The following is a 56,176-nucleotide window of genomic DNA, read 5'->3' on the forward strand; positions in this document are numbered from 1 at the left end:
GCTCTGGCCAACCTTCCAAGGTGTCGATATCGTTCAGCAGCTCTTCGGCGTAAGCGGTAATCTTGACGAACCACTGTGGAATCTCTTTTTGTTCCACTTTGGTGTCACAGCGCCAGCAGCAACCGTCTTGTACTTGTTCGTTAGCCAATACGGTTTGGTCGTTTGGACACCAGTTTACTGAAGAGGTCTTTTTGTAGACCAAGCCTTTTTCATACAGCTTAGTGAAGAACCACTGTTCCCAACGGTAATACTCTGGGGTACAGGTGGCGATTTCACGGCTCCAGTCGTAGCCAAAACCCAGCATTTTCAGCTGGTTTTTCATGTAATCGATGTTTTCGTAAGTCCAAGGCGCCGGTGCAGAGGCGTTCTTAATCGCCGCGTTTTCTGCTGGCAGACCAAAGGCATCCCAACCAACTGGTTGCAGGACATTTTTTCCCTGTAAACGCTGGAAACGTGCCACTACATCACCTATCGTGTAGTTACGGACGTGTCCCATATGTAGGCGGCCAGACGGGTAAGGGAACATAGAGAGACAGTAGAATTTTTCTTTATTTGGATCTTCTGTCACTTCAAAGGTTTTCTGCTCAGCCCAGTTTTGTTGTACGCGGGCTTCAATTTCTGAAGGATTGTATTGTTCTTGCATCAGGTTTCTCGGCTTTGCCGCCCATAAATTGACGATTGCGCATAGGGGCGCTTTTAAATCCGCATAGGATAAACCAGAAGTGAGTCTTTAACAAAGACCGGAGTTAAGGAGTCGTGGTCATGAACGAGAAAAGTGAAAAATTATTGGCGCTCTATCAGTCGTTAATGGACAAAGTGGCTGAGCAATATCGTGATGACAGTTCGTTGAGTATTAATGCCCTTTATGAAGCAATCACCCACAGCCGCGAGTTTTTGGCACTTAAGCGTAAGGCATCGGAAGATGAGTTAGCATTGGTGGAAGGTTTTTTAAGACGCGACATCGACAGTTTTATCAAGCAGCGCATGCAAACCGATCTGAGCTATAGCCCAAGTGTGATTGGCTTTGAGCAATCATTGTGGCATTGGCTTGGTGAAATCAGTGATCGCAGCCAAGTGGAATGGCATGAGTTGGCGCAGCAGTTCAAACAAGCCGGGGTGTATCACACCGGTGATGTGGTGAGCCAAGGGCGGTTGAGTTGCACCCAATGCGGGCAGGGCATGAGTATTGAATTTACCAATGTGGTGCCTGAATGCCCCAATTGCGATAACCGAGAATTTACCCGCGAAGCGTTAATGCCTTAGTAGTGCTGCCATATCACTGCAATCAAAAAACGCAGCCAAGGCTGCGTTTTTGCTAAACATTGCATCAGATCTTCATTTTGCGCCGCAGCAGCGCCAGCAACAAAATGAGGGCCGTCAATAGCAATATTGGCCACTGTCCAAAGCGGTGGAACAGGGTAACACCTTCAACCAAGGCGACTTTACTGGTCAACACACCCTGTTCAAATTGCGGTAGTTTATCGGTGATATTGCCGTGTTCATCAACCACTGCGGTCACGCCATTGTTGGTGCCGCGCAGTAGTGGACGACCTAATTCTACTGCGCGCATCTGCGCTATCTGCATATGTTGTAGTGGGCCGTTAGACTCGCCAAACCAAGCATCATTTGACACGGTTAACAGCATGTCGGTATCACTGCGCACGTTGTCTCTAAGTTGTTCAGGAAAGGCAATTTCATAGCAGATGGCTGGCGCCAAATGGTAGCCCGCTGCGCGTAGATTATCCTGAATGTAGTCGCCTTCACTAAACGATGACATCGGCAGATTGAAGAACGGCGCTATCGGTCTGAGCAGCGACTGAAACGGCACAAATTCGCCCACTGGCAGTAGGTGATGTTTCCGGTAACGATTATTGCTGTGCAGCTGATAATCCCCGGCCGCTTGCTGCTTCTTGCCAGCATTACCAAGCACAATCAGAGCGTTATAGAAGTTGCCATGCTCCAGCCCCGGAATCCCAGTAATAATCGCACTGTTATTCAGATTGGCGGCGCGGTTACTGTTATCAAGAAACTCTTGGGTATCCAGCTCTAACGATGGCACCGCTGCTTCGGGCCAAATGACGATATCGCTATCAGCAAAATGTGGTCGAGTCAGATCGATATATTTGAGTAAGGTGGGCCACAACGCTTCTGGATCCCACTTCATGCTTTGTGGAATGTTGCCTTGCACCAGCGCCACATTGACCGTTTCACCATTGCGTTTGATGGGATTGTAGTAGGGCGTAATAAACACGCCCACCGCTAACACCAACAACCAAATAGGCAAGCTGAAAAAGCGTTTCAATGCCAGCAAACACAACGCGCCAGCAACGCTGACCACAATGAAACTAATGCCTAAGGTGCCAATATCGGCCGCCAATGGCCGCAGTGGTCCTTCGGCTTGACTGTAACCCAGCCACAACCACGGGAAGCCGGTGAGCACCCAACCGCGAGCCCATTCGGCAATTACCCATAAGGCAGGGAATAGAAAACACAGGTTCCAGAGCGGCGCTTTAGGGCTTTTGAGTTTGCTATAACACCAACCGGCTAACGCTGGAAATAATGCTAAATACGCGCAAAGTAGCGCCATCAGTAAAATGGCGACTGCCAGCGGTAATTCGCCATAGCGCACCATGCTAACGTGCACCCAACTGATGCCGGTAGCAAAGCTGCCAAAACCGAACCACCACCACAGCTTAGTGGCTGACAGCGGCAGTTTTTCGCCACACCACATGGCAACAGCCAATGCGACGGGTAATAACGGCCAGATATTGTATGGAGCAAAAGAGAGGGCTGTTAACGCGCCGAGTGCAAACATCAGCGCGTAACAGAATGCGGTTTTACCGCGGGTGAGAGCTTTTGACGGCACTATTCATTACTACTTTCTGGTTCATCCTGATCGGGGAGTTTAACCCGTAACTGGATCAATCGGCGAGTGTCAGCATTGATCACTTTGAATTCGTAACCACCGATGGTGATTTTTTCGTTACGCTCCGGCAGTCGACCAAAGGCATGACTGACCAAACCACCGACAGTATCAAACTCTTCATCGCTGAAATTACAACCAAAATGGTCGTTAAAATCATCGATTGGTGTGAGTGCTTTCACCATGAACACACGGCCACCGACTTTACGGATATCGGCTTCATTTTCCGAGTCATGGTCGAATTCATCTTCAATCTCGCCGACGATCTCTTCCAGAATATCCTCAATGGTCACCAGACCCGATACACCGCCGTATTCATCGACCACAATCGCCATGTGGTAGCGTTGTGAGCGAAACTCTTTCAGCAGTACGTCAACCCGTTTACTTTCAGGCACAACCACCGCAGGGCGGATGATTTGTTCCAATGAGAAAGGTTCATCGTTGTTATTAAAGCCATAAGGGATCAGATCTTTGGCCAGCAAAATGCCTTCGATATGGTCTTTGTCTTCATTCACAACCGGAAAACGCGAATGTGCGGAGGTGATGACGGTGTTAAGCACTTCTTCGACACCGTCAGTGTATTGAATAGCTACAATTTGTGAGCGTGGGATCATGATATCCCGTACGCGTAAATCCGAGACTTCCAGGACACCTTTGATCATCTCGCTAGTGTCTTCGGTAATGAGGTCACGCTGTTCAGCGTCTTGGATTACCTCAACCAGTTCTTCACGGTTCTGGGGTTCGCCCTGAAACAACTGGCTCACAATATCTAGCCAGCCCTTCTTTTGGGCGTTCGTACTCGGGGGGGTGTCGTCACTCATAGCGGTTCCTGTGCCTGACTTGCAGACAACTATTGCTCCTTGTAGGGGTCAGTAAAACCAAGGCTTTCAATTAGTTGGGTCTCAATGGACTCCATTTCTTCAGCCTCTTCGTCTTCAATATGATCATAACCTAGCAGATGCAGGCATCCATGCACAACCATATGTGCCCAATGGGCTTGCAACGGTTTGCCTTGTTCAGCGGCTTCTTGTTCAACCACCGGCACACAAATCACCAAGTCGCCGAGCAGTGGCAGGTCGATGCCAGGCGGGGCCTCAAACGGAAAAGACAGCACATTGGTTGGTTTATCTTTACCGCGATATTCGTGGTTCAGCTGTTGGCTTTCAGCTTCATCAACTAAGCGAATGGTCATTTCGGCCACTGGCATGGCATTGCCGATGGCGAGGGTGGCCCAACGCTCAAAATCCGCTTGTTGCGGCAGGTTTGTGGCCTCAGTGGCAATTTGTAAATCTAAATCGAGCTCAAGACTCATGATGCTGGGGTTCCATTACCGCGTCACGTTGCTCACGCGCTCTTTCGCGGGCAGCTTTGGTGGCTTGTTCAAGTTGTTCGTGTTTTTCGTAGGCTTCCACAATTCTTGCTACAACGGGGTGACGTACCACGTCTTTCGCTTGGAAGAAGTTAAAGCTGATTTCATCCACTTCTGACAACACTTCGATACAGTGGCGCAGTCCCGATTTAACGTGTTTCGGTAAGTCGATCTGGGTGATGTCACCGGTAATCACCGCTTTGGAATTAAAGCCAATCCGAGTGAGGAACATTTTCATCTGTTCAACGGTGGTGTTTTGGCTTTCATCCAAAATAATGAACGCGTCGTTAAGTGTACGGCCACGCATATAGGCCAGTGGCGCAATCTCAATCACGCTTTTCTCAATCAATCGTTCAACCTTTTCAAAGCCGAGCATTTCAAATAACGCGTCATACAGTGGGCGCAGATAGGGGTCGACCTTCTGACTTAAGTCACCGGGCAAGAACCCGAGCTTTTCACCTGCTTCAACCGCTGGACGAGTCAACAGAATACGGCGAATCTCTTGGCGTTCGAGCGCATCCACTGCTGCGGCCACCGCCAGATAGGTTTTCCCGGTACCAGCCGGGCCAATACCAAAACTGATGTCGTGTCGCACAATATTGCTCACGTATTGAGTTTGGTTTGGGTTGCGCGGCTTAATCACCCCTTTACGGGTTTTAATGAAGTGTTCTTTCGGCTGTTCGCTGTCGTCATCGGCTTCGATAGACACCGCTTCTTGAATCGCGATATGAACTTTTTCCGGCTCAAGATCGGGCGTGCTGCCTTTCATCGGCGCGGTTTCAACATAAAGGGTTTTCAGCAGGTTGCTGGCCGTTAAGCAGCCCTGAGCTTGACCGACAATGCGAAAGTGATTGTTGCGATAGCTGATTTCGACGCCGATACGACGTTCGAGTTGTTTGATGTTGTCATCAAAAGGACCACAGAGAGATGCCAGGCGGCGAGTGTCTGCCGGTTCCAAATAGAGGTCCATTGCAGTCAGTTTGTTGGACAAAAATAACTCCGAAAATTACTACAAGGTAAAAATTCAGTTTACGAGCCTATGGCGCGAATTGCCATTGAAAAAGTGTGTCGTAAAAAGTTGAAAGGCGACTTTCGCCGCCTTTTTTCGTATCGCTTATGGCGTGTAGGTGCCAACGCCCAGCGTATCTTCTTTCTGATGTTTAGTCACAATATCGATTGGACGCAGATTTTTGCGCAGATCCATCTCATCTTCGCCGCGAATAAACTTGCCGCGCAGTGAGTTGGTGTACACGTCCATAATCTCTACGTCGACAAATTTGCCGATATGCTGTGGTTGACCTTCAAAGTTCACCACACGATTGTTTTCGGTACGGCCACGCAGTTCCATTGGATTTTTCACCGATGGGCCTTCTACCAAAATACGTTGTACGGTGCCGAGCATTTGGCGGCTGTAACGCATCGCTTGGTGGGTAATGGTGTCTTGTAGACGTGCCAAACGCTGCTTTTTCTCTTCTAAATCGACATCATCTGGCAGGTCAGCCGCAGGCGTACCCGGGCGCGCGCTGTAGATAAAGCTGAAGCTATGGTCAAAGTTCACTTCTTCAATCAGCTTCATGGTGTCTTCAAAGTCTTCTGCGGTTTCACCTGGGAAGCCAACAATAAAGTCAGAGCTGATTTGAATATCAGGGCGCGCTTTGCGCAGACGACGGATAATCGACTTATATTCAATCGCCATGTGGCCACGTTTCATCTGGGTCAGAATACGGTCTGAGCCTGATTGCACCGGCAAGTGCAGGAAGCTGACCAACTCAGGCGTATCTTCGTAAACATCGATGATATCTTGAGTAAATTCAATCGGGTGACTGGTAGTAAAACGCAGACGGTCGATGCCATCAATGGCGGCGATGTAACGCAGCAATTCGGCAAAGCTACAGATTTCGCCATCATGTTTCGCACCGCGATAGGCGTTGACGTTTTGCCCCAAAAGGTTAACTTCACGTACGCCTTGCTCAGCCAGCTGCGCCACTTCCAAAATCACGTCATCCAGTGGACGGCTGACTTCTTCACCGCGAGTGTAAGGCACTACGCAGAATGAGCAGTATTTGCTGCAGCCTTCCATGATCGATACAAACGCCGTAGGGCCTTCAGCACGAGGCTCAGGCAGACGGTCGAATTTCTCGATTTCAGGGAAGCTCACATCGATTACCGCTTTATCACCGTTTTTCACCTGATTAATCATCTCAGGCAGACGGTGCAGGGTTTGCGGGCCAAACACGATATCAACACATTGAGCGCGTTCTTTAATGGCTTTGCCTTCTTGCGAAGCCACGCAACCACCTACGCCAATGATCAAATCTGGGTTTTTATCCTTGAGGTTTTTCCAGCGCCCTAGCTGATGAAACACTTTCTCCTGCGCCTTTTCACGAATCGAGCAGGTGTTCAACAACAGCACGTCAGCTTCTTCAGCCTCTTCTGTCAGGCTGTAGCCTTGGAATTCGTTTAATAGGTCGGCCATCTTTGCTGAGTCATACTCATTCATCTGACAGCCCCAAGTTTTAATATGGAGTTTTTTACTCATCAGTTTTGCCGCGCTCTCACATACCACATAGGAAAAATAGCGCGCTATTTTACCTGCGAAGCTGCAAGCATGCCAATACTCAGTGCGGGTAAAGCAAAAAATAACCATGGCTAGTGCAGCGTGGTCAAGATAATCCTACATAAAAATAATGGCTTAGCTACTTTTATCGCTCTCTTGAAACGCACTAAACCAACTCAGTTTGTTGGCCAATTGCAGTCAAAGTTGCGTCGGTGTTTACGCGGAATAGCCACAATTCATTCTCTGCAAGCTTTCCGTGAAATGTTGATTTACGGCATAATGCGCACCACATTCGTCGGTTATAGTGGTGCCTTTCTGATTTAACCCGCTCACTGCTTTGTTAAGGTTAACGCCTTATGATTCAGGCAGTAATCGCTTTTAGCCGTTCTCTAGTGACTGATAAGAAACGGCAGCATAAGCTGAGTCAGCGGCAAGCGAATCATCGCAGTGTTGGCCGCCTTTATTCGCCATTAAGGTGCGAGTAAGTGGGTTATCGTCGCGCTTTGCTCGGTGGGAACAAAGCCCACTATGTTGCGCGATGTCAGACCTCGCTCGATGAACCATTTATAAATAAAGCAATAGCAGTTAGCGAGTTTGGGCTGATTGTGCGCTGTAGGAATATCAATACGTGACAAAACAACATATTCAGCACGATGTGGTTATTATCGGCGGCGGTATGGTCGGCGCCGCTACTGCTATCGGTCTTGCGCAATTGGGGCTTTCCATTGCGGTGGTCGAATCTCGTCAGCCTCAAGCCTATGATCCTGACCAGCCTATTGATGTGCGGGTGTCTGCGATCAGTGTCGCTTCGGAAAACCTGTTAGCCAGATTAGGTGCATTGGATAGCTTGTGGCAGATGCGTAGCGTGCCTTATCGCGGGCTGGAAACATGGGAGATGGACGGGTTTATTACCCAGTTTGCAGCGCAGCAGCTAAACATGTCTCATCTTGGCCACATTGTCGAAAACCGTTTGGTGCAGTTAGCCTTGTGGCAACAGTTTTGCCAGTATGACAATCTGCATTGTTATTGCCCAGCAAAAGTGGCGCGTTTGGTCCGCGCAACGAACGGCATTGAAGTGAGTTTAGATAACGGCCAAGTCCTCGATGCGCGTTTGCTGGTAGGCGCTGACGGCGCCAACTCAATGGTACGCCAGTGGGCAGGCATTGGCGTGACCGGCTGGGATTATCGCCAAGCTTGTATGTTAATTAACATTGCCACTGAAGCTGACGAGCAAGATGTGACTTGGCAGCAGTTTACTCCCAAAGGCCCACGTTCATTATTGCCACTGCCGGGCAAAAATGCCTCGTTAGTCTGGTACGACGATGCCCATACCATTCGTGATTTAATGCAGCTGAGTAATAAGCAACTGAAACAAGCCATTGACCAACATTTTCCTGAGCGTCTCGACCGCAATTTTGAAGTGGTGGAACGTGGTAGTTTTCCGTTAACGCGCCGCCATGCAAAACAGTACCACAAAGATCATCTGGTGATTTTGGGGGATGCGGCTCATACCATTAACCCATTAGCGGGGCAGGGCGTTAACCTAGGTTTTAAAGATGTTGATGCGCTAATTCAGGTGATTGCTGCCGCGCAGCAAAGCGAACATCACTGGTGGAGCAAGCCGGTGTTGCAGCAATACCAACGTAAGCGTTGGTTTGATAATCAGCTGATGATGACAGGTATGGATCTGTTCTATGCGGGCTTCAGTAATGACTTACTGCCACTCAAATTAGTACGCAATGTGGGCTTAAAGCTGGCCAACTATAACAACCCAGTGAAGCAGCAAGTGCTGAAATATGCCCTAGGGCTGCAATAATCGCGTTAGCGATGATTTGTTGTTCTTTTGATTAGAGTGTTAAAATGCCGCGTTTTCCAATCCGCGGCATTTTTATTGATGCACTGCCGCGACGATTTGCGGCATTTTCATGAATGCCAAGTAGTGAAGATACAAATTCCATGACAGATATTAAGCTGGTAGTCGGATTAGGTAATCCCGGCGCCGAATATGAACAAACGCGGCATAACGCAGGGGTTTGGTATGTTGAACAGCTGGCCCGCCATTATGGTGCTACGCTGGTACCAGACAGCAAATATTTTGGTCTCAGTGCACGAGTAATCGTCAAAGGCCGTGATGTACGTTTGTTAGTACCTACTACCTTTATGAACCTTAGTGGTAAATCGGTATCAGCGCTGGCGAATTTCTTCAAGATTGAACCGCAGCAGATATTAGTGGCTCATGACGAGTTGGACATGCCGCCGGGCGTGGCAAAGTTCAAACTCGGCGGTGGTCATGGTGGCCATAACGGCTTGAAAGATATCATTGCCAAAATGGGCAACTGCAAAGATTTTTACCGTCTACGGATTGGCATTGGCCATCCCGGCGACAAAAGTAAGGTGAGTGGTTACGTACTGGGTAAGGCGCCACAAACTGAGCAACAGCTGATCGATGCCACCGTAGATGAAGCGGTTCGTGCCACCGATATTTTGCTGACAGATGATTTAACGAAAGCCATGAATCGCTTACACGCGTTTAAGGCTGAATGATTTTATAGCCGGTTAGCCGCCGGAATTTGAATGAAAAAAGGGTAATCACATGGGTTTTAAATGCGGCATCGTTGGTTTGCCAAACGTCGGTAAGTCGACTCTGTTTAACGCGTTAACGAAAGCGGGCATCGAAGCAGCCAACTTTCCATTTTGTACTATCGAGCCAAACACTGGCGTAGTGCCAGTACCAGACCCACGTTTGGATATACTGGCTGAGATCGTCAAACCTGAACGCGTACTGCCAACCACCATGGAATTTGTGGATATTGCCGGTTTGGTTGCTGGTGCATCTAAGGGTGAAGGTCTGGGCAACAAGTTCTTGGCTAACATTCGTGAAACTGATGCTATTGGTCACGTAGTGCGTTGCTTTGAGAACGACAACATTGTGCACGTGGCTAACAAAGTCAACCCAGCAAGCGACATCGAAGTGATCAACACTGAGTTGGCCTTGGCTGACTTGGACAGCTGCGAACGCGCCATCACCCGTCAGCAGAAGCGTGCTAAAGGCGGTGATAAAGATGCCAAGTTCGAAGTAGAAGTACTAGAAAAACTCAAGCCAGTGCTCGATGAAGGCAAAATGCTGCGTACGCTGGACCTGAGCAAAGAAGAGTTAGAAGCAGTTGCTTACCTGAACTTCTTAACCCTCAAACCCACCATGTTTATCGCCAACGTGTCTGAAGACGGTTTTGAGAACAACCCGCATCTGGACACAGTACGTGCCATTGCCGCCGAAGAAAACGCCATTGTTGTGCCGGTATGTGCCGCAATTGAATCTGAATTGGCTGAGATGGACGCAGAAGAGCGTGATGAGTTTATGGCGGATCTGGGCCTAGACGAACCAGGTCTTGACCGTGTGATCCGTGCCGGTTACGAATTGTTGAACCTGCAAACCTACTTCACCGCAGGCGTTAAAGAAGTGCGCGCATGGACTGTGCCTGTTGGTGCATCAGCGCCACAAGCGGCGGGTAAAATCCACACCGACTTCGAACGTGGCTTTATTCGTGCCCAAGTAATGTCTTACGACGATTTCGTGCAATTCAAGGGCGAGGCTGGTGCAAAAGAGGCTGGCAAGTTGCGTGTTGAAGGTAAAACTTATATCGTCAAAGACGGCGATGTAATGCATTTCTTGTTTAACGTTTAATCGCGTATTGTGGCTGCAGCGGTCGTTTGGCCGCTGAATTAAGCCTTGTTTGAACAATGGTTACCCACTTTGGTGAGTTTATAGCCGAACGGTGTTAAAGCTGTGATTCTTACTAAAAAAGCTGTTGACCTGTTTCAGACGAATAAGCATAATACGCCCCGTTCTCTCGGGAGAGAGACGGAAAAGATTTAGTGGCAATGTAGCTCAGCTGGTTAGAGCACAGCACTCATAATGCTGGGGTCGCAGGTTCAAGTCCCGCCATTGCTACCATCCTTCTTAGGATGTCATCATCTCGATGCGGGAGTGGTGAAATTGGTAGACACGCCAGATTTAGGTTCTGGTGCCGCAAGGTGTGAGAGTTCAAGTCTCTCCTCCCGTACCATTTTCGAGTGATGAGCTAAACTTTTTAAGTTGTTGGGGTATCGCCAAGCGGTAAGGCACCGGTTTTTGATACCGGCATCCCCTGGTTCGAATCCAGGTACCCCAGCCATCTCCCCGCAATCCTTATTGGGGTATCGCCAAGCGGTAAGGCACCGGTTTTTGATACCGGCATTCCCTGGTTCGAATCCAGGTACCCCAGCCATTGTGGCAATGTAGCTCAGCTGGTTAGAGCACAGCACTCATAATGCTGGGGTCGCAGGTTCAAGTCCCGCCATTGCTACCATTTAATTTGCGTGAAAATAACATCCTTGATGTTACTTCAGTTGGGGTATCGCCAAGCGGTAAGGCACCGGTTTTTGATACCGGCATCCCCTGGTTCGAATCCAGGTACCCCAGCCATTTTCTCTTCTTGTTTTAAATTCCCATTTAGTTTGTTTTAGTTCTGCGTTTGATAGCGTGGTTTTCGTGTTTCTGCGTTTTGTACTTTTAGCGCTGCCATGATTTATCGCTACGCAATTGCATTTATGGCTGACAGTCATTGCAACCAGCGGTTGCGAAAGCTTGATGGCTTCGCCATACCAAGCTGCGCTTGGCAGAAATCACTGCGTGATTGCAAACTGCGTTTGCCAAAGTCGTGGAACTACTCGTTCCACACCAGAGCCAAAGGGCGATGCTCGTCCCTCGCCCTTTGGAAACCCGACGACGCCCCACGTCGCGAAACGCTACGGCGCTTCTGGTTTGCCATTTTCGCAAATCGCCGCCAACTCGGAATCCATTCCTCGGCGCGGCTTCTTCGACATCCTGTCTCGATTGCTCAACGGCTGCCCAACGCTCCTTCGCCGCGCCAAGGGAAATCGGTGCTGCATTCAGATTGAAGATGTTGATTAACTTGGCTAAATCTATTGTGTTAAATTGCATGTCCGCATAAATTAAGCGGTGAAAGTAACTAACTGTAAAATCAAGTGGATAAACAAATTGAGGCACTAGTTCCATGTTCAGTTGCTGCGTGGTCTATTTCGCTGACATTGGGCTGACCATCGAAAAAGGGCCACTCTGATTTGTGTCAGATTGTGATATTAGTAATGTTGTATTCTAACTAGTAGTCTTTTGAATCATATTGTTGGGAGGCGTTATCGACATTTCATCCGAAACTATATCGATTATAGCGGCGCTAATTTCAGGTTTATCGGCTTTGTACGCCCGTTGGGCAGTAAATGAGTCTAAAAAAGCCAACGAGCTAAATCGATTTAAAGCGCTTCTTGATTTAAAAGCTGGATACCTAAATGAGATGAATCAGCAATTGAAAGCTGCAAAAGATTGGGGACTTAATGATAGCTTTACTCAAGCTTGCCGCGAAAAATATGCAGAGGTCGATTCTAAGTATCGTGAAGTTTGTAGCGAGATCGATAAATTCCACATTAGCTTGGTAAACAACAAGCAATAAAAAACGCACCCTTGGGTGCGTTTTTTGTCTCAATCAAGCAAGCGCTTATTGATGGAACATCGCTGAGATTGACTCTTCGTTGCTCACGCGGCGAATAGCTTCTGCCAGTACGCCTGACATGGTCAATTGGGTGACGCGACCTGAAGCTTGCATTTCAGCACTCAATGGGATGGTGTCAGTGATGATCACTTCATCAATCATTGATTCTTTGATGTTGGTTGGTGCGTTACCAGAGAACACTGGGTGTGTTGCGTAAGCAAACACGCGGTTAGCGCCATGGGCTTTCAGTGCTTCAGCGGCTTTACAAAGTGTACCGCCGGTATCGATCATATCGTCAACGATGATACAGTCACGGCCTTCAACATCACCGATGATGTGCATAACTTGCGCAACGTTCGCTTGTGGACGACGTTTGTCGATGATCGCTAAGTCTGAATCATCCATCAGTTTCGCAACAGCACGGGCACGTACTACGCCGCCGATGTCTGGAGAAACAACCACTGGATTTTCAAACTTCTTAGACAGCATGTGTTCTAGCAGCACTGGGCTACCGAAAACGTTGTCTACTGGCACATCAAAGAAGCCTTGGATCTGCTCTGCGTGCAGGTCACAGGTCAGTACGCGGTCAACACCTACGCTAGACAGGAAGTCAGCCACTACTTTTGCAGTGATAGGTACACGAGCACTACGCACGCGACGGTCCTGACGAGCATAACCGAAGTAAGGGATTACGGCGGTGATACGACCTGCCGAAGCACGACGCAGGGCATCAACCATAACCACCAATTCCATCAGGTTATCATTGGTAGGAGCACAGGTGGATTGGATAATGAACACATCCGCACCACGTACATTTTCATTAATCTGTACGCTGATTTCACCATCGCTGAAACGGCCAACCGTGGCGTCTCCAAGCTTACAAAAAAGACGATCTGCGATCTTCTTGGCGAGACTGGGGGTGGCATTCCCAGCAAAGAGCTTAATGTCGGGCACTTTAGGAACCTCGGGCGTTTGCTTTGTATAAGAACTGGGGGATAAAGTGACGCGCTTTATCCCTGAAGGAATCGGTTTAGAGTTCGCCTAAGCGGCTCATTAACGGGGAACGATTCAACCCCTTGGCAACAAATCCACGCAGGGTGGATGGCATTTGCTTAAAACAGCTTCGTGCTTGCTGCTCGTTGTCAAATTGACCAAATACACAGGCACCGGTACCGGTCATTCTAGACGGCGCATATTCTATCAGCCACGCCAGCGCATTGGCAACTTGCGAAAACTGCTCTGTGACCAATTTCTGACAGTCATTTTTCCATTCCGAGGACAATAAATCACACAATTGCAGTTTCGGCGTATCCCTTGGTAACGCTGGATGTTGAAATACTTCGGCGGTGGAAACATGCGCATCGGGCGCAATTACCACATACCAGTGTTCATCTAAATCGACAGGTTGTAATTTTTCCCCGACACCTTCGGCAAACGCTGCATGACCGCGAATAAACACCGGCACATCAGCGCCGAGCTTAAGGCCGAGCGCGGCCAATTCGTCTACTGATAAGCCACATTGCCATAAGGCATTGAGCGCCACTAACGTGGTGGCCGCATCGGATGAGCCACCGCCTAAGCCGCCACCCATTGGCAGTTGTTTATCGAGCCAAATCTCCGCGCCTTGCTGGCAGTCAGCCGCTTGTTGTAGTGCTTTGGCGGCTTTCACAATCAAGTTGTCTTCGGCGGCAACATCCATAGCGATATTGCTACGCAGCACAATCTCAGGTTTGGCGGTGACTTTCACATCAAGCCAATCGCCAAAATCGACAAACTGAAACAGGGTTTGCAGTTCGTGATAGCCATCGGCGCGACGGCCGTTGACGTGCAGAAAAAGGTTAAGCTTTGCTGGTGCTGGCCAGCCTAAAGATACAGTGTTGTCGCTCATTTAGCGGTTCCTTGCGGACGTTTTTCGGTAAGCGCTTGCCATTCATTCAGTTGAATTTTTAGCGAAAGCTCACCGCGTTCTAATGTCAGTAAGCGTGGTAATTGGTTGCTCTGTAATGTTTGCCAACTTTTATAGTCAATCTGCCACGGGGGTAATTGTCTGGCATCTTGCAACTTTTGCGGCAAGCCTTGCGCATCGGTTTTGATGATTGTGGCGTTGCCCGGCAGCCCCACAATCCACTGCGGCAGTTGGCTAATGGGGATTTGCCAGCCGCTTAGATGCTGTAGCAGCTCAGTGGCGTTAGCGCCTTGATAAGTGTTGCCGTCCACTTCAAGTGTCGCTGAGCGATTGTTCGACGTGAGCAGCATTAACGTGGAACCAATCATACTGGTCAGCCGCAGCTCTTCCGATTCAGGCGTATGTAACCAATAGAGGTTGGTACTGAATTTTTGTTCAGGGGTTTTGACCGCGATTTTGCCTTTTAACTCCCATGCTTTGGCTTGGCTCACCTGCGTCACTTGGGTGGGTTGCCACGCGCTTGGTGGCGTAATGCCACAGCCGCTCAATAACCAACTGCTCACGATTAGTACCGTTAGCTTGGTAAGAATATTGGAGATTGCTAATTTTGTGAGAGGCTTCAAATTAATCGTCGCTGATTCAAATTTTGATGGTGACTATGATACGAGCCCTTTGCGTTCCGAAACAACATATGTCTAAATGCGGCTCAATCAGCTTTTGCTGTTATTGAATTGAATTTGAGCAAGTATTGGTAAATAAACAAGATTAAAAGAGTTAAATAGACTTTTTTTATCTTTATTCGGTTTTGTTAAGCGTATTCTGTTTTTAGATTTGTCGATTCAGTAGAATGTTCGCATACAGATAGAATGACGCTAAGAGTCCAGAACGAGTCAGATGAGCCTAGTAGCAATTGGTATTAACCACAGAACTGCCACTGTTGACTTGCGCGAGAAAGTCGCCTTTTCCCCAGATACTATTCATGAAGCGATGAAGAGTCTTGCGCAGCAAGCGGGCAGTGGTGAAGCAGTGATCGTGTCTACCTGCAACAGAACAGAACTTTACTGTAACACTGAAAATGCTCAGCAAGTCGTGCAATGGTTAGAGCAGTATCATGCACTCAACCATGACGAGGTTGCCCCATGCCTTTACCAACATGAAGGCCAAAAAGCGGTTCAACATCTGATGCGCGTTGCATCAGGGTTAGATTCACTAGTACTCGGTGAACCGCAAATTTTAGGGCAGGTGAAGCAGGCATTTTCAAAAGCGAAAGAGTCTGGCACTGTTGCTGCGACCATGGATCGCCTGTTCCAAAACACCTTCTCCGTTGCCAAAAAAGTCCGCACTGAAACCGAAATCGGTTCTTCTGCTGTGTCGGTGGCGTTTGCCGCCGTGGTGATGGCGAAACAGATTTTCTCTTCCTTGAGCAACACTAAGGTGCTGTTGGTGGGTGCCGGTGAAACCATCGAGTTGGTGGCGCGTCACCTCAAAGAAAACGGCGTAGCCGCAATGGTGGTGGCAAACCGTACGCTTTCACGCGCTCAAGCCATGTGTGAAGAGTTCAACGCTCAAGCAATTACGCTAGAACAGATCCCAGACTATCTGCCAAAAGCCGATATCGTGATATCCTCTACCGCCAGCCCACTGCCGATACTTGGTAAAGGCATGGTGGAAAAAGCGCTGAAGCAGCGCCGCCATCAACCTATGTTGCTGGTTGATATTGCGGTACCTCGGGATATAGAAGCAGAAGTCGCAGACTTAGATGACGCTTATCTGTACACCGTGGACGATCTGCAAAGCATCGTGGAACAGAATATGGCTTCACGCCGTGAAGCCGCCGAAGAAGCGGAACTTATTACTGAAGAGCAATCTCACGAGTTTATGAAGTGGGTGCGCTCATTAGAGTCTGTCGACAGCATTCGTGAATATCGTACCCATTCCAATGAGATTAAAGATGAACTGTTGGAACGGGCGCTACACAAATTAACGCAGGGCAGTAATGCAGAGGAAGTGCTTCGTGAATTGGCTAATCGCCTGACGAACAAACTTATTCATGCGCCAACACAAGCGTTAACCGTAGCCAGTCGCCACGGCGATCTCAATGCACTTGGACAACTAAGAACCGCGCTCGGCTTAGATAAAGACTAAGGTTAGCGAGCTAAATGAAGGATTCCGTCATCCGCAAGCTGGAAGGCTTAGCGGAGCGTTATGAAGAAGTGCAGGCGTTGCTGAGCGATGCTGGCGTTATCTCTGATCAAGACAGATTTCGTGGTCTGTCCAAAGAATATGCACAACTCGAAGATGTCGTGAAGGGTTTTAGCGCGTTTAAGCAAGCACAAGCTGACTTAGAAACCGCTGAAGAGATGCTTCATGAAGATGATCCTGAGCTGAAAGAGATGGCTCAGGATGAGTTGAAAGCTGCCAAACAGACGCTTGAGCGTCTTGAAGGCGAGCTACAAATCCTGTTGTTACCTAAAGATCCTAACGACGAAACCAACGCCTTTTTGGAAATCCGTGCCGGAGCTGGTGGCGATGAAGCCGCGATTTTCGCGGGTGATCTGTTCCGTATGTACAGCCGTTATGCTGAAGCGCGTCGTTGGCAAGTCGAAGTCGTCAGCTCAAACGAAGGCGAGCATGGCGGTTTCAAAGAAGTCATTGCCCGCGTAGTGGGTGATGGCGTCTATGGCCGGTTGAAGTTTGAATCTGGCGGTCATCGTGTCCAACGCGTACCAGAAACTGAATCTCAAGGCCGTGTGCACACCTCCGCATGTACTGTAGCGGTCATGCACGAGGTGCCAGAAGCCGCGGCGGTTGAAATCAACCCAGCAGATCTGCGTATTGATACCTTCCGCTCCTCTGGTGCGGGTGGTCAGCACGTTAACAAAACCGATTCTGCTATCCGTATTACCCACTTACCTACCGGCTTGGTGGTGGAGTGTCAGGACGAGCGTTCACAGCACAAAAACAAGGCGCGCGCCTTGAGCGTGTTGGCTGCGCGTTTGCAAGCCGCTGAAGATGAAAAACGCCGCAGTGCTGAGGAATCTACTCGCCGTTCATTGGTGGGCAGTGGTGACCGCTCGGAACGTATTCGTACTTATAACTTCCCGCAAGGACGTTGTAGCGAACACCGTATCAACCTCACCCTGTATCGCCTTAATGAAATCATGGAAGGTGACTTGGATCAGTTGATTGATCCATTGCTTCAGGAGTATCAGGCGGATCAACTCGCCGCGCTCGCTGATGACTAAGGAGTGATAGGCATGAACAAACTCACGATTGGCGAGGCCGTTAAATGGGCGGTGGCACAACTGGCCACCAGTTCAGAGTCGGCGCAAATCGACGCAGAAGTATTACTGCTGCATTGCCTCGGCAAAGCGCGCAGTTTCATCTACAGTTGGCCGGAGCGGCCACTGAGTGAAGAACAACAGCGGCAATTTGAAGCCTTAGTTGGCCGTCGCGCCAAGGGGACGCCAGTGGCGCACATCCTCGGTGAGCGTGAGTTTTGGTCTTTGCCATTTATGGTCAACGATTCTACCTTGATCCCCCGCGCGGATACCGAGATCTTGGTAGAAACCGCATTGAATCTCAATCTTCCCGCCGCTACTCAAGCACTTGACTTAGGCACGGGCACGGGGGCGATTGCCTTGGCATTAGCCCACGAGCGTCCACAGTGGCAGATGACCGCCGTGGATAAAGTGGCTGATGCCGTTGCGCTGGCTCAGGCCAACCGCGAGCGGCTCAAGTTACCGCAGGTTGAAATTCTGCAGAGTGATTGGTTCAGTGCTGTCAGTGGCCGTAAATTCGATCTGATTGTGTCTAATCCGCCTTATATTGCTGAGGCAGATGAGCATTTGGATGCTGGTGATGTGCGCTTTGAGCCGCGTTCAGCGTTGACTGCCGCCAATGATGGATTTGCTGACCTGTTCCATATTGCCGAACATGCACGGCAGTATCTGCATCAAGGCGGTTATATCCTGTTGGAGCACGGCTACACCCAAGGCCCAACGGTGCGGGCTGAATTGCAGCGTTTAGGTTATCAAAACGTTGCAACCGTGCGTGACTTTGGCTCCAACGAGCGTTGTTCGCTGGGAACTTGGCTCGGTTAACACTGCTCAATCACTTGAAAGTTGCTGCTTTTATCCCCAGATCACCACTATGGCGCAATCCATCTTCGCTATCCGGTTGGAGAGCCACTGCGCCATAGGTTACACTGTCGCCTTTGATCTCGACGGCGAAATTTCATGGATAATATGTACACGATTTACACCGCAGTTAAGCATTTTCATCTACTGATGATTGGCCTAAGTGTGATGTTGTTTATTGCGCGCTTTGGCATGAAGCTAAAAGGTTCTGCGTTACTGCAAAAGAAGTGGTTGCGTATTGCACCGCACGCAATTGACACCTTGTTGTTACTCTCCGGGATTTCGCTCAGCGTTATCATCAGCCAATACCCCTTCGTTGACGGTTGGATTACTGAAAAGCTGGTGGCAGTGATTGCATATATCGTGCTGGCGGCTATCGCAATGAAGGCCAATCGCGGCACCATGTTCCGCATTTTTGCTTTTGTTGGTGCCTTGGGCTGGTTGGCGTTTGCGGCCAAGTTAGCCGTGCTAAAACGGGTGGTATTTTTCTAAGTGATGAAAAAATTTTCCTTTAATGACAAATCATTGACCTTACCAGATAGTGCGTTTGAACTGGTTGAACACTTAGGGTTTAACTCAGTAAAACAGGCACAATGGGCGTGGTTTGAGTTATCGGGTGCTGTTGTCAGTCATTATCTGGCCGATGAAGCGCAGCGCCTGCAAGCGCTGTTGAATTTCTTTTATAAAGAGCGTGGTTTTAAAGCGGCGGATGAGTATTTCTCCATCGCTGCCGCCGACTTAGGCATGTGCTTTATGCTGCGGCGCGGTAACTCCACCACCTTAGCAACGGCGTTGATGCTGTTAGCGCGGCAACTCGATTTGCCGATGCAGTTGTTGTTGCTGCCGGGCACTACGGTGATTGCGTGCGAGTCAGCAGGCGAGTTTCGTTATATTGACCCGCTCACCGGCAACTTTTTGTCGCGTCATCATCTGCACGCGTTAGTCAAAGGTGAACTCGGTAATGCTGCGCCATTTAAAGCACGTTATCTCAAGCCCGGCAGTAATAAACTCATATTGATGCGGATGATGAGCGAGCTAAAAGCCGCGTGTGTGTTGACCCATGAATTTGAAGCGGCAATGGAATGCTGTAATTTGATGCTGGAATGGTTCCCTGATGAGCTAAATCTGCATCGTGAGCGAGCCTTTATTGCCCATCAGCTGGGCGCGATTCATGTGGCAACCGCTGATTTACAATTTTTTATTGATAACAATCCCCACGATCCTATGGTGGAATTGGTGAAGATGCAGCTGCGCGAACTCGGTGAGGAGTCGCAGACCTTTCACTGATCCTTCAGCTGGTTAGGGGGAGTAGACTTCTGGGAGAACCCTTGTTTATGACGACCGCTCTGGTTACCAACGACGCTACGGCGCTGGGCTTGCTGGCCGCCATATTAGGATTTGTGTTTTACACCAACAGCAGTGAACATCCATTTTGGCAGAAGTTTTACCGCTTTGTGCCAGCGCTGTTGTTGTGTTACTTCATTCCTTCACTGTTAAACACCTTTGGTATTGTCGATGGCCATGAATCAAAATTGTATTTTGTGGCCTCACGCTATCTGCTTCCTGCTTGTTTGGTGCTATTGATTCTCAGTGTGGATTTAAAAGCGATTTTAAGTCTCGGCCCCAAAGCATTAATGATGTTTTTGACCGGTACCTTGGGCATCGTCATCGGCGGGCCGATTGCGCTACTGATTATGTCGGCGATTGATCCATCGTTAACAGGCAACCACGGTCCGGATGCGGTGTGGCGCGGCATGACCACTCTGGCGGGCAGCTGGATTGGCGGTGGTGCCAACCAAGCGGCAATGAAAGAAGTGTATGACGTGGGTGGCAACATCTTCTCGGTGATGGTGACCGTCGATGTGATTGTTGCCAACATCTGGATGGCAGTGTTGCTGTTCCTCGCGTCAAACGCGAAGAAGATTGATACCGCAACCGGTGCGGATACTTCGGCGATTGATAGCCTGCGTGAAAAAGTCGAAAAATATCACGCGGAAAATGCCCGTATTCCGAGCTTGCGTGACTTAATGTTGATAGTCGCAGTAGGTTTTGCGGTGACTGGTGTTGCCCATTTCTGTGCCGATTGGTTAGCGCCGTTCTTTAGTGAGCACTATCCTTGGACCGAAAAATATAGCCTGACCTCTTCGTTCTTCTGGTTGGTGGTGATTGTGACCACTGTCGGGTTGGCAATGTCATTTACCCCTGCACGCCATTTAGAAGCGGCAGGCGCCTCGAAAGTTGGCTCTGCGTATCTGTATATTCTGGTGGCGACCATTGGTTTGCATATGGATGTCACCAAAATCCTCGATACGCCAGAATACTTCTTCCTTGGCATTATTTGGATGATTGTTCATGCCGGATTAATGCTGCTGGTGGCGAAACTTATCCGTGCGCCGCTGTTTTACATGGCGGTGGGCAGCCAAGCCAACGTGGGTGGTGCTGCATCGGCGCCGGTGGTGGCTGCGGCATTCCACCCTGCGCTGGCACCCGTTGGCGTATTGCTGGCGGTATTTGGTTATGCGCTCGGCACCTATATGGCGTGGTTGTGTGGCCAGTTATTGCAAGTCGTGGGTAACTAATTGTTAAGTTAACTGCTGCGGTTGCGGCATGGTAGAGAGATTCAAGACAACGATGAAAAGCATCAAACTCGGCAATATTGAGATTGCCAACAACAAGCCATTTGTACTGTTTGGCGGCATGAACGTTCTCGAATCACGCGACTTGGCAATGCAGATTGCTGAGACTTACGCTGAGGTAACCAGCAAGCTGGGTATTCCTTACGTATTTAAGGCGTCGTTCGATAAAGCCAATCGTTCATCAGTAAACTCTTACCGTGGCCCCGGTATGGAAGAAGGTTTGAAGATCTTTCAAGAGATCAAAGACACCTTCAACTTGCCGCTGATCACCGACGTTCACGAGCCGTATCAATGTGCGCCAGTAGCTGAAGTGGTTGATATCATTCAGTTGCCTGCGTTTTTGGCGCGCCAAACTGATTTAGTGGTGGCGATGGCGAAAACCGGTGCCATTATCAACGTGAAAAAACCGCAATTTTTGGCGCCGCACGAGATGCGTCACATCATCAAGAAGTTCAATGAAGCCGGTAACGATGAAATCATTCTGTGCGAGCGCGGCAGCTGCTTTGGTTATAACAACTTAGTGGTGGATATGCTCGGTATGGATGAGATGAAGCAAAGCGGTTATCCAGTGATTTTTGATGCAACCCACGCGCTGCAACGTCCGGGCGGTCGTGAAGATTCTGCGGGTGGTCGTCGCGCTCAAGCGACTGAACTGGCGCGCTCAGGTATGGCATTAGGGTTGGCGGGGTTGTTTATTGAAGCGCATCCAAATCCTGACCAAGCCAAGTGCGATGGTCCATGTGCGCTGCCGCTGCAGCAACTGGAAGCCTATTTGACTCAGATGAAAGCCGTGGATGATCTGGTTAAATCGTTCGCGCCGATTGATACCAGCAAATAAGCTATAGCCGTCGTTACGGCTCATGCTATTGTGCAACGCTCGGTTTTCGCCGAGCGTTGTTGTTTCTGGCCTCGCAAATGGACGCTGATTGATGTGGATTTTGTTTACCCTGTTTGCCGCTTTTATGCAGGCGTGGCGCAATGCTTTTCAAAGCCAGCTAAGCCGTGATGTTAAAACGGCAGGGGTCACCCTCGCGCGCTTTATCTATGCAGGGCCATTGGCGTGGCTGTATTTAGGCGCGCTGTACCTTTGGCAACCTACGAGCCTGCCTCAGCTGTGGGGCAAAGGCGGAATGTTTATTTTGGGCGCGGCAGTGATGCAAATTGTCGCTACCGCCTTGATGGTACAGCTGTTTAAGCTGAAAAACTTTGCCGTTGGCGCTGGGTTGGCCAAGAGTGAAGCCTTGGTCGCGGCGATCCTCGGCGTGTTGTTTTTCGGGACCACGCTGACGAGCTTAGGTTGGCTTGGGGTTGTGCTTGGTACTATCGCCGTGTTTTTGCTCAGTGCGGGCAGTGCGCTGCGCAGCCTTTCGTGGCGTACCATTTTGCTTGGGCTCGCCAGTGGTGGCTGTTTTGCACTGACCTCCTTGTGGGTGCGTGAAGCAAGCTTGAATCTTCAATTACCGTTTCCGCATCGTGCTGCGTGGGTATTGGCTTTGGTGATCACTACGCAAACCCTGTTGTTGGTGGGCTGGCTATGGTTGGCAGACCGAGCCACCTTGCTGGCACTGTGGCAACGGCCGAAGCTGACAGTTGCCACCAGTGTGAGCAGTTTTCTGGGCTCATTTGGTTGGTTCAGTGCAATGTCGCTCACGGCGGTGCCTTACGTGAAGACGCTTGGCCAAGTGGAAGTGTTTTTTATGATGTTGGTGTCGTTCTTCTGGCTGAAACAGCCCGTCAAAGTCAAAGATATGAGCGGCCTTGTGCTCATCGCCATCGCCGCTATTTTAGTGTTGTGGAACTAAGCGACTAAGCGAATGCGCCAATTAATGCTGGCTTAGTTGGCGCACTTTAGTAAGCAATTGCTGGTTATAAAACAGGGTAATGCCGTGAGCATGTGCCCGCTGTACCAGATAGCCGTTGATGTAGTCAATCTCGGTTGGCCGTTGAAAGGCCACGTCTTGATGCATGGAGGAATAGTTGTCTGCTGTGAGGCTTATCACCTGTTTTACGCGCTCACTGACAAATGCGCTATCCAGCTCAATCCCTTCTAAGTTTGCCACTTGCATTAATTCAGTCAGTACCGCCGAGATGGTGTGTTGATATTTCTCGGCCGCTAACGCCCCGTTGGGAATATCTTCAATCGCGGTTAGCGGGTTGATCACCGCGTTGATGGCCAACTTGTGCCACAGCGCAGTAAGAATGTGCTCGGCAACACAACTGTCAGGCAGCGCTTTTAACAGCAGTTGTTGCAGTTCCTTGGCCATGGTTGGCCCCGCATAGTGGCCAAACTGAGTAGTGCCATTTCCGGTTTGTTTAATGCTGTGCGGGCCAAGTTTGAGTGCTGCTTGGCTGGTGGTGCCAAGCGACAAGCCGTGTTGGCCCAGTATCGGGGCGATTTCAAGGTGAGTACCAATGCCATTATGCAGCAACAAAATATGGCAGTTGGGGGATAACTTTGCTTGCCAACGGGTGAGCGCACGTCGGACTTGATAGGCCTTTAAGGTAACAATCAGTAGATCAATCTTTGGCTGTAATTCATCAGCAAGGGAAAAGGTATCGAAATGCCGCGCTTGGGTGCCGGTTTGCGTTTGCAAGGTAAAGGGTGCGCCCAGAAAGCGCTGTTCGGGTTTCACCAAGAAAAATGGGGTGTTGCCAGCAGCATCTAATTGATGTGCCAACAGTTGTCCAATTGCACCAGCACCAAGAATTGCAATATTCATCGCGATAAACGAGTCCATTGTTTGTAGCACAAGCGAGATAACCACAGTAACAGATAGAACAGCACAACGCCGCACATATCCGCAATAAAATCATGGTAATCGGCACTGCGATAAGGCAAATAGGACTGCACAACCTCGATGAGTGCACCGTAGCATGCGGTAGCGAAAAACACCAAATACCAACGAGGCTTAAAGGAAAGATAGGCCAACAAGCTCAGGCCAAAGAAACTGCCAATATGACCAACCTTATCCATGCCGGGAATATTTTGTGGGTAGCTAGGTTTGGAAAAAACTAAATAGCTCACCACAATGACAGCCAACAGAAAGGTAAATTTGAACAGTAGGGGCTTATTAATCAAGATAAAATCGAATTGTTATTGGTTGAATCCACATAATAGGCAAACCTTAGAAAGCTGTCATCCGTAAACTTTATCGAGTTCAGCAATCGGTCAAGTTGCGCTAAAATCCTTGGCTATGATTCACAAAACGTAAGAGCAAATACCAATGCCATCATTTGATATTGTGTCTGAAGTAGATGCAGTGGAACTGCGTAACGCAGTGGATAACAGTAAACGTGAACTTGACACTCGCTTCGATTTTCGTGGTAAAGAGTTTTCGGTGGAGTACAAAGATCTGGTGGTGACGCTCGCCTCAGAATCTGATTTCCAGTGCAAACAGATGGTCGACATTCTGCGTGGCCAGTTGAGTAAGCGTAATGTCGACCCCAAAGCGATGGAACTCGACGATAAAATTGTGCATACCGGTAAAACCTTTGCCCAAAAAGTAAAATTCAAGCAAGGGATTGAAACGGATACGGCCAGAAAACTGGTGAAGATGATTAAAGACAGCAAGATCAAAGTGCAAGCGCAGATCCAAGGCGATTCACTGCGGGTAATCGGCAAGAAACGCGATGACCTACAAGCGGTAATGGCATTAGTGCGTAATGCAGATATGGACCAAGCTTTCCAATTCAATAACTTCCGCGATTAATTCGCAACCGCTCAAGGTGCTGTAACTGGCAGTTTGCTTGCGAGTTACAGCCCGCGCATTCGTTTAAGCCATCTTTCTCTATTCGGCGTTATTGGGTTGAGTTGTCGAACTTAACTCGGTAACCGGCGCTTTGCTGGCCAACTTGACCAACAGTAACACCGGCAAGCCGATGATACTGGCGCTGATAAAGAAGTTCACATAACCAAAGGCGTTGACCCATTCGCCAGAAAAACCAGCGATAAACTTGGGAAATAGCAGCATGATGGACGACAGCAAGGCATATTGGGTCGCGCTGTAGCCTGTGCTGGTGAGGCTCGACAGATAGGCAATAAACGCAGCCGTTGCAACACCGCCACTGAAGTTATCAATCGCAATCGCTAGGGTCAGCAACGGCACGTTGTAACCCACTGAGGCTTGCAGCGCAAACAGCAGGTTGGTCGTCGCCACTAAAAATGCGCCGAGATAGAGAATTTTCATGGTGCCGTAACGAGCAATCATAATCCCGCCGGCAGCTGAGCCGACTAAGGTCATGATCAAGCCATAAACTTTACTTAGCGTGGCGATCTCCTCTTTGGAAAAGCCCATGTCGACATAAAACACATTGGCCATAATGCCCATCACGATATCGGAGATGCGGTAACAGGAGATCAGCAGCAGGATGATGACGGCGTGTTTGCCAAAGCGACGAAAGAAATCGATAAACGGCATCGCCACCGCCGAGTAACACCAGGCCAATAACTTCGCAATGAGTTTGGGATAACGCGCTGATAGCTCATTTCGAAGTGCAACTTCTGCTTCGGTGGCGGCGCGAGTATCTACTTGAGGTTCACGGGCAAACAGCGTGGTGACCAAACCAATCCCCATCAGACCAGCCATCACCCAATAGGCGATTTGCCAGCTGTGGAGATCATAGCCTTCAGGATTAGGCGATACCCATGCTGCGACAGTCAAAGCGCCGGCGGTGGCGATAATCATCGCACTGCGATAGCCCACCTGTGCAGCAGCGGCGAGGGCGGCTTGCATGCCCTCAGGCGCTGACTCAATCCGATAGGCATCAATCACAATATCTTGGGTGGCGGAGCTGAAGGCCACTAACAGTGCAAACACCGCCAAATGGTGCAGATCTTGAGTAGGATCGCTGCTGGCCATGCCGATAATGGCGCCAATCAACACGATTTGTGACAGTAGCATCCAACTGCGACGGCGCCCCATCAGTTTGCTTAATAGCGGTAAATGCAAGCGGTCGACCAGTGGCGCCCAAGCCCATTTAAACGCATACATCAACGCAACCCAGCTGAAATAGCCGATGGCGGCGCGGTCGACGCCTGCTTCGCGCAGCCAAAATGACAGTGTGGAAAACACCAACATTAACGGCAAACCAGAGGAGAAACCGAACAGCAGCATCAGTAACACACGTTTGTGTGCATAGACGCCAAGAGTATTTTTAATGCTGGCAACAACAGGCATGGGCAAGTTACATCATCAACTAAAGAACATTAGGGTAAGCAGCGCCGCCGAGCAGCGCAAGCATTGTGGGGAGGGACTGTGTTAGGCCGCAGAATCTTTGGATTGCAACGTCAGCGCTGGGCGAATACCGATACAGTTTTCTGGAAACTGGCCTTGGCCGACAAGGTAATTACAGCACTCCAGCATTTTGGCTGAAAGATAGCGATTGCCACGTAATACCGGTTCCGGCCAACGATGCAGTTCATGCATCAAAAACCAAAAAATCGATTCCTGCTCAGTGTGGGCATCACCGTTAAACTGATACTGTTGCCACTCTTCTAAGGTTTGCCAGATAAAGTGCTCTAACTCAGCCTCTGGCAGTTTACCTTGAAAGTAGCGCAGCCCAAAAAAGGCGAGTTGCGGTGCTTTAGTGCGGATGAATTCTTCGGCGTTCATCTTGTGCTTCCTTGTGTGATTAGGCTGAGTATAGCCAGCAACTCCAGTTTCGCCTTGCGTTGTTATTATCTTGGGAGCAAGGTCGCCTTTTTCAAAATTATTGGTGTCAATGGCACATCTTGCCATTTGAGTTCAGCGTTTTCACCAGTGGGGACTTGCGCCATTTTTTGCAATATGTCCATGCCTTGAGTGACTTCGCCAAACACCGCATAACCCCAACGTTTGGATGATGGATCCAGCTTCTTATTGTCAGCAACATTGAAGTAAAACTGCCGAATTGCTGAGTGCGGATCGTTCTCACGCGCCATGGCGATTGTACCGGTGACATTTGATAAACCATTGCCTGATTCATTCACAATCGGCTTGCCTTCTGGGCGCTCTTTATATTTCGAGTCAAGTCCACCACCTTGCACCACAAAGTCTGCGATAACACGGTGGAAGATGGTGTTGTCATATTCGCCACTGACCACGTAGGTCAGAAAGTTATCGACCGTAATTGGTGCTCGGGTGCGATCCAACTCCATGACAATTTTGCCCATGCTGGTGTCCATTTCAACCACGGGATATAAATTATCTTTTTGAATATCCACTGCCGCACAGGCAAGTTGACTGACGAGTGATAAAACGATTGCAAATAACCACTTACTCATAAGTTGTTTGTTACCGCCACTGACAGCAGCAGTACCTCCTTGTTGTTGGTGCTAAACCTTATTGTTGTAAAAACTGGTTCAATTCTGGGTCGTTGATAATCTGACCGCTAAGTTGTGTAAGCAACTTATTGATATCGAGTTCTAAACTCGCAAAATCGGCTTTAAATGGGCCTTTTAAACGACTGGTGGCCGAATATCGTTTGCTGAAAGTACGGTTTTGGTTGCTGGCATTAACCGTCAGCATCAAATGGGTATTGGCTTCAAACCCCAACATGCCTTCATCAACATCCGTCACTAACTGGTCCACTACAATTATTAGGTCGCGGCCACTGGCAGGGTCGATTTGGTAACCCGCGCGAGTGAGCGCCTGATTGAAAACACGTTCCAGCGTAATGCGCGGCGATTCGGCGGGATTCACTACCGAGGAGACTTTATCTTCTTTGATAAAGCGGGCAACGTAGCCCGAGCTGCGCAAATCTTTGCTCTTTAGCGCAACGTTAATCGGGGACAAGGTTTGCGCCGAAGCGGCAGGAATTTCAGGACTTAACACCAAGGTTTTGGGTGAGCTTGTAGCGCATCCGCTCAGCAGGGCACTTACAATAACAAAGGCAAACAACAGTCTCATAAACAAAGCTCAAACAAAGTATCAAAGTGGGCAGCATAACAGATTTCACCTGACTGACCAGCCTTGAAAGCGGGGTTGCAAGGGATTATTCAGCTGCTGACTTTTGTCACAGTTCGGTTCGCGTTAAAGTAACCGCATCATGTTGATTGGAGCTGCTACCGTGATTGATAACGATGTCGCTATCCCCCATAAACAACCTGCGCTGACCCGCGTTGCCCCTGAGCAACTCTTTGCTGCTGGCGAGCCCATTTATGGTTATTTTGATGGTCCGGTGAAGCAGCTTAATAGCGCCAGCAGTAAGCCAGTGCATCAGTCTCCATCAATAGTATCTTGGTCAACTCAATCGTCGCGACAGCTTGAAATGGTCATGCTGCAACATCAGCAGTTTCAGCTGTTATGCCGTATCAGCACCAGCCAAGCGATACCGCAAATTGTGCTATTCGATCACCTAAAACAACAAGCCAAACGGATTGCGCCGCGTCGTTTTTTTAAACGCCGCCATTGGTCAGCAAATGGTTGTGATGGTGTGAGTTCAGTGGGTGAACTCACACTATCAAAATCCCGCGGACTTTGGCAATTAGCGCTGGCGGGGCGCTCAACTAAGCTGCCATTAACCGTGAACACGGAACTTAGGCCTGCACCGTTAAGTTTGCCAATCAGTTGCTGCGGTGCGTTAACACCGCATGGCTGGGTTTACCAGCAGCAGCACCACGGTTTAGTACCGATAGGAGAGATGAAGCTGCATTACGAACCACAAGTGCTGGCTCGGATGACGGCAGGTTACAGTTACTTTTCGGGCGAAACTAGCCGAAAAGTACCTTGGCGCTGGTTGATGTTTAATGGCGAAATTGCGGGGCAAAAGGCCGGCCTTTCGCTGACCGATGGTCTGTCGGCAACGTTTCCCGGTAATGGTTTTTGGCTTGATGGTGCTCGGCATATTCTGCCTGCGGTACAACTGACCATTGCCCCGTCCGCGCGGCATTCTGGGCAATGGCGCATCGTGTCAGCATGTGGGCGGATTGAAGGTATTTTTTCGCCCAACATAGCGGTCAAATCGCCTACCGAACGCTGGCTGAGTGCACAAGCGCAGCAACTGTTTTCAGGGCGGCTGGATGTTAATCTAACCGACACCGCAGGAGTGACCCATCACATCCGTAATATGCCAGCCATCGCCGGTTGCGAGCGTTAATCTCGGTTACTGCAATCGAATTTGTAGTTTGCCGTTACAGTGCATTTAGCACGCAAATGTGGTTATCTGTAGCACTTCGCCAAACACTGCAAGGAGTTCACAGTGAAGCTGTTTATTTTCGATCATTGCCCCTACTGCGTGCGCGCAATGATGATGACCGGATGGAAAGGTCTTGATATCGAATGGGTCTATCTGCAAAACCATGATGTTGATGCACGTATACGAATGGTAGGCGCTAACATGGTGCCTATTCTTGAAAAAGCAGACGGCAGTTTTATGGGCGAGAGCCTCGACATCGTGGCCTATCTCGACAAGCTTGATGCGGCTAGCGCGTTGGCGCCGGCTGCATTTAGCAAAGAGATTCAAAGCTTTCTAGAAGAGTCGTCCTACTACAGTTGCCGCTTGTTATTTCCTCGTAACGTCAAAGTCGCCGCCGTCGATATGCCTGAGTTTGCAGAGACCGAGGCAATCGCTTGGTACAGCAAAAATAAAACCGCACTTATCAGCATGGATTTTGATGATGCCTATGCAAAATCAACTACTTATATTGCAGGTTTGGCACATTGTTGGCCGTTGCTGGATAAGGTGAGCTTGCCAACAGAGCGTAATAATCAGTTAAGTTATGACGATATTTTGTTGTTCCCAGGGTTACGTAATCTCACCTTAGTGAAGGGGCTGGTGTTCCCTGAGCGTATTCGACGCTACATTGATGAAGTAGCGCAACTTACCCACATCCGACTCTATGATGCTATTGCGATTTAGCCTTTGCTAGACGTGGTGTATTAACCAACAGAAGATAAACAAAAGCCGAGAGATTCTCGGCTTTTTGGTTTTGGTTGCTTAGTGATGCGTGGTGCGATCAGTTTTCGTGGCGTCTTACGCGATCATTGTTACCACGACTTGCCGGCTGACTTTGACGTTCCATACTCTGATTGGAACGACTGACCTGCTGGTAGTTGGGGCGACTGACTTCATGCTGTGTTGGCTGTGAACGTTCACGTTGCACATTTACCACAGGTTGCTGCGGTTGCACCCGAGTCGGCTCTACTTTAGGTGGGCGCACCTGTTCAGTTTTAAATTCGCGACTTTTAAACCCAGGTTTGGTCATCTCATCATGGCGGCCCTTATCGCGATTAAAGTCTGCTTTAAGCTCAGGCTTGGCTTGTAAGTTGTTGGCGCGCAGTTGGTTATGGGGCTCCACTGTGCCTTGATGCTGGCGTTGCTCACGTGAACGGTCGTTCAATTCGCGTTGATGACGGTCATTGCTTGGTAAGGCGCGTTGCGGTTGTTTAGGCTCATTGAGCTTGGTATGTCGCTGATCGCGTCCGTCATAGTGGCGAGCGTCCTGCAAACGATGATTACTCATGCTGTTATGCACTCGGTCAAAGTCACGACTGTCACGGTTACGTTGCAAGTGTGGCTGATAACGTTGGTTCAGCGTGGTTGAGCGATAGTGAATGCCACGGCGATGCTCTGGGCGATGCGCCCAACGTTGCCCTTCAAGTGTGTGGTGACGACGCACTGGGATGTAACGTGTATGTCTGTGGCCATAATCGACCCACACGGTACGGTCGTGCCAAAACAAGCCACCGAAGAAGAAGTTAAACGAGATATGTACGCCGCTGCCACGCCAATAAAACAGGCTGTGAGGTGCGATGACATAACCGGGAAATGGGTCCCAATAAACCGGTGGATAAGCGCCCCAGTACCAGTTGCCATAGACATAGCGGGTATCATAGTAAGGTACGTACACAACGGTTGGACTGGCTGGTACAATAACAATACGTTGCTGATCTTGCTCAACTTTGATGTTTTGCACATCCTGCAAGTTACCCGCTTTGTAGGCCGCCTGACGTAAGCTTTGAATGCTGTCCATGACTTGGCCTTCATTGGCCACAAAAGCTTCGCCGACTTTTTCAGTCCAATCCAGATCATCGCTCATTTTGTTGAGCACATCTGGGAAGGCCAATAAGGCGACAACACTGGGGTCCCATCCTTGCTTTGCGCCTTCAGTGGTTAACTGATCATTGCTCCAGCTGCTGTGTTTGTTGCGCCAGCGCTGCGCTTGCACTACTTCTAGCGGGTAGCTCGCAGCAATTAATACGTGGGTCAACAAGGTGTCTGGGTAAAGGGCAATCGGTGACATCAGCTGAGCTACTTCAGCATCACTGTAACTCGCGTCAGTTTCTGCTGCGATAGTCGGTCTGGCTAAGCCAATCGCCAGTAAGCCAAGTAGTAGCATCATGATGCTAAAACTCGCTGTTTTTGGGGTACGCATGACTGTGATCATATCCGCCTCCGCGTCGCGCATGAGGGCACCAAAATCGGTGCGTTTTTTATCAGTTCACTGACGAGCTTACGTAATGCAAGATGAACATAAGCTGAAAGCGCAAAAAAAGATCGATTTATTTTGGTAGGTGAATATTAAATTGCGCACCACCAAGTGCTTGCGAGCGTTCAATCTGCCAACTGCCTTGATAGGTTGTGAGCAAATCTTTCACAATCGCAAGGCCGACTCCGTGTCCTTTTTCATAAGTATCAGCGCGTACGCCACGTTGAAATATCGCCTCGCGTTGCTCCGGTGCTATCCCCGGACCATCATCTTCAATCACCATCAATAACTCCCCCTGGCGTTTGTTGGCGCTGAACCTGACCTGTTGTTTGGCCGCTTTACAGGCATTGTCGAGTAGGTTGCCCAGCAGCTCAGTTAGATCGCCTTCTTCACCGTAAAACAGTGGGTTATCTTCGATATTAAGGCTAATCGTCAGCGGTTTATCGCGATGGATTTTGGGGAGTGTGCGCGCCAGTTTTTCGGCTATCGGTTTCACTTCGATGCCTTGATGCCATGCCGCATTGCCTGAAGATTGTGCCCGCTTCAATTGATGGCTGATATTAGCGCTGATGTTGTGAATGGGTTCTTGTGCTTCGTCAGGGAGCTGTTTAATGCTGGATAACACCGCCAACGGCGTTTTTAGCGAATGGGCTAAATCAGACAGCGCATTACGATAACGTTGCCGTTGGCGCTGCTCATTGGAAATCAATAAGTTAATTTGTTCAGCAACTTTAGCTAATTCGCTTGGATACTGGCTATTGAGGTGTTGCTGCTTACCTTGCTCTACGGCGGCCAGCTCTTGGCGAAACCGCGATATCGGCCGTAAGGTCCACCACAGCCAACCCGCTTGAAGCAGCAATAAAATCGCCATCAAGATAAACAACCAGTGCCAGATTTTTTCGGTGAATTCGGCTTGAGTCGCGGCTAATGCTGCTTCGGTTTTAATGATATGCACTGCAAAATCGAATGCTTCATCGTTCGGCGTTGGCGCCGAAAATCCCGCACTGAAGCTGAATATAAAGTGCGGCGTGCCGTTAAAGCTCATTTCGCCAAACTGACGCTGTCCCATGGCGGGGAAGGGCAAAGGTTGCGGCAGGCTCATGCTCAGTAACGACGCTGAACGCCATAAAATTTCACCTTGCGGGTTGGTGACGAGCGCATAGAGCCCCGATTGATCGACATTAAATTGCTTATCTTGCAGTGTAGCTGGCAACACCAACTCATCGTCTTCCACTTCAGCAAGCGCGAGAATGCCGTACATCGCCGCGCTCATTTCGCTTTGTTCCGCATCGGTCATGGCTACCCGAAATGCGTCCGACAGCGCCATACCAATCAGTGGCAATAGCACCAAGTTTAACAACAGTGCGCTGGCCACAATTCGACTTTTAAGTGACAGCGATGGGTGTTTGGGCTGCGGTGACATTAGTGCGAGAGTCTCATTCTTGGCTGATTTGGTTCATGCGATAGCCTTGGCCACGCAGAGTCTCAATCAGGTTGAGCCGGTTGTCAGGATCGAGCTTTTTACGTAGCCGTCGAACAAATACCTCAATGACGTTGGAATCTAAATCAAAGTCCTGATCATACAAGTGTTCAATTAAATCGGTTTTGGACTGCACCACGCCGATATGTAAAAACAGATACTCCAATAACCGGTATTCAGAGGCGCTCAGATTGATGGTTTTATCGTTCAGGCGCACTTCGGCCGCACTGGTGTTGATGGTAATTGGGCCATTTTGACTGATCGGGCTTGCCTTACCGGCGGAGCGACGGATCAGCGCTTTCATGCGTGCAATCAACTCCATCGGATGAAACGGCTTGGTGAGGTAATCATCGGCACCTGCATCCAATCCTTCGACCTTGTCTTGCCAACTGTCTCGCGCTGTCAAAATCAGAATCGGAAAGTCGCGTTGTTCACGGCGTAATGATTCAATCACTTGAATACCATTGAGTTTAGGCAGACCAACATCGATTATCGCCGCATCGTAGGGATATTCAGTGCCTAAGAACAAGCCATCTTCACCATCAGATGCAGTATCAACGCCGTAATTCGCCTCTAACAAATGCTGCTTGAGGTTTTGCTGCAAATCGAGGTCATCTTCGACTAATAAAATGCGCATTTGTGACCTTCCTAGTTAACCGAGCCAGTGACGGCATTGACGCTGACATAAATGATGCGGCCATCATTGGTGACCAATTTGACTTTAAAGGCAGGATCGCCGCCGATTTTTTGTTTGCTGACTTTTAATACTTTGCCGCCGTAACGGCTTTTAGCCAGTTGCGCCGCTTGATTGCTGTCGGTGATACGCAGTGGTTGCGCTTGGTGTTGAGCTTCGCCTTTTTTGCCATGATCATTTTTGGCGTAACTCAGATTAGGTTGCAGTAAACACAGCAAAAGCGCGGCTATTAGATAGCTGAAACGGATAGGTTTTTTAAATAGATGCTGTGTCATAACCAAGGCTCTTAAAAGATTTGATACCAGTGTAAAAGATCCTGCGAGAGGATGAAATCTTTCCTAAAGGCTAATCCTTGCTTGTTTATTATTGGGGTTGCAGATGAACGCTTGCTGAACGTTTTTATTCATCTTTTGTTCATTAGCTCAAAGGTTTAATGACCCTAAATCTCAGGTAAGCCTAAATCTTAGGTAAGAAGGTAATGAACATGAAAACCTTAAACTATGTGGCAGTGCTGGTGGCAAGTTTAACTTTTGGATCAATGGCTAACGCAGCGGAACAAGCAACAGTCAACGTCATCGAATATGGTGTGGATCACTCTCAAGCCGCGGCTGAACGGCAAAAGTCTGTCAGTCAACTACAGCTTATGCCGCAGGCTGCGACTGAGTTGAACACCCTCAGCCGTGAACAAAAACAGGCAGAAATTTCGGCCAGCGTCGCCACTGCAAATAAATCGAAACTGCAAGCGGTGTCGAGTTTAACGCAGCACAGCTATTACCATGAGTTTTCATTTTTTAGTGCGGAAGCATATCTGCTAAGTGATGACAATTACGACGGTTTTTATCACTCGTTTTCGCTTAATTTTGATGCCGATGTTTATGGCGCTTATGCCAATGAATCTGTGCCGGTTTACGCGGTGATTTACATCAGTCGTAACGGCGGTGACTGGACTTACTTACATACAACCGATGTATTTTATCTGCAGGGTTCAAGCGCCTTTGATAGCTATGAGGTGATTACCTCGCTTGATAGTGGCTATCCGACCGATCATTACGACATCCTGATCGATTTATATGAGCTCGGCTATGATGACATTGTCGCAACCATCAGCAGTGACGACACCAACAGCCTCTATGCATTGCCGCTGCAGAGCTATAACCGCGATCAGGTTTATGATTCTGGTTATCAAGAAACCGTGGTGGTTTCTGGCGGTAGTTTGTCGGCTCTAGTGCTGTTAGGGTTAGGCCTAGTAGGATGGCGCAGACGAATCGCAGCCTAGCACTGCATATAAGCGCTGTGCATGAGCTCGGCACAAAATAGCGCACGAACAAGAAAGCCTGACGATGTCAGGCTTTCTTTTGTGGCTTGATGTTATTGAACGAGCATTACGCTTTAACGCTTCTTAAAATCACGAATTTATTATTGCTGGCAGCGGTTTGGCAGTTGCCGAATAAGCGCTTGAGTTTGACGTGATAACCTAAGTGGCGATTGCCAACGACTTGTAACATGCCGCCGACCGCGAGCCGTTTTTTGGCATCCATAAACATCTGCCACGCAATATGATCGGTAATGGCTTCGCCTTGGTGGAATGGCGGATTACATAACACCAAATCCACCTCAATTTCGGCGGGCAGATGGCTTAAACAATCATCCCAGTGAAATTGACCGCGGGCTTCATCAAGCCTATTGGCCTGCCAGCCCATTTGAGCGCTCTGGACTGCTTCAAAGGAATCGTCGACAAAATGGATTTGTGCGTCTGGATAACTGAGTGCCGCTTGCATCCCCAGAACGCCGTTTCCACAACCTAAATCAACCACTTGATTGAATTGACCTTGGGGATAGTTGTCGAGCATTAACCGTGCACCAATATCCAACTTTGTTGCGGCAAATACATTAGCGAGCCCGATAAGTTTGATGCCAGTGTCGGTTTGCCAGCGCTGGTCGGCCAAAGGAGCACGGCGTTTGCCATCAAAAACGGCGCTGATGACTCGGGTTTTCTTCCATGCGAGGCTGGCTGAGGCGCTACCAAAATGGCTTTCGATGGTGTTCAGTAATGCTTGATTAATATTTTTTGCTTTAGCGCCAATCAGTAATTGCGTCGCTGGTGCCAGCCATTGGCTGAGTTGGCGTAACTGCTCGATAAAATAATTGAGGTTTTTCGGCAGTTTCAGCAGCACTAATGCCGGGGTCATTGCAGGTGTTTGTGCTGGTGTGAGCCATTCAATGTGCGCATCACTCAGCTGATTATTGGCAAGGTTTTGCTGACAACCGAGCACACTGGTTTTGGCATCCGAAAGCCAGCTAATTTGACAGTCAGCAAACTGTTGTTTGATGCTGCATAACAGCGCGCCAAAACTGTCATTAACGATGAGGATTGGCTGATGTGCCGCCTGTTCGTCAATATGTTGTAGCAAATGCTCATCTGCCGCATCCCATGCTTGAAGATTATCATTGGCAGTCGCGGGGTAGCGGTTAAGTTGAAGCGAAACGTTGTTAAATTGAAACTGATTGATCATGAGCAAACGCGGCAAACACAGAATGGCGCGATTATCGCAGATCACAATTGGATTAGCGAATGGCAACAACCGCCGCCAAACTGACCGTTTAGTTATTGGTTAGGCATAATGGTTGGGATTAGTTAAGCAATATGGAGCTGTGGAATGATGAAATCGCAATTGCCATTATTTGTCGCGGCGGAAAAGCCTTTCACAAAACTTATGCTTACAAAAGATAAACTCGCAACCGATAAGCCTACACAAGATGAGCCGTGGCAGCTCATTCGGGGGTATCTGAGCGAAAATCAGCAGCGTCTATTGTGGCAAGAATCGCTGGAATATCCGTTTTCACGCCCTACGATTAAGGTGTTTGGTAAGATGCATACCATTCCGCGTAGCCAAGTGTGGTTCGGCGATAGTGGTTGCGATTATCTCTATTCAGGTTTGATGATTGAAGCACTCCCTTGGCCTCACTATTTGGCGCGCCTGCGGCAGCAATTAACGCAGGATTTCTCGTTGCAACTCAATGGCGTGTTAGTCAATCACTATGCTAATGGCCAACAGCGAATGGGCTGGCACAGCGATGATGAGCCGGAATTGGCTTCACAAAGCGCCATTGTTTCGCTCTCGCTTGGGGCTACACGGGATTTTGATATCCGCCACAAGCAAAACGGAGCAAAACATCGTATTGCATTAGCCGCAGGGGATTTATTACTGATGCATTGGCCGATGCAGCGCGATTGGCAGCATAGCCTACCGAGCAGAACCAAGCTCGCCAACCCTCGACTCAACTTTACTTTTCGGCAGATTATTCCGTTTTATCATCAGCGCTGAAACACGCTGTAAGATTGATCTTTAGTAGAGCACGCAGTAACCTGCCGCAAATTGTCCGTTCTAGTGAGAACCCATATGTCTGTTGCCGCGATCATCGAACAGAAGTTGCAGCAAGCGCTTGCGCCTGTGCATCTGCAAGTGATTAACGAAAGTCATAATCACCATGTGCCGCCGAACTCTGAAACCCATTTTAAAGTGGTGGTTGTCAGTGAGGCATTTGCTGATTTGCGCCTGTTAGCAAGACACCGCAAAGTCAATGAAACCCTCGCCCATGAGTTAGCCAATGGGGTACATGCATTGTCGATGCACACCTATACGCCAGCTGAGTGGCAGTCTGAACAACAAGTGCCTGAATCGCCAAAATGTAAAGGATAATTAAGCTGTTACGGCTTTATTATCGTCAATAAAGAATTTGAAAAAAGAGGTTTAGCCCATGCCATTGTTAGATAGTTTTACCGTTGACCATACTCGTATGCACGCGCCAGCTGTACGTGTAGCCAAAACCATGACGACACCGGGTGGTGACACCATCACTGTGTTTGATTTGCGTTTTTGCATCCCAAACCAAGCAATTTTGAGTGAGCGTGGTATTCATACCTTGGAACACCTGTTTGCCGGTTTTATGCGAGACCACTTAAATGGCGATGGTGTTGAAATTATTGATATTTCGCCAATGGGTTGCCGTACCGGTTTTTACATGAGCTTGATTGGTGCCCCGTCAGAACAACGCGTGGCTGATGCGTGGTTGGCCGCAATGAATGATGTGATTAGTGTGCAAAATCAAAATGATATTCCTGAATTGAATGAATATCAGTGTGGCACTTACACCATGCACTCGTTAGAACAAGCACAAAGTATCGCTCGGGAAGTGATTCAATCGGGTGTACAAGTGAACCGTAACGATGAGCTTAAACTCAGCGACGATATTCTACAAAAGTTGTAATTTAGCAACATTTGAATTAGCTACTCAGACTAAAGGGTAGCTTTTTTTTCGGCAAAAAAAGCATTAAGTTACTAACATGTAGTGAGTTGAGGTTATTCAATGAAAGTAAAAGTAAAATTTACGTTGAATAACTGCTTCGAAACAGCAAATCCCTAGTGGAAATTGCTGATTTCGAAATTTGAATTCTGCAGCAATGCGTTGCCGAAAACGCTGAAATAAAATTTCGTAAGTTGCATACGACTTTAGTTGTAGTTTATGCGCTAGAAATGGAGGGGAGTGGCAAAATCGAAAGCTGTTAGTTTGCCGTTATACGAAAAAAGTGTTTGCTGAAAATTAGCTGAATTTCTTATAAATCATGTTGTTGCGAATCCCAAAAATCCGCCTAATTTACTAAGGAATTCGTTAGAAGTTACTGAATTGCTGAATATTTATGCAGTAGAGAAACACTACAATTTTCGTGGCGATAGCGGACTAATTGCGTTAGAATGCCGCCGTTCAACGTGATTGCGATCGCATTTCTGAGATAAATCTGCGCTAGCTCAATAGGTGGGAATTGATAATTGTGATTCTTGCTAGTTGACAGGAACGCGGCGCATTGTCTTTCCTCCAAAACGTAGTGCATGTGGATATGATTACAATCAAGAAAGGGTTGGATCTACCTGTTGCAGGTACTCCAAAGCAAGTTATCCATGATGGTCCTGCCATCAAACACGTAGCTACATTAGGTGAAGAGTATATTGGCCTTCGCCCGACGATGAAAGTTCGCGTCGGTGATAAAGTGCTGAAAGGACAGGTGATTTTTGAAGACAAAAAGAATCCTGGCGTTAAATATACCGCTTTTGCCAGTGGCACAGTAACTGAAATCAACCGCGGCGCCAAACGTGTATTACAGTCTGTCGTTATTGAGGTCGAAGGAGATGATGCCGTCTCGTTTGCTCAGTATAATGAACAGCAGTTAGACACACTGGAAGCGGAAAAAGTACGAGAAAGCCTGATTGAATCAGGGATGTGGACCGCATTACGTACTCGTCCTTTCAGTAAAGTGCCCGCTATTGATGCTACGCCTGCAGCGATATTTGTCACTGCCATCGATACTCAACCTCTCGCAGCTGACCCTCAAGTTGTTATTGCCGAACAACAAGCAGCGTTCAGTAACGGTCTTAAAGTACTTGCTCGTCTCGCAGATAAAGTTTTCCTGTGTAAGGCACCAGGTGCGGATATTCCTTCTGCGAATACTCAAGTAGAAGAATTTGCGGGGCCGCATCCTGCGGGGCTTCCGGGCACTCACATCCATTTCCTAATGCCAGCTTCATCTAAACGTACCGTTTGGTATGTCGGATACCAAGATGTCATCGCAATTGGTGCGCTATTTACCAGCGGTAAACTGAGCGTTGATCGTGTCTATGCTATTGGCGGTCCTAAAGCTAAATCACCACGCTTGGTGCGCTCTGTATTGGGTGCCAGCACGGTAGAGCTGACCGCAGGTGAAGCCGCAGATGGTAACGTGCGCGTGATTTCGGGTTCAGTGCTTAATGGTCGTCAGGCGCGTGGCGTGTATGCCTACATGGGCCGTTATTCGACTCAGGTCAGCCTCCTAGAAGAAGGTACCGAGAAAGAATTTTTGGGTTGGGTTCTACCTGGCGCCAACAAATTCTCGATCACCCGTTCGTTCTTAAGTCATTTAAGCCCGGCCAAACTGTTCAACATGACCACCAGTACAGGTGGTTCTGAACGTGCCATGGTGCCAATCGGTAACTATGAGCGTGTAATGCCAATGGATATTCTGCCAACCATGCTACTGCGTGACCTGATTTCGGGCGACACCGATGGTGCTGCCGCGTTGGGTGCGTTGGAATTGGACGAAGAAGATCTGGCGTTATGTACGTTTGTTTGCCCAGGTAAATATGACTACGGCACTTACCTGCGTGATTGCCTCGAGACTATCGAGAGGGAAGGTCTATGAGTTTAAAAGATTTTCTTGAACGTATTGAACCGCAGTTTGAAAAAGGCGGTAAATACGAAAAGTGGTACGCACTTTATGAAGCCGCTGCCACCATTTTTTATACGCCAGGCAAGGTGAACAAAGGGGCTACTCACGTTCGTGATAACCTCGACCTGAAACGCATGATGATTACCGTGTGGGCCTGTACTTTCCCAGCCATGTTTGTCGGGATGTACAACGTGGGTCTGCAAGCTCAGATTGCGTTAGCTGCTGGCTTTGGTACGCCAGACGTATGGCAAGTTGGTTTGTTCCAACTGTTAGGCGGCAGCTTAACCGCTGACACTGGGATAGCTGGGTTAATGTGGTATGGCGCCTGTTTCTTCCTGCCGATATACGCCGTCACGTTTGCCGTAGGCGGTATCTGGGAAGTGCTGTTTGCCTCGGTTCGCGGCCACGAAATTAACGAAGGCTTCTTCGTAACCTCGGTGCTGTTCGCCCTGACATTACCAGCAACCATTCCATTATGGATGGTGGCATTGGGGATTAGTTTTGGTGTGGTGATGGCGAAAGAAGTCTTCGGTGGTACTGGCCGTAACTTCCTGAACCCTGCACTTGCTGGCCGTGCCTTCCTATTCTTCGCCTATCCACTGAATATGTCGGGTGACACCACTTGGGTGGTTGCTGATGGTTTCTCGGGTGCAACTGCCCTGAGTCAAGCTGCGGCAGGCCAACTGAGCTATGCACTGGATCAAAACTGGTGGAACGCCTTCTTAGGCTTTATTCCAGGTTCGGTCGGTGAAGTGTCTACGCTGGCAATTTTGCTGGGCGGTTTAGTGATCATCTATACCCGTATTGCATCATGGCGCATCGTTGGCGGTGTGATGGTAGGGATGATTGCCATTTCTCTGCTGCTGAACGTGATAAGTTCTGACACTAACCCAATGTTTGCAATGCCTTGGTACTGGCACTTGGTATTGGGTGGTTTTGCTTTCGGTATGATGTTTATGGCGACAGATCCTGTGTCTGCCTCATTTACCAACAAAGCAAAATGGGCATACGGTATGTTGATTGGCGCCATGGTGGTGTTTATCCGCGTAATCAACCCTGCTTTCCCTGAAGGCATGATGTTGGCGATTCTGTTTGCCAACCTGTTTGCACCATTGTTTGACCATTTTGTCGTTCAGGCGAATATCAAACGGAGGATTGCCCGTGGCTAAGAATAAAGAAACGTTCTCTCGGACGGTATTTATTGTTATCGGCTTGTGTTTTATCTGCTCGATCTTCGTATCGACCGCCGCGGTGTTATTGAAACCTACGCAGCAAGAAAACAAGTTATTAGACAAACAAAAATACATTCTTGAGGCTGCTAACCTGATCGACAGTAAGTCTCAGGTCAGCAAGAAGGAGATTTTGGCCACTTACGACAAGTTTGTTGAAGCCAAAGTGATCAATCTGAAAACTGGCGAAGAAGTCACTGATATTAACGGTGATACCTTCGACCAGCAGAAAGCAGCACGTGATCCAGAAACCTCTTCTAAACCTGTGCACGACGTAGCGTCAATCAAACGCTTAGCCGACAACGCGGTGATTTACCTGGTGCGTGATGATGCTGGCAAGTTGAAAAGCGTGATTCTGCCCGTCCACGGTTATGGCTTGTGGTCGACCATGTATGCGTTTTTGGCGGTAGAGCCTGACTTCAACACAGTGCAAAACTTGGTTTATTACAGCCAAGGTGAAACACCAGGTTTGGGTGGCGAAGTTGAAAACCCAAAATGGAAAGTTAAATGGCAAGGTAAAAAGCTGTTTGATGACCAAGGCAACATCGCAATTTCTGTAACTAAAAACCCTGCGGTTGCCGCATCGCCATACGGTGTTGATGCGCTGTCGGGGGCAACGCTGACCAGTAACGGTGTGCAACACACACTGACCTTCTGGTTGGGTGAAGAAGGTTTTGCCAACTTCATTAAGAAAGCACGCAATGGAGGACTGAGCTAATGGCTGACGCTAAAGAACTCAAACAGGTTCTCACCGGACCTATTCTTGCCAACAACCCAATTGCGTTGCAGGTTCTCGGGATTTGTAGTGCGTTGGCGGTAACCAGCAAAATGGAAACCGCACTGGTAATGGCTTTGGCATTGACCGCGGTAACAGCGTTTTCAAACCTGTTTATCTCGTTAATCCGTAACCACATTCCTAACAGTGTGCGGATTATCGTGCAGATGACCATTATCGCGTCGTTGGTGATTGTGGTTGATCAGTTCCTGCAAGCCTATGCCTACAACGTGTCTAAGCAGTTGTCGGTATTCGTGGGTTTGATCATCACCAACTGTATCGTGATGGGACGTGCTGAAGCCTATGCGATGAAGACCCCGCCAATGATGAGCTTTATGGACGGTATCGGTAACGGTTTAGGTTACGGTGCCATGCTGCTGACGGTCGGGTTCATTCGTGAATTACTTGGTAGTGGCTCATTATTTGGTGTGCAAATTCTGCAGAAAATCTCTGATGGTGGTTGGTATCAACCAAACGGTTTGCTGTTGTTGCCACCAAGCGCATTCTTCTTGATTGGTCTGGTGATTTGGGCACTGCGTACCTATAAGCCTGAACAAGTTGAAGCAAAAGGATAAGCATAATGGAACATTATATTAGTTTGTTGATCCGTTCTGTTTTCATCGAAAACATGGCGCTGTCCTTCTTCCTTGGTATGTGTACCTTTTTGGCAGTATCAAAAAAGGTCGATACAGCGATTGGTCTAGGTGTAGCTGTGGTCGTGGTAATGACGATCTCAGTACCTGCAAACCAAATTATCTATCAGGGGCTGCTGGCGCCAGGTGCTTTGGCATGGGCAGGCTTCCCAGATGCTGACCTGAGCTTTTTGAAGTTCATTACCTTTATCGGGGTGATTGCAGCACTGGTACAGATCCTCGAAATGGCGCTGGATAAGTACTTTCCACCACTGTACAACGCGTTAGGTATCTTCCTGCCGTTGATCACGGTTAACTGTGCGATTTTCGGTGCGGTATCCTTCATGGTGGAACGTGATTACAACTTAGGCGAAAGCGTTGTATTCGGGTTTGGTTCTGGTGCCGGTTGGGCTCTGGCAATCATGCTGATGGCGGGTATTCGTGAAAAACTGAAGTATGCAGACGTACCAGCGGGTTTACGTGGTCTAGGGGTTACCTTTGTGACCGCGGGTCTGATGGCTTTAGGTTTCATGTCATTCTCAGGTGTGTCGCTGTAATCGCCCTGTGAATCACCCTATTTGGACCTTCTAAGGATAAGTTAATGGATATTCTTGGTATTTTTAAGTCCACTCCACTTGAGGTTTATCTCGGTGTGAGTATGTTTACCGCCATCGTACTGGTGTTGGTATTAGTGATTCTGTTCGCTAAGTCCAAGCTGGTTTCTGAAGGCGATATTACGATTTCAATTAACGGCGACCCTGCAAAGGCAATTACTACTCAAGCGGGTGGTAAGTTGTTGGGCGCTCTGGCTAACAACGGCATCTTCGTCTCATCGGCCTGTGGTGGCGGTGGTTCATGTGGCCAGTGCCGTGTAATTGTGAAGTCTGGTGGCGGTGATATTCTGCCAACAGAGCTGAACCACATTAACAAAGGTGAAGCGCGCAGTGGTTGCCGTTTGTCTTGTCAGGTGAACGTTAAAGCTGACATGGACATCGAGTTAGACGAGCACATCTTCGGCATTAAGAAGTGGGAATGCGAAGTTATCTCTAACGATAACAAAGCGACCTTCATCAAAGAGCTGAAGCTGCAAATTCCTGATGGTGAGTCTGTTCCGTTCCGCGCTGGTGGCTATATTCAAATTGAAGCACCAGCACACCATGTGAAGTACGCAGATTTTGACGTACCAGAAAAATATCGTGGTGACTGGAATCACTTTGGTTTCTTCAAACTGGAATCAAAAGTTGACGAAGAGACGATTCGTGCTTACTCGATGGCGAACTACCCAGAAGAGTTTGGCATCATCATGCTGAACGTACGTATTGCTACGCCACCACCACGTAATTTGAGCTTGCCATGCGGTAAGATGTCATCTTACATCTGGAGCTTGAAAGCCGGTGATAAAGTCACTATTTCTGGTCCATTCGGTGAGTTCTTTGCCAAAGATACCAATGCAGAAATGGTGTTTATCGGTGGTGGTGCAGGTATGGCACCAATGCGCTCACATATTTTTGATCAACTTAAACGTATCAAAACTAAGCGTAAGATAAGCTTCTGGTACGGTGCGCGTTCTAAGCGTGAAATGTTCTATGTAGAAGATTTCGATGGCTTAGCGGCAGATAACGACAACTTTGAATGGCATGTAGCCCTGTCAGACCCTCAACCTGAGGATGATTGGAACGGTTACACTGGCTTTATTCATAACGTGTTGTACGAGAATTATCTCAAACATCACGAAGCCCCAGAAGACTGTGAGTTTTACATGTGTGGACCTCCAGTGATGAACGCGGCAGTTATCGCCATGCTGAAAGATTTGGGCGTTGAAGATGAAAACATCCTGTTGGATGACTTCGGCGGCTAAGCGAACAAGCAACAACATCGGCACAGCTTAAGCTGTGCCGTTTTTTTAGGGAAAGATTACTATGCAATTGGTTGTGCCGTTTACGGCAGTTGCACATCGCCATTTCAAACAATTCGGTTTACTTATTGTTTCTGCCTTAATGTTGCTGGGATGCTCCGAAGCGCCGGAAGTGATTTCACTTAGCGGCAGTACGATGGGCACGAGCTATCACATTAAAGTGGTGGCAAATGACAGAATGCCAGATGCGCCATTGTTGCAAGCGCGCATCGATCTGTTGTTAGAGCAAGTCAACAATGAGATGTCTACTTATCGGCCCAACTCCGAATTGTCCAAATTCAATGCGGCAGAGTTATCCCAGTCAGTGAAGGTCTCGCCGGATACTATCAAAGTGGTGCAAGAGGGGATTCGCCTCAATAAATTGACTGAGGGTGCACTCGATATCACGCTTGGTCCCTTGGTGAACCTGTGGGGCTTTGGGCCGGATAAGCGTCCAACCCAAATTCCGACCCAAGATGCGATTGATTCGGCCAAGCAACGCACCGGGATTGAACATATCCTCATTGATGGCGACCAAATGACTAAAGCTAAGGCCAATCTTTATGTGGATTTATCTTCCATTGCCAAAGGCTTTGGCGTGGACAAGGTGGCAGAGTTATTGGAAAGCTATCAACCCGCGGGCTACTTAGTGGAGATTGGCGGCGAGGTGAGTGCCAAAGGTAGTAAGCCGGGTGGCGCACCGTGGCGTGTTGCAATTGAAAAGCCCACAGAAGATGGCCGCGCTGTGCAGCAAGTCATTGAGCCGGGCAACATGGCAATGGCGACATCGGGTGACTATCGCATCTATTATGAAGAAAACGGGGAGCGCTTTACCCATATCATTGACCCACGTACTGGTTATCCGGTGAAGCATCGATTGGCATCAGTAACCGTACTCAACGAAAGTTGTATGACCGCTGATGGTTATGCCACCGCGATGATGGTGTTGGGTACCGAAAAGTCATTAGAACTTGCTGAGCAACAACACTTGGCAATTATGTTAATTGAGAAACAAGACGAAGGTTTTCAGGTATACTATAGCTCTGCCTTTAAACCCTATCTTCAGCAGTGAGGTAAACCGTGGCGACTTTCTTAGCAGCATTTATATTCTTACTCGTTTTTTTTCTACTGATGTCTATAGGTTACCTAGTCAAGCGTAAGGCGGTTCAAGGTAGTTGCGGTGGTCTCGGGGCCTTAGGGATTGAGAAGGCCTGTGATTGTGACGAGCCCTGTGATCGGCGTAAGGCGCGTGAAGCAAAAGAGCTGGCGCGGCAAGAAAAGCTCAATAAACATCGCATCATCTAAGTAAATCAGCGGCTTTTATAAGCCGCTTTTTTATTGCCTATTGGTTTAGTTTCATTGAGTTAGCGGCCTAATATGATGCTGGTTACTCATACTAATGATAATGATTTGTATTTGTAACTTATTGAAATTGTAAGTTTTATTGAAAAACTCACTATCAGCATATACGCTTAATTAATTGATACAGATCAAGCTTTACTCAACAGGAAATCATTGTATGAAAGGTCAACCTAAAGTTATCGCCCAGCTCAATAAAGTGCTGACCAGCGAGCTTACCGCCATTAACCAATATTTCTTACATGCGCGCATGTTTAAAAATTGGGGGCTTGAAGGGCTCAACCATCATGAATACAAAAAGTCGATCAAGGATATGAAACAAGCCGATAAGCTGATCGAACGAGTGCTGTTTCTCGAGGGGCTTCCGAACCTGCAACAGCTTGATAAGCTGCGCATCGGTGAACATCCACAAGAGATGTTGAGCTGTGATAAATCAATGCAAGAGGACGAAATCGCGTTTCTACGTGACGCGATTGCGCTGTGCGAAGTTGAAAAGGACTATGTCAGTCGCGACTTGCTGGAAGATATTCTTGAAGATGAAGAGGAATACCTAGATTGGCTTGAGTCACAATTCGAACTGATTAAGCTCACCGGCATAGAAAATTATCTGCAATCTCAGATGGCTGAAGAATAGGAGTATCACCATGAAAGGAAATCCCCAAGTAATCGATGTCTTGAACAAACTGCTCAATGGTGAGTTGTCAGCCATGGACCAATATTTTGTACATGCGCATATGTACGAAGATTGGGGGCTGAAAGAGCTGTATGAACGCATCAATCATGAATCTGAAGACGAACGTGGTCATGCTGCCAAGCTGATTTCTCGGATTTTGTTTTTGGAAGGCACTCCAGATGTTGAAAGTCGCGATCCGTTAACAATCGGCAAAGATGTGCAGCAGATGTTGGAGTCTGATCTGCAGTATGAGTACAAAGTGGCGGCAAACCTGCGGGCTGCGATCGAGTTGTGTGAGCAAGTGAAAGACTATCAAACCCGCGAGTTGTTGGAAGTGCTGCTGGAAGAAACTGAAGACGACCATATGTATTGGCTGGAGAAACAGCTGGGCCTGATTAAGATGATTGGTTTGCAGAACTATATTCAGTCACAAATGTAACTGAAATGTACACTTGTGGTAATCGTGTTATCAAAAGGCCGTTTTATAACGGCCTTTTCTAATATTGGTTGAGTTCGCTTAAATAATGAGCAATATTCGGTTTTATCACGCTAGTCGGTTGTTTCAAGCTGGAGGAAACTGAATATGGCTTACGTAGCACCGAAAGATCATCACCGCTCAAAAACTCAATCGAATCTGCCATCGACACACTGCAGCCATAACGCGCGTCAGCAACAGCGTCATAAAACGCCACCGCCGCTGATCACCGCCGAGGAGCTACAATTCATCTTCAATCTTTACGAGTAGTTCACAATTTGTAATTTGGTAACATCTTTACAATACTTTTGTCTAAACCTCACTAACGGCTTCTGGTAGAGTATCTCCTCCTCGTATAAAAACTCTAAAAACAGGTGTCGTATGTTTTCTGTCAAGCGTTCACTTAGTCTGCAGTTAGTGCTCTCTATCGCAGGCGCATTGGCAATTTTGCTATCAATCGTCGCGTTTTTCGTGGTTAAAAGCGATAGCGATGAAACTAAAGTCCGCATTAATAACGATATTGCATCAATGATTGAGCTAAAGGCAGAGGAGATCGGTGGATACTTCTATGCCAAGGGCCAAGTCGTGCATGCGATATTTGCCAATCCATCAGTGCTGAATTGGTTTGCGAATTACCAACAGCGCGGTGCTGATCTTTCCCAAGATGCACAATACCAAGATGTGGTGCGTTATTTCCGCTTCTTTAGCAATAAAGATAAGGATATCAAGTCAGTATTTCTTGGCTCAGCTAACACCTTTGAGTATTTTGACCTCAATGGTCGCTATGACGATGATCCTAACTACTACACCAACAAGCGTCCTTGGTGGCAGGAAGGGATTGATAAAGCCGGTCTTTATGTCGCCGACCCTGCAGTAGATGCCAACGATGGTTCCATCTCTGCCACGGTTAAAACTGTAGTGCATGATGCTGCTGGCCATTTCGTGGGTATTGGTGGCATGGACATCTTGGTGGATACCATTGGTAAAAACCTGCTGGCGCCGATTAAGTATCAGAACGAAGGCCAAGCATTTTTGATGACCGATGAGGGAAAGCTGGTGTATTTCCCGGGTTTTAATCGTCAGTTCACGCCTGGTACCGATATCGCTAAAGTCGATTTGATGAGTGGTGATAACCAAGGGTTTGCACAACTGAAATCGACCATACAACGTGACGGCAGCGGCATTGCCAGCGTGGTGTATGCCGGCCAAACTCAGCAAGTGCGCTTTGTCGCGATCAATAGCGACTATCCTAAGTTGCGTTGGTATCTTGGTTTTATGTTGCCAGAAACGGTGTTTGAAGCGCCGGTAAGACAACATCTGATGACCACATCCAGTATCGCCATTGGGATTATTTTGCTGGTCGCGTTAACAGTTTGGTTGGTGATGGTGCCATTTAGACGCAACATCAGTTCACTGCTGGTAGCTATGGAAGATATAGCAGATGGTGATGGGGATTTAACGCGCCGTATTCAAATGAAACGCGCGGATGAATTAGGCCGTATGAGTAATGCCTTTAACCAATTTGCCGAAAAAGTGCAGGGCATGTTGCTTGAAACCCAATCACTCGCCAACAAAGTTGATGTTGGGGTAGATGAGACTGTGGTAGTTTGCGACAAAGCGTTGGAGTCTGTTAAAGCGCAGAAAGCGGAGATCGCTTCGGTGGCAACGGCCGCAACGGAAATGGCGCATACCAGTCAAGAGATGGCGTCGAATGCGCAGCGCACTGCAGATTATGCCGATAGTGCCAAGCATACGTCGACTGAAGGCGCTAAAACCGTGCAACTGGCGGAAGAAGGGATTAAGTCGTTGTCACAGCAAGTGAACTCTGCCGCTGGGGTGATCCGTGAATTGCGTGCAAGTTCAGAGCAAATTGGTGAGGTATTGAGTGTGATTCGCGCCATTGCCGAGCAAACTAACCTGTTGGCATTGAATGCCGCCATTGAAGCTGCTCGCGCAGGCGAACAAGGCCGTGGCTTTGCAGTGGTGGCGGATGAAGTGCGTACACTGGCATCACGCACCCAAGACTCTACCGCTAGCATTCAAGAGATCATCCAAACCCTGCAAAGCCAAGCACTACAAGCTGAGCAGGTGATGGAAGCCGGGGTGAAACAAGCCGAAAATGGCATGGCACTGACGGAGATGGTGAATGCGGCATTAGGCGATATCACCAATGCTATTGATGAAATTCAGCAGCAGACCATCGAAATTACCACGGCAATCAGCCAGCAAGCGGTGGTTGCCGATGAAGTGGCATGTAGCATTGAAAATGTCAGTATGCGTTCTGATGAATCTTTGTCTTCTAGCGAAGCCTTAGCCGCAAAAATGCATCAATTCAGCCAATTAAGCGATGAACTGGCGAACAACGTACAGCGTTTTAAAGTGAGCTAATCGGCGATAGTTCAGTGGTTGATTTACTAAAGGAGTGCGATTGCACTCCTTTTTTATGGGCGACTGTGGTTGCCTCTTTTTATTTGTACTGTTTTTATATACAGTGTCTGTATTCGAGGGTTAATTTCGCTGTTAGCCGCTGATGCGAAAAATCATTCATATCGATATGGACTGCTACTTTGCGGCAGTGGAGATGCGCGACTTTCCTGAGTTGCGCGATAAACCCATTGCCGTCGGTGGCGCTCGCGAGCGTCGCGGTGTGATTGCTACCTGTAATTATCAAGCGCGTAAGTTTGGCGTTCGCTCGGCGATGGCAACAGCCTATGCGCTCAAGCTCTGCCCTGAGTTACAGTTGGTTGTAGGGCGAATGTCGGTCTATAAAGCCGTTTCAGAGCAAATCCACGACATTTTTCGGCGCTATACGCCATTGATTGAGCCACTATCGCTAGATGAAGCCTATTTGGATGTTAGCAACTGTTCACTTCATCAAGGCTCGGCCACTCGAATTGCTGAAGCGATTCGGCAGGATATCTTCAATGAAACTCAACTGACCGCGTCGGCAGGAGTGGCGCCCATCAAGTTTCTCGCCAAAGTTGCCTCAGATGTTAATAAACCCAATGGCCTGTTTGTGATCACCCCACAATTGATGCCTGAGTTTATTACCAGTTTACCGTTGCAGCGTATTCCAGGTGTTGGCAAAGTTACCGCAGAGCGCTTGGCGCAGCAGGGCTGGCACACCTGCGGTGATTTACAGCGAGTACCCAAAGCGCAGTTATTGCAATTGATGGGCAAGTTTGGCGCTGTGCTGTATGAGCGCGTACGCGCGATTGACGATAGGCCAATCAATCCCAGTCGCATTCGTAAATCGGTTGGGGTAGAAACCACCTTTGCTGAAGATCTACAAGATGCGCCTGCCGCACTCCAGCAACTGCCCGCCTTGCTGCAGGAGTTAGTCAAGCGCTTTGAAAAGCACCGCAGTGAGCGGCAAATCAACAAGTTAGTGGTGAAAGTTAAGTTTGCTGATTTTCAGCAGACCACCATTGAAACCCGCTCACAGCAAATAGATGCAGGATTGGCCGCCGAGCTACTTGCGCAAGCAATTGAACGTGGCGCTGGTAAAGCTATCCGCTTACTGGGGGTCAGCGTAGGTTTGGCGCCGCTGCTATTGGAAACTGAGGACAGTCCAGAGCAACTGACATTGCTATAGCAGTTTCTGAGTAAAATTTGTTCAATATCACAGTTCAGTTCAGTTCAACATTCCTTTTTTTGCAAAATCATCGCTTGACCTCAACTATTGTTGAGGTTGTAAGCTGCCATCCACTTGCTATTTTGCTTGCTGATACTGCTCGACTGCAGAGGAACGATAATCGCTATGATGGATCTTAACCAACTGAAAATATTTGCGAAAGTTGTTGAAAAAAGCTCATTCACTGGCGCCGCTAAAGCACTCGGGTTAACCAAAACCACCGTGAGCCGTAAGATCAATGAACTGGAAACTCGAGTCGGTGTGCAACTGCTAACCCGCACCACCCGCAGTGTGAGACCTACCACTCAGGGGATTGCGTTTTACCACAATATTGCCGATGCGTTTAATGCCATGATGGCGGCAGAACAACAGTTGATGTCGTTACAGCATGACACTGCGGGCAAAATCAGTATTGTGATTCCCCATGAGCTTGAAACAGTATTTTCCAGCGAGATATTTTCCTCGTTTATCGCTGCGCATCCTGAGATTGAGTTAGATATTGCGTTGTCGAGTCGTTATCCTGCGCAAGCGTTAGATGACAATGTTGACGTCATTTTCCATTTCACGCCGCTAACCGATAGCCAGTTAGAAACCCTTAAATTGCTGAATTTCGATCGCTTGATTACCGCCAGCCCAAGTTATTTGCGCCAGCACGGCATACCGTTTTCTCCGGCGGATTTGGAACTGCACAGTTACATCGACTGTACTGCCGCTGAAAGTGGTGCCAATGAGCAACGCCGCATCCAAATTTTTGATGGTGAAACATGGACGACGGTGAATACCAAGGTGACCTTAAGCATGGATAGCACCGCGTTAGCGAAAGAGTTAGCCATTGCAGGTGTCGGCATCGCCGCATTGCCACAATCACTCGCCGCAGAGGAGATTGCCAAAGGCACATTAGTTGAGGTGCTGCATGACTTTCCTATCCGCAGCAATATTCTGTACATGTCGTATACCAAGCAACTGTCGATGCCAACCCGCACGCTACGTTTTATTGAGCATCTCTATAGCCAGTTATCAGCGCTGTTTGTCGATGAATTGCTGGAAAGCCCTGAGTTCCTGCTTGAGCAAGCGCAATCCTATGTGCTGGATGAGGACGAAGAAGAGATGCCGCTATATGGCTCAGCGGCGAATAGCTAATCTTGTCATGGCAGATCCTCACCGCTAAAAAACACGGATAAATGGGCAAGTGACATTTAACCTGCCCATATTGTCAGTACTATCCTCGCGGTAAACACCTTATCATGCTGGCCCTCCTCATGTGTGATTGTACTTTTTTGTAGATTTAGGCATAAACACAAGAGGATCAGGCAGGCAACATCAGCTTAATTCTTTCCATAATATCCTTCAGTATTAGTGGTTAATCAAATAACGTAAGTTAACTTGGCTACTAATAATATCTTTGAAATATAAACATTATTTTTCTTTTATGCCTTGGTGGTTAGCGTAAGTTACGGTGCGATGCCGCTAATTGCTGTCTGAATGTGAGCCATATGCTGTGCAGCAGATGGCCAAGATGATTCATGGCTGAGATTAGATAATCAGTCATGCTATGTCGCAAGGCGTTGCAGCGTGTTTGTTATATTCCAATCACCGCAGCAAAAGAACACAGCAAAGGAGGTTTTATGAGTCAACAACCCATTCGTGTTGGTTTTATTGGTCTTAACCCAGATAGTCATTGGGCGGCAACAGCCCACTTACCCGCACTTAAATCATTAGGTGACACGTTTGAGGTCGTTGCGGTGGCTAACTCTACCCCTGAGAGTGGTAAACGCACAGCTGAAGCCTTGAACCTGCCTTATGCCTTTGACACGCCGCAAGCGTTAGCGACTTCCGATGTGGTGGATCTCGTCGTGGTGACCGTTAAAGTGCCGTACCACTATGAGTTAGCAACTGCGGCATTGGAAGCAGGCAAGCACGTACATTGTGAATGGCCGCTGGGTAATGGCGTAGCTGAAGCTCAAAAGCTGACGGAGTTGGCAGCGGCGAAAGGTGTTGTGGCGACAGTAGGTACGCAAATGCGCACTGCGCCAGAAATCACTTACCTGAAACAGCTGATCGCCGACGGTTATGTGGGCAAAGTGCTGAGCAGTAGCTTGATTGGTTCAGGTGGCAACTGGGGCGCTGAAAGCTCGGCTGAGCTGGCTTATCTGTTTGATAAAACCAATGGCGCAACCATGTTGACCATTCCGTTTGGTCACACCTTGGCGGGCGTGCAAGATGTATTGGGTGAATTTGCCGATATTTCTGGCCGAACACTGAAAGTTCGCGAGACTGTGCGCATCACAGATACAGGCGAAGATAAGCAGACGTCGACCGCCGACCAAATTCTGGTTCATGGTCAGCTGCAAAGTGGTGCCGCGTTCTCTGCTCATTACCGTGGTGGCATGTCGCGCGCGACCAATTTCCTGTGGGAAATTAACGGCACTGACGGTGATATTCAAATCACTGGCAATATCGGCCACGGCCAATTTGCGCAGATGACTATCAAGGGCGCGAGTGGCAGTGATACCGAGTTGCAAACCTTAGTGCCTCCGGCTGAGCTGCTTGCTGATTTGCCAGAGGGCACCATTGCCCGTAATGTCGCGGGAATCTATCGCTTGATTGCCAAAGACATTCAAACTGGGAGCCGTGAAGCCCCTAGCTTTGCCGATGCGCTGAAACTGCATCAACTGCTCGATGCCATCAGCCAAGGTAACGAATACCTGTAACGGTCGTGCGCCAGCAAGCAGTTGCTTGTTGGCGTTTTTTGACTTGTCTGTAGCATCTACGGATGAAACATTACCTGTTAAGATGGTGAGAATGCTATCTCGGGTTAAAGTCGTTTAGTGCTCACGCAAACGCTTTTGATAGAGGTGAATAGGGTGAAAGGTAACACTTTGCAGCAAGCGGAAACTAACAGAGTTGATAGTGCCGATTTGCAACAGATGGCAGCATTATTGACCAAACTGACACCATACGACGGTTTCTTCCAACTGCAAAAGGATTATGTGCATGTGGTGCGGGCATCGAAAACCGCATCAGAAAAAACCTACCTGTTGGCTCGTCCTAGCATCTGCATTGTGCCGCAAGGGGCTAAGACGGTTTCATTGACCCAAGGTGGCATCGATTTTGAGGAAAATGAATCCACGCTGGTGGTCTATTCGGCAGAGGTGCCGATCAATTTAGCCATTACTCAAGCCTCTGCAGAGAAACCCTATTTTTGTCTGATGATCCCGCTGGATGCCAAAAAACTCGGCTCATTAATCCTCAAAGTGTTCCCTCACGGCGTGCCCAAAGCGCCCAAGTTACAAGCGGTTTATGTCGGTGATGCTGATGCCAATATCGTCAAAGCGACCGTGCGGGCATTGCAACTGATCGAACAACAGCAACATACCGAGTTGCTGGTACCGTTAATGATTGAAGAGATATTAATCCGCCTATTACTTAGCCCAATGGGACCGGCGATTGTGCAGATAGCCATTGCCGATTCTCATGCTGAGAAAGTCGCTAAAGCGATTTCGTGGCTAAAAGAGAATTTTGCACAACCCATTAAAATTGAAGAACTTGCCAAGCTGACTGGCATGAGTGTGTCATCGTTTCACACCCACTTTAAAGCAATCACCTCAATGAGCCCGCTACAGTTTCAAAAAACGGTGCGCCTGCAGCAAGCACGTAGCCTGATGCGGGCGCAGATGATGGATGTGAGCAGTGCGGCCTACGAGGTAGGCTACGCAAGTACCTCGCAATTTAGCCGTGAATACGCGCGTGCCTTTGGCGTGCCACCAAGTAAAGATGTTGGCCGTGCTTCGGCAGCTTAATTTGCGGCTTTGCTGCAACAATCTGATTTGCTAATGTATTTCCTAAATAAATCGGCAAAGCTAGCCGATGTTAGGAGTCCAGATGATCACTGAATTAACCCGCGAGCTATTCAAGCAATTTTGGCCTACCTTTACCGCTATCGCCCAAGCTGAATCAACTTATGCCTATGATGCGGATATCTCGTTTGAGCAGGCGTGTTATTTGTGGTGTGAGTTACCCTATCAAAGTTTTGCTTGGGTAGACGCGGGGCAGGTACTAGGGATCTATTACCTTAAAGCCAATGCGATGGGGCCGGGTAACCATGTTTGTAATTGCGGTTATATGGTGAGTGAAGCCGCGCGTGGGAGAGGCATTGCTCGGCAAATGTGTTTGCATTCACAGCAACAGGCATTAACAGCTGGGTTTAAGGCGATGCAGTTCAACTGCGTGGTGTCCAGCAATACCGTGGCGGTGGCGCTGTGGCAAAAACTTGGGTTTGAGATTGTGGGTACTTTGCCTAAGGCATATCGCCATCAACAACTCGGCTTGGTGGATTGTTTGGTTATGTTCAAAACCTTAGATCACCCACTTGTTTGACAGCGCTGCGTCAATTAATACAGCGCTATCAATAGGCTGAAGACTAGTGACTCAGGTGCTGGCTAAGTTCCAACTGCGCTGGTTGTTGACGTTCGCTTTCTAGTCGGCCGAGCAAAATGTAGTAGGCGACTAAGCAGAGCAGCATCACCACAGCTAACAGTTCGTACATCCCAGAGAATTGCAGTTTAGGAATGATATTGCCGAGCAGCAACGGGCCTAAGCCGACTCCTAAATCCATAGATTCATGTCAAAAAAGTTATCAATGAGCTTTTCTCACCTCAATGCGTTACAGCAAGTGTGCGAACTCGGCAATATGACCCTGGCTGCCGATCAACTGGGTATCGCGCAACCAGCACTTAGTAAAATCATTGCCAATCTTGAGCAAACGTTTGGCGTTTCTTTGTTTGATCGCCGAGGCCGACGACTGGTACTCAATCCGTGTGGTTAAGTGTTATTAAAGCGGGGTAAAGCGATTTTTAATGAGTTGGAACAAGCCAAGTTGGAACTGAGCGACATGGCGGGTGATGATACTGGCCATGTGACAGTGGGGGTGACCTCCTCGCAAGTGCTGCCCAAACTATTTGCGGATTATCTGTCACAACGTCCTCAGGTTAAATTCCGCTTGTTCCAAGTGGCTGGGCGCTACGAAATTGCCAATCAACTGCGCGATGGTGTATTGGATCTCTGTATCACCTCGTTGCCGCTAGAATATCCAACCGATGGGCATTCTGTGGCGGTGAATACCTTAATGCGTGAACGGATTTGCCTAGCAGTAGCTGCAACGCATCGGTTAGTGTCGCGCTTTAGTGCGACTCAGCGACCTCGCTTCGGAGAATTTTATTAGCTATCCGCGGAAGATGGGCTCCGCGAAATCAACGACAAGGCATGCCAACAGGCGAGCTTTACCCCAAATGTGGTGTTTGAAAGCTTTGACAGTAATGTTAGATCTCTCCTCGTGCGTACTGGCGTAGGCGTGGCTTTGTTACCAGAAATCTGCTGGCGAAGCGATGTGCCTGCGCAACTGATCAAGCTGCTGATTGATCATGAGGCGATGCAGCGCAGTATTTTGTTGTCGTGGATGGATAATCGTTATCTGTCGCCAGCAGCACGCGACTTCTGCGGCTTTGTTGGCGAGTACGCCGCCACACAAGCTCAATCTTGATTTGAACGGCAGCAATCAGCGTATCGGATACGCTGATTGCGCCAAG

60 protein-coding genes, 6 tRNA genes and 1 pseudogene (1 of these 67 cut by a window edge) are annotated in these 56,176 nt (G+C 48.5%); 45 read left to right on the plus strand and 22 right to left on the minus strand.

The window, feature by feature from the left end:
* Positions 1-643 carry the beginning of a leucine--tRNA ligase gene (gene leuS / locus JYB87_RS04990; RefSeq protein WP_207355806.1) on the minus strand. Its footprint begins 1,937 nt before the window's first position, so only the first 643 of its 2,580 coding nucleotides appear in the window; it begins with the start codon at positions 641-643; its stop codon lies beyond the left edge, outside the window.
* Positions 644-762: 119 nt separating this feature from the next.
* Here leuS and JYB87_RS04995 point away from each other — a divergent pair, with 119 nt between their 5' ends.
* Entirely contained in the window at positions 763-1,263 is a 501-nt protein-coding gene (locus JYB87_RS04995) for a zinc ribbon-containing protein (protein WP_207355807.1), read from the plus strand.
* A gap of 64 nt (positions 1,264-1,327) precedes the next feature.
* Here JYB87_RS04995 and lnt read toward each other — a convergent pair whose 3' ends face one another.
* The 5 genes from lnt to miaB all read right to left on the minus strand — a co-directional run bounded on the left by lnt (position 1,328) and on the right by miaB (position 6,831).
* A complete protein-coding gene (lnt, locus tag JYB87_RS05000; protein ID WP_207356596.1) occupies positions 1,328-2,815 on the minus strand; it encodes an apolipoprotein N-acyltransferase in 1,488 nt (495 codons plus the stop codon).
* A 50-nt stretch (positions 2,816-2,865) separates the two neighbouring features.
* The gene (corC, locus tag JYB87_RS05005) at positions 2,866-3,744 is read right to left on the minus strand and encodes a CNNM family magnesium/cobalt transport protein CorC (RefSeq protein WP_207355808.1); all 879 of its coding nucleotides are present in this window, start codon (positions 3,742-3,744) and stop codon (positions 2,866-2,868) included.
* Positions 3,745-3,773: 29 nt separating this feature from the next.
* Positions 3,774-4,235: an rRNA maturation RNase YbeY gene (ybeY, locus tag JYB87_RS05010; protein WP_207355809.1), complete on the minus strand. Its 462-nt coding sequence runs from the start codon at positions 4,233-4,235 to the stop codon at positions 3,774-3,776.
* Positions 4,225-5,283, minus strand: a complete 1,059-nt coding sequence (locus tag JYB87_RS05015; protein ID WP_207355810.1) for a PhoH family protein — start codon at positions 5,281-5,283, stop codon at positions 4,225-4,227. The genes ybeY and JYB87_RS05015 overlap by 11 nt, the downstream gene beginning before the upstream one ends.
* A gap of 123 nt (positions 5,284-5,406) precedes the next feature.
* Positions 5,407-6,831 carry a tRNA (N6-isopentenyl adenosine(37)-C2)-methylthiotransferase MiaB gene (miaB, locus tag JYB87_RS05020; protein ID WP_207355811.1) on the minus strand — a complete coding sequence of 475 codons (1,425 nt, stop codon included), beginning with the start codon at positions 6,829-6,831 and terminating at the stop codon, positions 5,407-5,409.
* 646 nt (positions 6,832-7,477) lie between these two features.
* Between miaB and JYB87_RS05025 the strand changes: the two genes are divergently transcribed.
* The 9 genes from JYB87_RS05025 to JYB87_RS05065 all read left to right on the plus strand — a co-directional run bounded on the left by JYB87_RS05025 (position 7,478) and on the right by JYB87_RS05065 (position 11,314).
* Positions 7,478-8,665 carry an FAD-dependent oxidoreductase gene (locus JYB87_RS05025; RefSeq protein ID WP_228729947.1) on the plus strand — a complete coding sequence of 396 codons (1,188 nt, stop codon included), beginning with the start codon at positions 7,478-7,480 and terminating at the stop codon, positions 8,663-8,665.
* A 140-nt stretch (positions 8,666-8,805) separates the two neighbouring features.
* Positions 8,806-9,393 (plus strand): aminoacyl-tRNA hydrolase, encoded by a 588-nt coding sequence (gene pth / locus JYB87_RS05030; protein WP_207355812.1) that lies wholly within the window; start codon positions 8,806-8,808, stop codon positions 9,391-9,393.
* A 49-nt stretch (positions 9,394-9,442) separates the two neighbouring features.
* The gene (gene ychF / locus JYB87_RS05035) at positions 9,443-10,534 is read left to right on the plus strand and encodes a redox-regulated ATPase YchF (protein WP_207355813.1); all 1,092 of its coding nucleotides are present in this window, start codon (positions 9,443-9,445) and stop codon (positions 10,532-10,534) included.
* A 193-nt stretch (positions 10,535-10,727) separates the two neighbouring features.
* Positions 10,728-10,804, plus strand: a tRNA-Met gene (locus tag JYB87_RS05040).
* 27 nt (positions 10,805-10,831) lie between these two features.
* Positions 10,832-10,916: transfer RNA gene (locus JYB87_RS05045), tRNA-Leu, on the plus strand.
* A gap of 33 nt (positions 10,917-10,949) precedes the next feature.
* Positions 10,950-11,024 (plus strand) — tRNA-Gln (locus JYB87_RS05050).
* A gap of 18 nt (positions 11,025-11,042) precedes the next feature.
* Positions 11,043-11,117 (plus strand) — tRNA-Gln (locus JYB87_RS05055).
* Positions 11,118-11,121: 4 nt separating this feature from the next.
* Positions 11,122-11,198, plus strand: a tRNA-Met gene (locus JYB87_RS05060).
* A 41-nt stretch (positions 11,199-11,239) separates the two neighbouring features.
* Positions 11,240-11,314 (plus strand) — tRNA-Gln (locus tag JYB87_RS05065).
* 123 nt (positions 11,315-11,437) lie between these two features.
* On the opposite strand, the gene JYB87_RS05070 is transcribed toward JYB87_RS05065, so the two are convergent.
* Positions 11,438-11,908 (minus strand): hypothetical protein, encoded by a 471-nt coding sequence (locus JYB87_RS05070; protein ID WP_207355814.1) that lies wholly within the window; start codon positions 11,906-11,908, stop codon positions 11,438-11,440.
* Between the two features lie 127 nt (positions 11,909-12,035).
* On the opposite strand from JYB87_RS05070, the gene JYB87_RS05075 reads away from it, so the two are divergent.
* On the plus strand, positions 12,036-12,359 hold the full coding sequence (locus JYB87_RS05075) for a hypothetical protein (protein WP_228729948.1): 324 nt from the start codon (positions 12,036-12,038) through the stop codon (positions 12,357-12,359).
* 45 nt (positions 12,360-12,404) lie between these two features.
* On the opposite strand, the gene JYB87_RS05080 is transcribed toward JYB87_RS05075, so the two are convergent.
* From JYB87_RS05080 to lolB, 3 genes are all read right to left on the minus strand, one after another.
* The gene (locus JYB87_RS05080) at positions 12,405-13,352 is read right to left on the minus strand and encodes a ribose-phosphate pyrophosphokinase (protein ID WP_207355815.1); all 948 of its coding nucleotides are present in this window, start codon (positions 13,350-13,352) and stop codon (positions 12,405-12,407) included.
* A 76-nt stretch (positions 13,353-13,428) separates the two neighbouring features.
* Positions 13,429-14,286, minus strand: a complete 858-nt coding sequence (gene ispE, locus JYB87_RS05085; protein WP_207355816.1) for a 4-(cytidine 5'-diphospho)-2-C-methyl-D-erythritol kinase — start codon at positions 14,284-14,286, stop codon at positions 13,429-13,431.
* A complete protein-coding gene (gene lolB / locus JYB87_RS05090) occupies positions 14,283-14,867 on the minus strand; it encodes a lipoprotein insertase outer membrane protein LolB (protein ID WP_228729949.1) in 585 nt (194 codons plus the stop codon). Before lolB ends, ispE begins: the two co-directional genes overlap by 4 nt.
* Before the next feature lie 331 nt (positions 14,868-15,198).
* Between lolB and hemA the strand changes: the two genes are divergently transcribed.
* From hemA to JYB87_RS05130, 8 genes are all read left to right on the plus strand, one after another.
* Complete coding sequence (hemA, locus tag JYB87_RS05095; RefSeq protein ID WP_207355817.1) at positions 15,199-16,449, plus strand: glutamyl-tRNA reductase; 1,251 nt, start codon at positions 15,199-15,201, stop codon at positions 16,447-16,449.
* Between the two features lie 14 nt (positions 16,450-16,463).
* The gene (gene prfA, locus JYB87_RS05100; RefSeq protein ID WP_207355818.1) at positions 16,464-17,549 is read left to right on the plus strand and encodes a peptide chain release factor 1; all 1,086 of its coding nucleotides are present in this window, start codon (positions 16,464-16,466) and stop codon (positions 17,547-17,549) included.
* Positions 17,550-17,561: 12 nt separating this feature from the next.
* Entirely contained in the window at positions 17,562-18,407 is an 846-nt protein-coding gene (prmC, locus tag JYB87_RS05105) for a peptide chain release factor N(5)-glutamine methyltransferase (RefSeq protein WP_207355819.1), read from the plus strand.
* A gap of 135 nt (positions 18,408-18,542) precedes the next feature.
* Entirely contained in the window at positions 18,543-18,935 is a 393-nt protein-coding gene (locus JYB87_RS05110) for a SirB2 family protein (protein WP_207355820.1), read from the plus strand.
* 3 nt (positions 18,936-18,938) lie between these two features.
* On the plus strand, positions 18,939-19,730 hold the full coding sequence (locus JYB87_RS05115) for a transglutaminase family protein (RefSeq protein ID WP_207355821.1): 792 nt from the start codon (positions 18,939-18,941) through the stop codon (positions 19,728-19,730).
* A gap of 47 nt (positions 19,731-19,777) precedes the next feature.
* Positions 19,778-21,022 (plus strand): DUF819 family protein, encoded by a 1,245-nt coding sequence (locus tag JYB87_RS05120; protein ID WP_207355822.1) that lies wholly within the window; start codon positions 19,778-19,780, stop codon positions 21,020-21,022.
* Between the two features lie 52 nt (positions 21,023-21,074).
* Complete coding sequence (gene kdsA / locus JYB87_RS05125; RefSeq protein WP_207355823.1) at positions 21,075-21,917, plus strand: 3-deoxy-8-phosphooctulonate synthase; 843 nt, start codon at positions 21,075-21,077, stop codon at positions 21,915-21,917.
* Between the two features lie 91 nt (positions 21,918-22,008).
* Positions 22,009-22,881 carry a DMT family transporter gene (locus JYB87_RS05130; protein ID WP_207355824.1) on the plus strand — a complete coding sequence of 291 codons (873 nt, stop codon included), beginning with the start codon at positions 22,009-22,011 and terminating at the stop codon, positions 22,879-22,881.
* Positions 22,882-22,902: 21 nt separating this feature from the next.
* Here JYB87_RS05130 and JYB87_RS05135 read toward each other — a convergent pair whose 3' ends face one another.
* Complete coding sequence (locus tag JYB87_RS05135) at positions 22,903-23,817, minus strand: ketopantoate reductase family protein (RefSeq protein WP_207355825.1); 915 nt, start codon at positions 23,815-23,817, stop codon at positions 22,903-22,905.
* Positions 23,796-24,158 (minus strand): VanZ family protein, encoded by a 363-nt coding sequence (locus JYB87_RS05140; RefSeq protein WP_228729950.1) that lies wholly within the window; start codon positions 24,156-24,158, stop codon positions 23,796-23,798. The genes JYB87_RS05135 and JYB87_RS05140 overlap by 22 nt, the downstream gene beginning before the upstream one ends.
* Positions 24,159-24,303: 145 nt before the next feature.
* Here JYB87_RS05140 and JYB87_RS05145 point away from each other — a divergent pair, with 145 nt between their 5' ends.
* A complete protein-coding gene (locus JYB87_RS05145) occupies positions 24,304-24,789 on the plus strand; it encodes a YajQ family cyclic di-GMP-binding protein (RefSeq protein ID WP_207355826.1) in 486 nt (161 codons plus the stop codon).
* A gap of 78 nt (positions 24,790-24,867) precedes the next feature.
* Here the strand turns inward: JYB87_RS05145 and JYB87_RS05150 are convergent, their stop codons facing one another.
* The 4 genes from JYB87_RS05150 to JYB87_RS05165 form a co-directional block, all read right to left on the minus strand.
* Positions 24,868-26,256 carry an AmpG family muropeptide MFS transporter gene (locus JYB87_RS05150; protein WP_207355827.1) on the minus strand — a complete coding sequence of 463 codons (1,389 nt, stop codon included), beginning with the start codon at positions 26,254-26,256 and terminating at the stop codon, positions 24,868-24,870.
* 81 nt (positions 26,257-26,337) lie between these two features.
* Complete coding sequence (locus tag JYB87_RS05155; RefSeq protein WP_207355828.1) at positions 26,338-26,691, minus strand: hypothetical protein; 354 nt, start codon at positions 26,689-26,691, stop codon at positions 26,338-26,340.
* Positions 26,692-26,756: 65 nt separating this feature from the next.
* Entirely contained in the window at positions 26,757-27,341 is a 585-nt protein-coding gene (locus JYB87_RS05160) for a peptidylprolyl isomerase (protein WP_207355829.1), read from the minus strand.
* Positions 27,342-27,399: 58 nt separating this feature from the next.
* Entirely contained in the window at positions 27,400-27,966 is a 567-nt protein-coding gene (locus JYB87_RS05165) for a YajG family lipoprotein (RefSeq protein WP_207355830.1), read from the minus strand.
* A 139-nt stretch (positions 27,967-28,105) separates the two neighbouring features.
* On the opposite strand from JYB87_RS05165, the gene JYB87_RS05170 reads away from it, so the two are divergent.
* Entirely contained in the window at positions 28,106-29,155 is a 1,050-nt protein-coding gene (locus JYB87_RS05170) for a DUF2804 family protein (protein ID WP_207355831.1), read from the plus strand.
* A 102-nt stretch (positions 29,156-29,257) separates the two neighbouring features.
* Positions 29,258-29,917, plus strand: a complete 660-nt coding sequence (grxB, locus tag JYB87_RS05175) for a glutaredoxin 2 (protein WP_228729951.1) — start codon at positions 29,258-29,260, stop codon at positions 29,915-29,917.
* A 97-nt stretch (positions 29,918-30,014) separates the two neighbouring features.
* On the opposite strand, the gene JYB87_RS05180 is transcribed toward grxB, so the two are convergent.
* The 4 genes from JYB87_RS05180 to JYB87_RS05195 all read right to left on the minus strand — a co-directional run bounded on the left by JYB87_RS05180 (position 30,015) and on the right by JYB87_RS05195 (position 33,936).
* Positions 30,015-31,445, minus strand: a complete 1,431-nt coding sequence (locus JYB87_RS05180; RefSeq protein ID WP_207355832.1) for a DUF3300 domain-containing protein — start codon at positions 31,443-31,445, stop codon at positions 30,015-30,017.
* 115 nt (positions 31,446-31,560) lie between these two features.
* Positions 31,561-32,910, minus strand: coding sequence for an ATP-binding protein (locus tag JYB87_RS05185; RefSeq protein WP_207355833.1), 1,350 nt, complete (start codon positions 32,908-32,910; stop codon positions 31,561-31,563).
* A gap of 13 nt (positions 32,911-32,923) precedes the next feature.
* The gene (locus JYB87_RS05190; protein WP_207355834.1) at positions 32,924-33,604 is read right to left on the minus strand and encodes a response regulator transcription factor; all 681 of its coding nucleotides are present in this window, start codon (positions 33,602-33,604) and stop codon (positions 32,924-32,926) included.
* Between the two features lie 11 nt (positions 33,605-33,615).
* Positions 33,616-33,936 carry a PepSY domain-containing protein gene (locus tag JYB87_RS05195; RefSeq protein ID WP_207355835.1) on the minus strand — a complete coding sequence of 107 codons (321 nt, stop codon included), beginning with the start codon at positions 33,934-33,936 and terminating at the stop codon, positions 33,616-33,618.
* Between the two features lie 209 nt (positions 33,937-34,145).
* Between JYB87_RS05195 and JYB87_RS05200 the strand changes: the two genes are divergently transcribed.
* Positions 34,146-34,937: a choice-of-anchor H family protein gene (locus JYB87_RS05200; RefSeq protein WP_207355836.1), complete on the plus strand. Its 792-nt coding sequence runs from the start codon at positions 34,146-34,148 to the stop codon at positions 34,935-34,937.
* Between the two features lie 106 nt (positions 34,938-35,043).
* On the opposite strand, the gene JYB87_RS05205 is transcribed toward JYB87_RS05200, so the two are convergent.
* The gene (locus tag JYB87_RS05205) at positions 35,044-36,174 is read right to left on the minus strand and encodes a methyltransferase (RefSeq protein ID WP_207356602.1); all 1,131 of its coding nucleotides are present in this window, start codon (positions 36,172-36,174) and stop codon (positions 35,044-35,046) included.
* Positions 36,175-36,375: 201 nt separating this feature from the next.
* Here JYB87_RS05205 and JYB87_RS05210 point away from each other — a divergent pair, with 201 nt between their 5' ends.
* The 20 genes from JYB87_RS05210 (at position 36,376) to JYB87_RS05305 (ending at position 54,968) form a co-directional block, all read left to right on the plus strand.
* Positions 36,376-36,987 (plus strand): alpha-ketoglutarate-dependent dioxygenase AlkB family protein, encoded by a 612-nt coding sequence (locus tag JYB87_RS05210; protein ID WP_228729992.1) that lies wholly within the window; start codon positions 36,376-36,378, stop codon positions 36,985-36,987.
* A 75-nt stretch (positions 36,988-37,062) separates the two neighbouring features.
* The gene (locus JYB87_RS05215; protein ID WP_207355838.1) at positions 37,063-37,362 is read left to right on the plus strand and encodes a BolA family protein; all 300 of its coding nucleotides are present in this window, start codon (positions 37,063-37,065) and stop codon (positions 37,360-37,362) included.
* Between the two features lie 58 nt (positions 37,363-37,420).
* Complete coding sequence (luxS, locus tag JYB87_RS05220) at positions 37,421-37,930, plus strand: S-ribosylhomocysteine lyase (protein WP_207355839.1); 510 nt, start codon at positions 37,421-37,423, stop codon at positions 37,928-37,930.
* Between the two features lie 628 nt (positions 37,931-38,558).
* The gene (locus JYB87_RS05225) at positions 38,559-39,893 is read left to right on the plus strand and encodes a Na(+)-translocating NADH-quinone reductase subunit A (RefSeq protein ID WP_207355840.1); all 1,335 of its coding nucleotides are present in this window, start codon (positions 38,559-38,561) and stop codon (positions 39,891-39,893) included.
* A complete protein-coding gene (locus JYB87_RS05230; protein ID WP_207355841.1) occupies positions 39,890-41,089 on the plus strand; it encodes an NADH:ubiquinone reductase (Na(+)-transporting) subunit B in 1,200 nt (399 codons plus the stop codon). The genes JYB87_RS05225 and JYB87_RS05230 overlap by 4 nt, the downstream gene beginning before the upstream one ends.
* Positions 41,082-41,867: a Na(+)-translocating NADH-quinone reductase subunit C gene (locus tag JYB87_RS05235; protein ID WP_207355842.1), complete on the plus strand. Its 786-nt coding sequence runs from the start codon at positions 41,082-41,084 to the stop codon at positions 41,865-41,867. The genes JYB87_RS05230 and JYB87_RS05235 overlap by 8 nt, the downstream gene beginning before the upstream one ends.
* Positions 41,867-42,499, plus strand: coding sequence for an NADH:ubiquinone reductase (Na(+)-transporting) subunit D (locus JYB87_RS05240; RefSeq protein ID WP_207355843.1), 633 nt, complete (start codon positions 41,867-41,869; stop codon positions 42,497-42,499). Before JYB87_RS05235 ends, JYB87_RS05240 begins: the two co-directional genes overlap by 1 nt.
* 5 nt (positions 42,500-42,504) lie before the next feature.
* Positions 42,505-43,113, plus strand: coding sequence for an NADH:ubiquinone reductase (Na(+)-transporting) subunit E (gene nqrE, locus JYB87_RS05245; RefSeq protein WP_207355844.1), 609 nt, complete (start codon positions 42,505-42,507; stop codon positions 43,111-43,113).
* A 44-nt stretch (positions 43,114-43,157) separates the two neighbouring features.
* A complete protein-coding gene (gene nqrF / locus JYB87_RS05250) occupies positions 43,158-44,414 on the plus strand; it encodes an NADH:ubiquinone reductase (Na(+)-transporting) subunit F (RefSeq protein ID WP_207355845.1) in 1,257 nt (418 codons plus the stop codon).
* Positions 44,415-44,553: 139 nt separating this feature from the next.
* A complete protein-coding gene (locus JYB87_RS05255) occupies positions 44,554-45,522 on the plus strand; it encodes an FAD:protein FMN transferase (RefSeq protein WP_228729993.1) in 969 nt (322 codons plus the stop codon).
* 8 nt (positions 45,523-45,530) lie between these two features.
* Positions 45,531-45,755 carry a (Na+)-NQR maturation NqrM gene (gene nqrM / locus JYB87_RS05260; RefSeq protein ID WP_207355847.1) on the plus strand — a complete coding sequence of 75 codons (225 nt, stop codon included), beginning with the start codon at positions 45,531-45,533 and terminating at the stop codon, positions 45,753-45,755.
* A gap of 214 nt (positions 45,756-45,969) precedes the next feature.
* Complete coding sequence (bfr, locus tag JYB87_RS05265) at positions 45,970-46,443, plus strand: bacterioferritin (RefSeq protein ID WP_207355848.1); 474 nt, start codon at positions 45,970-45,972, stop codon at positions 46,441-46,443.
* A 10-nt stretch (positions 46,444-46,453) separates the two neighbouring features.
* Positions 46,454-46,921 carry a bacterioferritin gene (gene bfr / locus JYB87_RS05270; RefSeq protein ID WP_207355849.1) on the plus strand — a complete coding sequence of 156 codons (468 nt, stop codon included), beginning with the start codon at positions 46,454-46,456 and terminating at the stop codon, positions 46,919-46,921.
* Positions 46,922-47,065: 144 nt separating this feature from the next.
* Positions 47,066-47,227 carry a hypothetical protein gene (locus JYB87_RS05275; protein WP_207355850.1) on the plus strand — a complete coding sequence of 54 codons (162 nt, stop codon included), beginning with the start codon at positions 47,066-47,068 and terminating at the stop codon, positions 47,225-47,227.
* Between the two features lie 111 nt (positions 47,228-47,338).
* On the plus strand, positions 47,339-49,345 hold the full coding sequence (locus tag JYB87_RS05280; RefSeq protein ID WP_207355851.1) for a methyl-accepting chemotaxis protein: 2,007 nt from the start codon (positions 47,339-47,341) through the stop codon (positions 49,343-49,345).
* Between the two features lie 142 nt (positions 49,346-49,487).
* Positions 49,488-50,552 (plus strand): DNA polymerase IV, encoded by a 1,065-nt coding sequence (gene dinB, locus JYB87_RS05285; RefSeq protein ID WP_207355852.1) that lies wholly within the window; start codon positions 49,488-49,490, stop codon positions 50,550-50,552.
* A gap of 165 nt (positions 50,553-50,717) precedes the next feature.
* Complete coding sequence (locus JYB87_RS05290) at positions 50,718-51,731, plus strand: LysR family transcriptional regulator (protein WP_207355853.1); 1,014 nt, start codon at positions 50,718-50,720, stop codon at positions 51,729-51,731.
* A 485-nt stretch (positions 51,732-52,216) separates the two neighbouring features.
* On the plus strand, positions 52,217-53,302 hold the full coding sequence (locus JYB87_RS05295; RefSeq protein WP_207355854.1) for a Gfo/Idh/MocA family protein: 1,086 nt from the start codon (positions 52,217-52,219) through the stop codon (positions 53,300-53,302).
* Between the two features lie 153 nt (positions 53,303-53,455).
* Positions 53,456-54,391, plus strand: a complete 936-nt coding sequence (locus JYB87_RS05300; RefSeq protein ID WP_207355855.1) for an AraC family transcriptional regulator — start codon at positions 53,456-53,458, stop codon at positions 54,389-54,391.
* A gap of 82 nt (positions 54,392-54,473) precedes the next feature.
* Positions 54,474-54,968, plus strand: coding sequence for a GNAT family N-acetyltransferase (locus JYB87_RS05305; RefSeq protein WP_207355856.1), 495 nt, complete (start codon positions 54,474-54,476; stop codon positions 54,966-54,968).
* 43 nt (positions 54,969-55,011) lie between these two features.
* Here the strand turns inward: JYB87_RS05305 and JYB87_RS05310 are convergent, their stop codons facing one another.
* On the minus strand, positions 55,012-55,206 hold the full coding sequence (locus JYB87_RS05310) for a hypothetical protein (RefSeq protein WP_207355857.1): 195 nt from the start codon (positions 55,204-55,206) through the stop codon (positions 55,012-55,014).
* Positions 55,207-55,230: 24 nt separating this feature from the next.
* Here JYB87_RS05310 and JYB87_RS05315 point away from each other — a divergent pair, with 24 nt between their 5' ends.
* Positions 55,231-55,416, plus strand: a complete 186-nt coding sequence (locus JYB87_RS05315; RefSeq protein WP_207355858.1) for a helix-turn-helix domain-containing protein — start codon at positions 55,231-55,233, stop codon at positions 55,414-55,416.
* Positions 55,417-55,482: 66 nt separating this feature from the next.
* Positions 55,483-56,130 (plus strand): annotated as a pseudogene (locus JYB87_RS18680) (LysR substrate-binding domain-containing protein).
* The last annotated feature ends 46 nt before the right edge of the window (positions 56,131-56,176 follow it).

Source organism: Shewanella avicenniae (assembly GCF_017354945.1).
GTDB lineage: Bacteria > Pseudomonadota > Gammaproteobacteria > Enterobacterales > Shewanellaceae > Shewanella > Shewanella avicenniae.

Coding starts and splice junctions, on each gene's coding strand:
- JYB87_RS04995 (WP_207355807.1), top strand. CDS start 763: ATGAACGAGAAAAGTGAAAAATTATTGGCGCTCTATCAGTCGTTAATG.
- lnt (WP_207356596.1), bottom strand. CDS start 2,815: ATGTTTGCACTCGGCGCGTTAACAGCCCTCTCTTTTGCTCCATACAAT.
- corC (WP_207355808.1), bottom strand. CDS start 3,744: ATGAGTGACGACACCCCCCCGAGTACGAACGCCCAAAAGAAGGGCTGG.
- ybeY (WP_207355809.1), bottom strand. CDS start 4,235: ATGAGTCTTGAGCTCGATTTAGATTTACAAATTGCCACTGAGGCCACA.
- miaB (WP_207355811.1), bottom strand. CDS start 6,831: ATGAGTAAAAAACTCCATATTAAAACTTGGGGCTGTCAGATGAATGAG.
- pth (WP_207355812.1), top strand. CDS start 8,806: ATGACAGATATTAAGCTGGTAGTCGGATTAGGTAATCCCGGCGCCGAA.
- ychF (WP_207355813.1), top strand. CDS start 9,443: ATGGGTTTTAAATGCGGCATCGTTGGTTTGCCAAACGTCGGTAAGTCG.
- JYB87_RS05070 (WP_207355814.1), bottom strand. CDS start 11,908: ATGGAACTAGTGCCTCAATTTGTTTATCCACTTGATTTTACAGTTAGT.
- ispE (WP_207355816.1), bottom strand. CDS start 14,286: ATGAGCGACAACACTGTATCTTTAGGCTGGCCAGCACCAGCAAAGCTT.
- hemA (WP_207355817.1), top strand. CDS start 15,199: ATGAGCCTAGTAGCAATTGGTATTAACCACAGAACTGCCACTGTTGAC.
- prfA (WP_207355818.1), top strand. CDS start 16,464: ATGAAGGATTCCGTCATCCGCAAGCTGGAAGGCTTAGCGGAGCGTTAT.
- prmC (WP_207355819.1), top strand. CDS start 17,562: ATGAACAAACTCACGATTGGCGAGGCCGTTAAATGGGCGGTGGCACAA.
- JYB87_RS05110 (WP_207355820.1), top strand. CDS start 18,543: ATGGATAATATGTACACGATTTACACCGCAGTTAAGCATTTTCATCTA.
- JYB87_RS05115 (WP_207355821.1), top strand. CDS start 18,939: ATGAAAAAATTTTCCTTTAATGACAAATCATTGACCTTACCAGATAGT.
- JYB87_RS05120 (WP_207355822.1), top strand. CDS start 19,778: ATGACGACCGCTCTGGTTACCAACGACGCTACGGCGCTGGGCTTGCTG.
- kdsA (WP_207355823.1), top strand. CDS start 21,075: ATGAAAAGCATCAAACTCGGCAATATTGAGATTGCCAACAACAAGCCA.
- JYB87_RS05130 (WP_207355824.1), top strand. CDS start 22,009: ATGTGGATTTTGTTTACCCTGTTTGCCGCTTTTATGCAGGCGTGGCGC.
- JYB87_RS05135 (WP_207355825.1), bottom strand. CDS start 23,817: ATGGACTCGTTTATCGCGATGAATATTGCAATTCTTGGTGCTGGTGCA.
- JYB87_RS05145 (WP_207355826.1), top strand. CDS start 24,304: ATGCCATCATTTGATATTGTGTCTGAAGTAGATGCAGTGGAACTGCGT.
- JYB87_RS05150 (WP_207355827.1), bottom strand. CDS start 26,256: ATGCCTGTTGTTGCCAGCATTAAAAATACTCTTGGCGTCTATGCACAC.
- JYB87_RS05155 (WP_207355828.1), bottom strand. CDS start 26,691: ATGAACGCCGAAGAATTCATCCGCACTAAAGCACCGCAACTCGCCTTT.
- JYB87_RS05160 (WP_207355829.1), bottom strand. CDS start 27,341: ATGAGTAAGTGGTTATTTGCAATCGTTTTATCACTCGTCAGTCAACTT.
- JYB87_RS05165 (WP_207355830.1), bottom strand. CDS start 27,966: ATGAGACTGTTGTTTGCCTTTGTTATTGTAAGTGCCCTGCTGAGCGGA.
- JYB87_RS05170 (WP_207355831.1), top strand. CDS start 28,106: ATGTTGATTGGAGCTGCTACCGTGATTGATAACGATGTCGCTATCCCC.
- JYB87_RS05180 (WP_207355832.1), bottom strand. CDS start 31,445: ATGATCACAGTCATGCGTACCCCAAAAACAGCGAGTTTTAGCATCATG.
- JYB87_RS05185 (WP_207355833.1), bottom strand. CDS start 32,910: ATGTCACCGCAGCCCAAACACCCATCGCTGTCACTTAAAAGTCGAATT.
- JYB87_RS05190 (WP_207355834.1), bottom strand. CDS start 33,604: ATGCGCATTTTATTAGTCGAAGATGACCTCGATTTGCAGCAAAACCTC.
- JYB87_RS05195 (WP_207355835.1), bottom strand. CDS start 33,936: ATGACACAGCATCTATTTAAAAAACCTATCCGTTTCAGCTATCTAATA.
- JYB87_RS05200 (WP_207355836.1), top strand. CDS start 34,146: ATGAAAACCTTAAACTATGTGGCAGTGCTGGTGGCAAGTTTAACTTTT.
- JYB87_RS05205 (WP_207356602.1), bottom strand. CDS start 36,174: ATGATCAATCAGTTTCAATTTAACAACGTTTCGCTTCAACTTAACCGC.
- JYB87_RS05210 (WP_228729992.1), top strand. CDS start 36,376: ATGCTTACAAAAGATAAACTCGCAACCGATAAGCCTACACAAGATGAG.
- JYB87_RS05215 (WP_207355838.1), top strand. CDS start 37,063: ATGTCTGTTGCCGCGATCATCGAACAGAAGTTGCAGCAAGCGCTTGCG.
- luxS (WP_207355839.1), top strand. CDS start 37,421: ATGCCATTGTTAGATAGTTTTACCGTTGACCATACTCGTATGCACGCG.
- JYB87_RS05225 (WP_207355840.1), top strand. CDS start 38,559: ATGATTACAATCAAGAAAGGGTTGGATCTACCTGTTGCAGGTACTCCA.
- JYB87_RS05230 (WP_207355841.1), top strand. CDS start 39,890: ATGAGTTTAAAAGATTTTCTTGAACGTATTGAACCGCAGTTTGAAAAA.
- JYB87_RS05240 (WP_207355843.1), top strand. CDS start 41,867: ATGGCTGACGCTAAAGAACTCAAACAGGTTCTCACCGGACCTATTCTT.
- nqrE (WP_207355844.1), top strand. CDS start 42,505: ATGGAACATTATATTAGTTTGTTGATCCGTTCTGTTTTCATCGAAAAC.
- nqrF (WP_207355845.1), top strand. CDS start 43,158: ATGGATATTCTTGGTATTTTTAAGTCCACTCCACTTGAGGTTTATCTC.
- JYB87_RS05255 (WP_228729993.1), top strand. CDS start 44,554: ATGTTGCTGGGATGCTCCGAAGCGCCGGAAGTGATTTCACTTAGCGGC.
- bfr (WP_207355848.1), top strand. CDS start 45,970: ATGAAAGGTCAACCTAAAGTTATCGCCCAGCTCAATAAAGTGCTGACC.
- bfr (WP_207355849.1), top strand. CDS start 46,454: ATGAAAGGAAATCCCCAAGTAATCGATGTCTTGAACAAACTGCTCAAT.
- JYB87_RS05275 (WP_207355850.1), top strand. CDS start 47,066: ATGGCTTACGTAGCACCGAAAGATCATCACCGCTCAAAAACTCAATCG.
- JYB87_RS05280 (WP_207355851.1), top strand. CDS start 47,339: ATGTTTTCTGTCAAGCGTTCACTTAGTCTGCAGTTAGTGCTCTCTATC.
- dinB (WP_207355852.1), top strand. CDS start 49,488: ATGCGAAAAATCATTCATATCGATATGGACTGCTACTTTGCGGCAGTG.
- JYB87_RS05290 (WP_207355853.1), top strand. CDS start 50,718: ATGATGGATCTTAACCAACTGAAAATATTTGCGAAAGTTGTTGAAAAA.
- JYB87_RS05295 (WP_207355854.1), top strand. CDS start 52,217: ATGAGTCAACAACCCATTCGTGTTGGTTTTATTGGTCTTAACCCAGAT.
- JYB87_RS05305 (WP_207355856.1), top strand. CDS start 54,474: ATGATCACTGAATTAACCCGCGAGCTATTCAAGCAATTTTGGCCTACC.
- JYB87_RS05310 (WP_207355857.1), bottom strand. CDS start 55,206: ATGGATTTAGGAGTCGGCTTAGGCCCGTTGCTGCTCGGCAATATCATT.
- JYB87_RS05315 (WP_207355858.1), top strand. CDS start 55,231: ATGAGCTTTTCTCACCTCAATGCGTTACAGCAAGTGTGCGAACTCGGC.